Raw genomic sequence first — 57,671 nt, forward strand, 5'->3', positions numbered from 1 at the left:
GCTGCCGATCATCGAAGGATTGCAGGCGATCTTGCGCCCGCTGCCAGGGCTGATTGACCAGCGGGGTTCTGGCGGCCAGCAGCTCGATCCGGGTGGCAACGCCATCAGCCACCAGCAGAGCGAGCTGGTCGCCGGGTTTGAGTGGCTGCGGCCAAATCTCCCCCTGCCGCCAGACGGCGGCACTGCCCTGTTCCACCTCGGCCCCCTGAAATTGCAGGCGGATGCCGTCGCTGTGCTCCAGCTCCACCAGCCACAATTCGTCGGCTCCCGCCTGCGCCGCCCAGAGCGGCATTCCCAGCATCCATGCACACCACTTTCTCGATCGTTCCATCTTCGTTCTTCCCTGAACAAAAAGCCCATGCTGGACAAGCATGGGCTTCATTCGGGAGCATTTCTAATCGGAACGCAGAGATCGGATCAGTCATCCTCGCGGCAGCGGCTCAGACGCATGCCGTCAAACTTGCACTCCAGCTCAAGCCAGCGCCCTTCGAACGGCGCCAGACTGTTGTCCGAAGTGGTGTAGCCCCAGATCCGCCCCCCTTCGACCGGCCCCTCCAGATCCATCTCGTCCTTGTCATCTTCGTCGAGGGCCTCGACCTTGCGCACATAGCGCACGCCGTTCTCCACCACCCCTTTCATCTCGACCCAGGTACCTCCGAGGTCATCTTCGTTGAGCCAATCCTTGAAGCGGGTCTGGTCGTCGATCACGAACGGCATGCCGTTGACCATCAACTGGCCAAGTTGCCAGGTGGTGCGGCCGGTCAGTTTGAATTCGGTCGCCTGTGCGGTGCCAAGTGGCAACAAGATCAACAGCAGGAGGGCGCAGAGAGACTTCTTCATCAGGGATCCTCGGGGTTACACTGGCAAACAGGATGCCGAATCCGGTGTGAAAAGAGCGTGAAACGCTCGCCAACCAGGAGAGCAAAGCATGAAGATTTTGGTAGTGGAAGACAATCCTCAGGTGGCGGAAACCATCATGGATTATCTGGAGCTGGCCGGTCACCGCCTCGATTGTGCCTATCACGGTCAGGCGGCGCTGCAACTGCTGGAGGAGCAGCGTTTTGACGTCATCATCATGGATGTGATGATGCCGCGCCTCGATGGCCTCAGCACGGTAGCGCGCCTGCGCGAGCAGGGGATTGCCACTCCCGTGCTGTTTCTCACCGCCCGCGACAGCCTGGAAGACAAGCTGGCAGGCTTCAAGGCGGGAGGGGATGACTATCTGGTCAAGCCGTTCGCCATGGAGGAGCTGGAGGTGCGGCTGCAAGCCCTCAGCCTGCGTGGCCCGCGCGGCGATGTGGGGGCCATCAGCTTTGGCGATCTTACGGTCGATGTCGCCAGCGGCCGCGCCACCCGCGCCGGTGAGCCCCTCAAGCTCGGCAAGATCCCGTTCCAAATCCTCGCCCTGCTGGCCCGCCGCGCCCCCGCCATCGTCAGCCGTCAGGAGGTGCTCGACACAGTCTGGGGGGATGAGGAGCCCGACTCCGATGCCCTGCGCAGCCATATCTACGCCCTGCGCAACGCGCTGGACAAACCCTTCCCCACTCCCATGCTGGAGACCCTGCACGGCCAAGGCTACCGACTGGTGAGCGCATGAGCCTGCCGAGCCTGCGTCGCCGCCTGATCATGGCACTCGGCGGCGCCGGGGTGGTGCTGCTGATCCTGCTCTCCGGCCTGATGATGGTGGCCGAGGACAAGATGGAGGAGCTGAGCCTGCGCCACTGGCTGGAAGCCGAAGTGACCCGCTACAGCGATGACTGGCTGCGACTCGGCCCGGCCGCCGCAGCCCCGAGCCCCAGACAGTTCTCCAGCTACTGGACCGAAGCGGGCCGTCTGCCGAAATGGCTGAAGCCCTACCAGACTCCCGGCTTTTTCGAGCACCAACTGGGCAAGGAGGACAAACACTTTCTGGTGGCCCGTCACCCCTCCGGCGAGGGACTGCTCTATCTGGTCTTCAACGACGACGCCGATGATTACCTCGACCCCTACGAAGACAAGCTGCATCTGGCCACCCGACTGATTGGGGTGACCCTGCTGCTGGGCTGCCTCGGCTTCGGTATCTGGCTGGTACGCCATATCACAGGGCCGCTGCAACGGCTGCAACAGAGGGTCGCCCACCTCACTCCGGATCAGGCGGATTTCGAGCCCGACGCCCCCTGGCAGGAGCTGCGGGACATCGAGCTGGCGCTGCTAGCCGGCAAGCAGGAGGTGAGCGCTGTGTTCGCCCGCGAGCAGGAGTTCAGCCGTTTCGCCAGCCACGAGCTGCGCACCCCCAACATGGTGATCCAGGGCTCGGCGGCCCTGCTCGGCAAGGTAACGGATCTGCCCGCGCCAGCGGCCCGCGCCACCACCCGCATCCGCGCCGCCGCCGACGAGATGGCGCTGCTCACCGAGACCTTCCTGCTGCTGGGCCGCAAGGAGGCTGTGGAGCGACCGCTGCAGCAGGTGACCCCGCTGATCCGTCAGGAGCTGGCCCGCCTCGCCCCGCTGTTGCAACGGGAGGCACTCGATATCCGGCTTAATCTGGACGAGAGCAGCGAAGTAAATGCCCCCCTCTCCCTGCTCGCCATTGCCCTCGGCAACCTGCTGAAAAATGCCCTGAGCTATGCCGAGGGACATATCGACATCGAGCTGTGCGGCCCGATGCTCACCATCAGCAACCCGACGGCGGCGGCGCCGGCTCAGATCCTCGGCTACGGCTGTGGCCTCACCATCATCCAGCGCATCTGCGAGAAGCTGGGCTGGCAGATCGATACCCGGCTGGAGGATGGCGTATTCAGCGCCCGGCTGGCGATGATCACTGCCGAACAGTTCCCTCTCCCTTTGGGAGAGGATTAGGGTGAGGGCACAGTGGCACCGCCAACCCACCAGTCAGATAGCCACAAGGCGCCCGAGGGCGCCCTGTTTCTATCTGACGGATGCAAGCCCGAGGCTCACTCCGCCGGTTTGTTCTTGCGGCTCGCCTTGAGTTCGAGGAACTCGATGATCTTGCCGGCCACATCCTTGCCGGAGGCGGCTTCCACCCCTTGCAGGCCGGGGGAAGAGTTGACCTCCAGCACCAGCGGGCCACGGGCGCTGCGCAGGATATCCACCCCCGCCACATCCAGCCCCATGATCTTGGCGGCCTGAACGGCGGTTGCGCGCTCTTCGGGGGTGATCTTGATCGCCTCGGCGGTACCGCCACGGTGCAGGTTGGAGCGAAACTCCCCCGGCTGGGCCTGACGGCGCATGGCGGCAACCACCTTGCCGTTGACCACCAGACAGCGGATGTCGGCGCCATTGGCCTCGCGGATATACTCCTGCACCAGAATGTTGTTGTTGGTCTGGATAAAGGCCTCGATCACGCTCTCGGCGGCTTTTTGGGTCTCGCACAGCACCACGCCAATCCCCTGGGTTCCCTCCAGCAGCTTCACCACCAACGGCGCCCCGCCCACCATGGTGATGAGGTCGGGCACGTCGTGGGTGCTGTGGGCATAGCCGGTGATGGGCAGGCCGATGCCGTGGCGGGAGAGCAGTTGCATCGCCCGCAGCTTGTCGCGGGAACGGCTGATGGCCACCGAGCTGTTGAGGGCCATGGTGTTCATCATCTCGAACTGGCGCAGCACGGCGGTGCCGTAGGCGGTAATGCTGGCCCCGATCCGGGGGATCACGGCGTCATAACTTCCCAGCTCCCCACCCTCGTAGTGAATGGAGGGGTTGTGGGAAGCGATATTCATATAGCAGCGCAGGGTGTCGAGCACCTCGACCTGATGACCGCGCGCCTGTGCCACCTCGACCAGACGGCGGGTGGAGTAGTTTTTCGGCTCACGGGATAAAATGGCGATCTTCATGACAATTCCGCTAGAAGGCTGTGCCTGGGCAGGATGGGGCGGGAGAGTATAAGGTGCCACAGCGCCAAGACAACGCCAATTGTTTATCCTGACAACAAGACAAACCACACCAAACCGCACGCTACCACATCACTGTGACCAACAGGTTAAACGGCGGCTCTGCGCAGGTTGTTCAACCCGTGCAAGGATGCCGCCGTTTCTCGTTAAAGATCAACCGATGTCACGCGGGAGTCAGTTCAGGTTTGGTCCCAGCCAGCGCTCGGCCTCTGCCAGCGTCATCCCCTTGCGAACAGCGTAATCTTCCACCTGATCTTGCTGGATCTGCGCCACCGCGAAGTATTTGCTCTCGGGGTGGGAGAAGTACCAGCCCGACACCGCCGCACCCGGCCACATGGCGTAGGATTCGGTGAGCTGCATGCCGATGGCCTGCTCCACCTCCAGCAGCTCCCAGATGCTCCCCTTCTCGGTGTGCTCCGGGCAGGCCGGATAACCGGGGGCCGGGCGGATGCCCTGATAGTTTTCGCGGATCAGCTCCTCGTTGCTGAGCGCTTCATCGGGGGCATAGCCCCAGTGCCGCTTTCGCACCTGCTCGTGCAGATACTCGGCAAAGGCTTCGGCGAGACGGTCGCACACCGCCTGAATGAGGATGGCGTTGTAGTCATCATGCTGCGCCTTGTAGGCTTTGGCGATGGCCTCCTCACCGATGCCGCCGGTCACCGCGAAGGCGCCGATCCAGTCGGGCTTGCCGCTCTCTTTCGGCGCCACATAGTCCGCCAGACAGTAGTTGGGGAAGCCCTGCTTCTCGCTCTGCTGGCGCAGGTGGTGCAGCACCTTGATGACCTCGGTGCGCGACTCGTCGCTGTAGACCTCGATGCTGTCCCCTACCGCATTGGCCGGGAACAGGCCGACCACCCCGGCGCAGCGCACGCTCTGATCCTTTTCCAGCTGATCCAGCATGGCGTTGGCGTCGGCAAACAGCTTGGTCGCCTCCTCGCCGATGATCTCGTCCTCGAGGATGCGCGGATACTTGCCCGCCAGCTCCCAGCTGAGGAAGAACGGCGTCCAGTCGATGTAGGGGCGCAGCACCGAAATGGGCACATCTTCGAACTTCTGCACCCCGAGCTCGCGGGGCTTCGGCGGCTGATAGCCAACCCAGTCCAGCTGATGCCGGTTGGCGCGGGCATGAGCCAGACTGACCGGGCGGGAGCGCGGCTGCTTGCGGGCATGCTGATCCCGGGCGATCTCGTACTCCTTGTCGATGCGGGCGACAAACGCCTCCTTGAGATCCGGACTAAGCAGGCTCTGGGCCACCCCTACCGCGCGGGAGGCGTTGGAGACATAGACCACAGGCTCCGAGTAGTTCTGCTCTATCTTGACCGCAGTGTGCGCCTTGGAGGTGGTGGCACCGCCGATCAGCAGTGGCAGCTTGAAGCCCTGACGCTCCATCTCCTTGGCCACGTGCACCATCTCGTCCAGCGACGGGGTGATGAGACCCGACAGCCCGATGATATCGGCGCCGACCTCCCGCGCAGTCTTGAGAATGGTCTCGCAGGAGACCATGACCCCGAGGTCGACAATCTCGAAGTTGTTGCACTGCAGCACTACCCCGACGATGTTCTTGCCGATGTCGTGCACATCACCCTTGACGGTGGCCAGCACGATTTTGCCATTGCTGGAGCCGCCCGACTTTTCCGCCTCGATATAGGGCTGCAGATAGGCCACCGCCCGCTTCATCACCCGCGCCGATTTCACCACCTGCGGCAGGAACATCTTGCCCGCACCGAACAGGTCGCCGACCACGTTCATACCATCCATCAGCGGCCCTTCGATGACGTGCAGCGGCTTCTCGGCACCGGCGCGCGCCTCTTCGGTATCCTCTTCGATAAAGTCGGTGATCCCCTTGACCAGTGCGTGCTCCAGCCGCTTGCCCACCGGCCAGCTGCGCCACTCCTGATCCCGCGGATCCTCAGCCTGTGCACCGGCACCGCGATACTTCTCGGCGATGGCCAGCAGCTCCTCGGTGGCGTTGTCATTGAGGTTGAGCACCACCGCCTCGACCTTCTCTTTCAGCTCCGCCGGAATGTCTTCATAGATGGCGAGCTGACCGGCGTTGACGATCCCCATATCCATACCGTTCTTGATGGCGTGGTAGAGGAAGACGGCGTGAATGGCTTCCCGCACCGGCTCGTTGCCACGAAACGAAAACGAGACGTTGGAGACGCCGCCGGAGATCATGGCGTGGGGCAGGTGCGTTTTGATGTCCTTCACCGCCTCGATGAAGTCCACCGCGTAGTTGTTGTGCTCATCGATGCCGGTCGCCACCGCGAAGATGTTGGGGTCGAAGATGATGTCTTCCGGCGGGAAACCGACCTGATCCACCAGGATCCGGTAGGCACGCTGGCAGATCTCGAACTTGCGGGCGCGGGTATCGGCCTGACCCGCTTCATCGAACGCCATCACGATGACGGCTGCGCCGTAGCGGCGCAGCAGTTTAGCCTGCTGAATGAACTTCTCCTCCCCCTCTTTCATGGAGATGGAGTTGACCACCGGCTTGCCCTGCACGCACTTGAGGCCCGCTTCCAGCACCTCCCACTTGGAGGAGTCGATCATCACAGGCACCCGGGCGATATCCGGCTCACCGGCGATGAGGTTGAGGAAGCGCACCATGGCCGCTTCGGCGTCCAGCATCCCCTCGTCCATGTTGATGTCGATGATCTGGGCGCCGTTCTCTACCTGCTGCTTGGCAACATCGAGCGCCTCGTCGTAGAGCCCCTCCTTGATCAGCCGCTTGAACTTGGCCGAACCGGTGACGTTGGTGCGCTCCCCCACGTTCACGAACATGGACTCGGGGGTGATGATCAGGGGCTCGAGGCCCGACAGGCGGCAGACCACCGGCAGCTCGGGCAGCACACGCGGCTTGATGCCCGCCACAGCGTCCGCCATGGCGCGGATATGGGTCGGGGTGGTGCCGCAGCAACCGCCGACCATGTTGAGGAAGCCGCTTTGGGCCCACTCGCGGATATGCTCTGCCATCTCACCCGCATCGAGGTCGTACTCGCCGAACGCATTGGGCAAACCGGCGTTGGGGTGGGCGCTGACGCAGGATTCGCTGATGCGAGACAGCTCCTCCACATACTGGCGAAGCTCATCGGGCCCCAACGCACAGTTGAGGCCGAACGAGACCGGTTTGACGTGGCGCAGCGAGTGGTAGAAGGCTTCGGTGGTCTGGCCGGAGAGGGTACGGCCGGAGGCATCGGTAATGGTGCCGGAGATCATCACCGGCAGGCTGTAGCCCAGCGCCTCGAACACCCCTTCCACCGCGAAGGCGGCAGCCTTGGCGTTGAGGGTATCGAAGATGGTTTCGATCAGGATGATGTCAGCGCCGCCCTCGATCAGGGCATGGGTCGATTCGGTGTAGGCGGCCACCAGCTGGTCATAGGTGACGTTACGCTTGCCGGGATCGTTCACATCCGGCGAGATGGAGGCGGTACGGTTGGTGGGGCCCAACACCCCTGCCACGAAACGCGGCTTGGCGGGATCTTTTGCCGTCCACTCGTCTGCCACGGCGCGGGCCAGACGGGCGGCTTCACGGTTGATCTCGGCCGAGAACTCTTCCATCTCGTAATCGGCCATGGCGATGCGAGTGGCGTTGAAGGTGTTGGTCTCGAGAATGTCGGCCCCGGCAGCGCAATACTGCTCGTGGATCTCGCGGATCACCGCCGGACGGGTCAGCACCAGCAGATCGTTGTTGCCCTTGATGTCGGTATGCCAGTTGGCAAACCGCTCACCCCGATAATCCGCCTCACCGAGTTTGTAGCCCTGGATCATGGTGCCCATGGCCCCGTCGATGATCAGGATCCGCTCCCTGAGGCAGGCTTCCAGCTTCTTTGTTACGTCCGACTGCTTGCTCGGCTCTCTGCTCGACATTACGTTCGACACCGCGTGTTCCTCTTACATCCATGCAACTGCGTAAACAGCATCCTAACAGCAAACAAATAAAATGGAAATCTAGCCGTCTATCAGTCCAAATGCGCCACCATATACTCATTTATGGGTAATGAGTAACATAGGGCCCGAGAGTAACCTATGCCCGTCCTGCATAGGGATACGTGCTTGCTGTCTACCAACGAGAAAAAAATAACTATGAGCGTCTACTACACACTCTGTTTTCTGGCAGCGTTGGCGATTTTTATCGCCTTTGCCAACCAGTATGTTGTGAAGATCCAGACCACCATCGCCATTACTGCGGGCTCCATGCTGATCTCCGCACTGCTGGTGCTGTTTGGCAAACTGGGTTGGTTCAATCTGGAACCTCTTGCCGTCAAGACCATGGAGAGCATCGACTTCCAGAACTTCCTGCTGAAGGGGATTCTGGGCTTCCTGCTGTTCGCCGGTGGCCTTGGCATCAACCTCAAGGCGCTGCGTAGCCAGAAGTGGGAGATCACCATTCTGGCCATCATTGCCACCCTGCTCTCCACCTTCCTCATCGGCTACGGCTTCTGGTTTATCGCCAAGCTGCTGGGCTGGGAGTTGCCGCTGGTCTACTGCATGCTGTTCGGCGCGCTGATCTCCCCCACTGACCCGATTGCCGTACTGGCCATCGTCAAGAAGATGAAAGCGCCACCCCAGATCGCCATCCAGATCGAAGGGGAATCCCTGTTCAACGACGGCGTTGGCCTCGTCATCTTCGCTACCGTGTTTGCCGTCGCCTTTGGCGGTGTCGAGCCCACCTTTGGTAGCGTAGCCGGTCTGTTCCTGCACGAAGCCCTCGGCGGCATCCTGTTCGGTGCCGTGCTGGGCCTCATCGCCCACGTGATGATCAGCGCCACCGACGACGGTTCATTGGAGCTGCTGCTGACCCTCTGCATCCCGACCGCCGGTTTCGCCTTTGCCAACATGATCGGCGTCTCCGGCGCACTGGCCATGGTGGTCACCGGCATCATGATCGGCAACTGGACCCGTCACTCCGGCTTCTCAGAGCAGAGCAGCCATCACCTGGATCACTTCTGGGAGTTGATGGACCAGTTCCTCAACGCCCTGCTGTTCCTGCTGATCGGTCTGGCGCTGGTACTGCTGGATCTCGCCTGGCGTGACTGGATCCTGCTGGTCATTGCGGTGCCGCTCTGCCTGGGCGCCCGCTTTATCAGCGTGTCGCTGCCCTATGTGGCTTTCCGCCGATTCCGCAATTACAACACCTTCTCGGTGCGGATCCTCACCTGGGGTGGCCTGCGCGGTGGTCTGGCGATGGCAATGGCACTGGCACTCCCCTCCGGCGTCATGATGATCCCGGAACATGGCGTCGACCTGCGTCAGGTCATCCTGGTGATGACCTACTCGGTGGTGATGTTCTCCATCGTGGTGCAAGGCATGACCATCACCCCGATGATCACGGCTGCCAAGAAGGCCTGTGGCGACTACTGAGTCGGCCCACTGTGCTGATTGCAGAATGAGAGAGGGCTCCCGTCGGGAGCCCTCTTTTTATGACTGATAGCTGCGAATATTTACTGCTGATAGCACCTTGATTACACAGAGGAAAAGCGTACTGACTTCAACATCGACAAATTATTGTTTGCTTTTTATTCATTTCGAGGAGAGAATGCGCGTCGGCTAGTTAATCAGCCTGTTTATGTTTGCCCTGCAATGCTTCACCTCACGATGAATCCTGTCAGTACCCGCATAACCTTCTTCTGATTTACTCGCCTTGAGAACCGTCAGGCTGTCTGCCTGCGTTGCCCGGCTCTCACGGTGCAGACCCGATCTGCCCACCCAATTTGATTTATGCATCAGCATATTCCTTGAAAGTGCAGACGCCCTTTAACCGGGCTGGGTATTCCTGCGCGCTTGTCGTTCACCCAATCGACCGCGCCCATTGACCTGACATTTGCCAATACAAGGAGCAAACACCTAATTTATATAGAGAAATACCATGATGAAAGCAGTACAAACACACAAGCCCCTGCGTCGCAGCAAACCCATCAACCTGCCTGTGCAAGAGCACGACAATGATGCGTTTCTGATCCAGTTCAGCACCCGCTTCAGCGGCGGTTTCGCCATCTCCTGTGATGGTATCGCTGGCGAGTTCTCCATCGAAGACCTCAACTGATCCTGCCTGCCCTCCGGCAGCGCCCGATGCAGACAGGCCGCAACTCACGGCGGCCTCTTTGCTTCTCTCTCACGCCTTTAGCCAGACCCGGGCTCTTGCTTGTCACTCAGCCTGACAGCCACCTCGCCATTCGCTTTCCCGCTCTCTGACCTTGATCACTGCTCCAGCAGCAGGCACTCATCAGCATCTTCGCTCAACTTGACCAGTCGACTGCGCACCAGCCCCAGCTTGGCCAACAGGCCGATGGATCGCTCGTTGCCCGGAGTGACGATGGCAACTACCTGCCCGATCCCCAACCGGCTTTTGCCATCGGCAAGGGCAGCCTGCGCCGCTTCAATGGCGTAGCCCTGACCGCGATATTGCGGCAGGAAGGCGTAACCGATATCGACCTGCTCCAGGGTATCGCGCTTGATCAAACCGCAGATACCGAGGCTGGCACCGTCCTCCTTGCGCTCCACCAGATAGAGTCCGTGACCATAGCGGGCATAGCTGACCGCCGGTCCCTGCTGGATATACTCCTGCGCCTGTTCGAGGGTGCGAATGCCCCGATCACCGATGTAGCGATAAAAGTCGCCGTCATTGAGCAGCTCAAGGATGAAGGGGGCGTCGGTGACGATCATTTCGCGCAGGATCAGACGGGAGGAGGCAATCATGGCAAGGGCTCTCAAACAAAAAGTGAAGGGCAAAGAGTGCCCCGTCACTCCCGGGCTGGCAAGCCTGTGGCACCATCGGCCATGAAAAAGGGGCCGCGTTGGCCCCTGATGAGATGGGATAAACGGGCTCAGGCAGCCAGCAACCCAGCGTAGCCATTACCCTGCTCGCGCAGCGCAGTGAACTGGGCGGCGCAATCGGCCCAGCTCAACCCCAGCGCATCTGCCACCTTGTGGGGCCACTCGGGTGGCGCCTCTTCCCCCACATCGGATTGCGCAGCCAGCACGATCGCCAGATGGATCAACCCGGCCTCGGCGGAGAACTCCTTGGCCAGCATGGGGTTGTAGTGATACTCCACCGCATTGCTGATGGTCTCGGGGAACTTCCAGTAGCGTGCCATGGCCGCCCCGACCTGGGCATAGTTGAAGCCGACCACCAGCTCTTCCGCCTTGGCCCGTCCCTTGTGCAACTCCAGATCGTGGATGTGATGGACGGTGTTTTCCGGCAGCCCCACATGCATCACCAGTCGGCCAAGATCGTAGAGCAGGGCGCAGGTAAAGACCTCATCCCCCTTCATCCCCTTCTTCACCGCCAGACGACGCGCCAGCTCCGCCACATTGAAGACGCAGCCCCAGAAATGTTTGAGGTCAATGCCGGGCACCGCAGTGACCGATTCGGTCAGCCCGCAGGCCAGCACCATGTTGCGCACCATCGCCAATCCAAGCCGCACCGCGGCCTCATTGACGGTGCCGATCTGACGACTGCTGCCGAATTTGGCCGAGTTGGCCAGACGCAGCAGCTTGGCGGAGATGACAGGGTCCTTGTTGATCAACTTGCTGATCTTGAGCAGATCCGGATCCTTTTCATTGAAGGTCTGGATCAAATCGCGCATCACTTCCGGGATCTGGGGCAGTAGCTTGGGCTCGGCCAGCAGGGAATCTATCGTGGGCATAGGCGTGTCCATCCATGTTATCTGTGTTCCAACCTGTTTGCCTTGGCAAACTCCTCCTAATTATGGGTAACAAATGGCCTCCCCATCGGATTGTTTATTCGCTGGTCATTCAAGGTGTTAGTCACATTCAGGCTATACTGGCCGCCACATTCACTGTTGCGGATATCCCATGAACGACACTCAGGAATTTTTTGATGAAGACGCGCTGCTGGAGATGGTGGAGAACCAGCTCAACGACGGTCACCCGCCCCATGTGAAGGCGACCCTGATGCGGCTGGTAATGAAGGGCACCCCGCGGGAAGAGGCGCTGCAATATATCGCCTGCGCCCTCGGGGCCGAGCTGATGGCGATGGAGGCCGATCAGGGCCCCTTCAATCTGACCCGTTACGGCGAGTTCCTCGACAGCCTGCCCGAGATGCCGTGGGCAGACGACTGACCCGAGCTGGATGACGGATGCAAAAAGGGCGGGTGCCAATGGCCCCGCCCTTGTTGCATGGATCCGCTCCGGATCAGAACTGGGAGTTGATGATCACCTCTTCCCCCAGCGCCCCTGCCAACGGCAGTGGCCGATAGCTGGAGTTGGCGGCCCGCAGCAGACGAATGCCGCGAATGCCGACCTCCTGCGCCGCCTTGATATCCCCGTCGGCGTCGCCGTAGAAGAGCTTCATCTGCTTATCCTTGAGCCACTGCACCTTGGTGTTCTGGCCCGGCTGATCACCGGCGAAGATCACCGGATTGAGCTGGTCGGCCGGAATATTCATGGTCTGCTGCAAGGTCTGGCTCACTGTTTCGGTCTTGGTGGCCGAGCGGCCGGTGACGAAATAGATGTGGTCACCGCGCTTGAGATGCATGGCGATGAGCGCCTTGCCCACCTCTTTCGGCATGCTGAACGCATCCCAGCCGTTATTCATCTTCTCCCAGAAGGCGGGGTTCTTCAGATAGCTCTCGTCATTGGGCGAGAACTCCTGCTTGCCGCGATAAAAACCCGGGCTGGAGAAGAGCAGGGTATCGTCGATATCAAACCCGACCGCCATCGGTGGCAAGCCATCCAGACTCTTGGCAATCTGCTCCACTGATACCCAGTGGATTGGCGCCTGCTGGGCCAAGGTGACGGTGGTGACACCGGCAGGGATCGGCTGAACGGTAGCGGCTTGACCCGCGACTACAGGCAGAGAGAGGGCAGCAGCCAGCAAGGAGGCAAGCAGCGCCGGACGAGAGATGTGTTTCATAAGGCAGGTTGTCATCTTGAATCAAAAGAGGGGGCCAATAGTGCCCCCATCCCGCCCTTCAAATCTGTGAATGCTCCTGCAAAAGGGAGCATTTGACGCCCTATAATTAATCCTTGATTGGCAGCAGATCGGTAAAGACAAAGCCATCGCGCAGCACTGTCTCGCCGACCCGAATGCCGAGCGGACGGGAGAACATGGGGCCATCATAGGCCAGGGTGTGAAACTCGCCGTTCTCACCGCATGGGTCAACGCCCTCCGGCAGCGCCGCCAGCAGTGCCTCGTCAAACTCATGGCCCCCCAGCGCACCATCCAGCTTTTTCGGATCCAGGGTGCTGATCTTCGCCTTCAACCCCGCCGTCATCATCTGCTGCGCCAGTTCACGGGTATTATTGCCCCAGAGCGGGAAGAGTGGTTCGATGCCGGTGCCTGCCAGCTGCTTTTCACGGTAGGCGCGCACATCCTCGAGGAACAAGTCGCCAAAGGCCATATGGCGGATCCCCTGTGCCACCACATCGGCGATAAAGCCGGTCATGATGCGGGCGTAATCCTCGTTGCTGCAGGGCCAGGGCAGATCGATGGTGATGAGAGGCAGCCCGACGCAGGCGGCCTGCTCGGTCAACAGCTGCTTGCGCACCCCGTGCATCGCGACCCGCTCGAATGCCTGATTGAGGGTGGTAAACAGCCCCACCACCTCGATGGCGGGATCTTGCCGCAACTGATGCAGTGCCCATGCGCAATCCTTGCCGCTGCTCCAGGAGAGCAGTACCCGTTTCTTTTCCATCATTCCTCCGCCAGCGGGGCATTCGGATTGCCCCAAAAAGATGCAAGACAGTGTTGCGAATTGCGCGATTTACACACAAGAGGCAGGCAGCATACTCTCGATCACCTGTATATGCCCCTTGCACGGGGTGACAATAACTAAAAAAACCGATGGGAAACATACGGATATGACCACGACCACACAACAGCACGATCACGCCCGCCCCCTCAATCGACAGGATTACAAAACCCTGAGTCTGGCTGCCCTCGGCGGCGCGCTGGAGTTTTACGACTTCATCATCTTCGTCTTCTTCGCCGTGGTCATCGGCGAGCTGTTCTTCCCGGCCGACATTCCCGAGTGGCTGCGCCAGTTCCAGACCTTCGGCATCTTCGCCGCCGGTTATCTGGCCCGCCCGCTTGGCGGCATCATCATGGCCCACTTTGGCGATCTCATCGGTCGCAAGCGGATGTTCACCCTCAGCATCATCATGATGGCGCTGCCGACCCTGTTGATCGGTCTGTTGCCCACCTATGCGGTGCTCGGCATCGGCGCCCCCATCGCCCTGCTGGGACTGCGGATCCTGCAAGGCGCTGCCATCGGCGGTGAAGTGCCGGGCGCCTGGGTATTTGTCGCCGAGCACGTCCCTGCCCGTCGGGTCGGGGTCGCCTGCGGCACGCTCACGGCGGGATTGACGGCCGGCATCCTACTTGGCTCCCTCATCGCCACCGCGGTCAACAAGAGCCTGACACCAGCCGAAGTGAGCGACTGGGGCTGGCGAGTGCCCTTCCTGCTCGGTGGTATCTTCGGCATCGTCGCCATGTACCTGCGTCGCTGGTTGCACGAAACCCCGGTCTTCGCCGAGATGAAAGCCAACAAGACCCTGGCCGATGAGCTCCCCCTCAAGTCGGTGCTGCGCAACCACAAGAGCAGCGTGGTGGTCTCCATGCTGCTCACCTGGCTGCTCTCCGCCGGTATCGTGGTGGTGATCCTGATGACCCCCACCTATCTGCAGAAGGTTTATGGCATCAGCCCGGCCGACGCCCTGACCGCCAACTCGCTGGCGATCGTTGCCCTGACCCTCGGCTGCATCGTCTATGGTCGACTGATCGACCTGCTGGGCAGCGGTCTCACCTTCATGTTCGGCTCCCTGCTGCTGGCGGGCTCCAGCTACGCCTTCTATCACGGTCTGGCGGCCGGTACGAGCCAGCTGGTACCGCTCTACATGCTGGCAGGCTTTGCGGTCGGGATTGTCGGTGCCGTGCCTTACGTGATGGTCAACGCCTTCCCGCCGGTGGTGCGCTTCTCCGGTCTGTCGTTCTCCTACAACGTGGCCTACGCCATCTTCGGCGGCCTCACCCCGATGGCGGTGACCCTCTGGATGAAGAGCGACATGCTGGCCCCCTCCCACTATGTGGTGAGTCTGTCGGTGCTGGGTTTCGCCATCGGTCTCTGGCTCTGGTTCCAGCAACGGGCCATCCGGCAGCAGCAAGCGCCGCAAGCGGCCTGACCCGAACAACAAGCCCCGGCATCTGCCGGGGCTTTTTTGTACTGCTTATGTTCAGTTTCGCCAACATAAGATAGCCTCCCTCTGGGGCCTGCCACCCGCGTCGCCCCATGACTTCCAACTCTTTATCCGAGGCTCAAGATGTTCTTTCAGGTCGTATTACTCACCTTGCTGGCGCTGCTGCCCATGGTCAACCCGCCCACCACGGCCACCCTGCTGCTGGGGCTGAGCAAGGGGATGTCGCGCGAACACGTGCGCCGTCAGGTCAATCTGGCCGCCATCTATCTGTTCTGCACCCTCTGCATCACCTTCTTTATCGGATCCTCGATCCTGGATCTGTTCGGGATCTCCATTCCGGGCTTGCGCCTGGCCGGTGGCCTCATCATCGGCTTTATCGGCTTTCGCATGCTGTTCCCCGCCCCCAGCCAGCAGAGCGGGGTCGATATCAACCAGAGCATTGCCTTCGTACCGCTCACCATGCCAAGCATGTGCGGACCGGGCACCATGGCGCTGGTGATAAGCGGGGCCGCCCAGATCGCCGAGCTGCCTGACGAGTACAACCGCCTCACCATCTACGTCGGTGTGGTAACGGCGTTTGCCCTGATGAGCCTGATCAGCTGGGGAGTATTGAAGCTGGCGGATCCGGTCTGCAAGATCCTGGGCGCCACCGGCATCGATGCCATGACCCGCATCATGGGCTTCCTGCTGGTCTGCATGGGTATGCAGTTTTGCATCAACGGCATCAAGGAAGTGGCACAGGATCCGGTCTTCCACGGCGGCCAGACCGTGCAAACCGCACCGGCGCTACCAAAGGCTTCCGGCACGTTTGATCAGTTGCCGCAGAAGCCTACCGGCTCTGATTGAAAACGGTATCAAAAAGTCCCTGACGATCTGCATTGATCTTGTCCCTGATCATGTTATTGACACACAAATGAGTTAGTTTGTTTTTCATACAGACTTTATTCAGATGGACGCTGATAGGTTTGTTGATGAATACCCACTCAACTTCAGGAGAGTATGCAGATGGACAAGATGCTGACCGAAATAGGGAGCCATAGCCTGTTTCACGAGTACCTGAACGTGGTTGGGATTGCGAGCCCATCCCTCGCCAAGATCGAGCAACGCTGGGAATATAAAGATCAAGAGCAGCTGGTTGCCAAAATCCAGATCGACAAACAGGGTAACGCTCGCTATTTCATCGACGCCCGCGCCATATCCGTCAACTGATACCGAATAACCCGCCAGCCCCGGTCCACCGACCGGGGCTTTTTGTTGCCTGTGGTTCCATGAATAGCAAAACCCCGGCAAGAGCCGGGGTTTGAATGCATCGGGTTACGCCGCTGCGCGGCTAACCCAACCTACGACGTGCCACCCACGGTGAGCTGGTCCAGTTTGAGGGTGGGCTGGCCGACACCGACCGGCACGCTCTGCCCCTCCTTGCCGCAAATGCCAACACCGCGATCCAGCGCAAGATCGCAGCCCACCATGGAGACCTGGCTCATCGCTTCGGGGCCGTTGCCGATCAGGGTCGCGCCCTTGATGGGGACAGTGATCTTGCCATCCTCGATGAGGTAGGCCTCGGAGGCGGAGAAGACAAACTTGCCGGAGGTGATGTCCACCTGACCGCCACCGAAGTTGGGGGCATAAATGCCCTTCTTCACCGAGGCGATGATCTCGGCCGGATCGTACTGGCCCGCCAGCATGTAGGTGTTGGTCATGCGCGGCATCGGCATGGCGGCGTAGGATTCGCGGCGACCGTTGCCGGTGAGCTGCACCCCCATCAGACGGGCGTTCTGCTTGTCCTGCAGGTAACCCTTGAGGATGCCGTTCTCGATCAGCACGTTGTAGCCACCCGGTGTCCCCTCGTCGTCGATGGAGACGGAGCCGCGCCGACCCGGCAGGGTGCCATCATCGACGATGGTGCAGTGCTTGGAGGCCACCTGCTCGCCGATGCGGCCAGCAAATGCGGAAGATCCCTTGCGGTTGAAATCCCCCTCCAGACCATGACCTACCGCCTCGTGCAGCAGCACGCCGGGCCAGCCGGAGCCCAACACCACCGGCATGGTGCCGGCTGGCGCGTCGATGGCTTCCAGATTGACCAGCGCCTGACGCACCGCTTCACGCACATAGCCAAAGGCGCGGCTCTCCAGTCCGTCCAGTTCGAGGAACCAGTCGTAACCAAAGCGCCCGCCGCCACCAGCACTGCCACGTTCGCGGCGATCGCCCTTCTCGGCGATCACGGTCACCGACAGACGCACCAGCGGACGCACATCGGCAGCCAGGGTGCCGTCGGTGGCGGCCACCAGCACCTCTTCGTAGACGCCGCTGATGGAGGCCATCACCTGATTGATGGCGGGATCCAGACTTCTGGCGAACTTGTCCATCTGCTCCAGCAGGGCGATCTTCTGATGCTTGTCGAGGGTCTGCAGCGGATCCATGGCCGGATAGAGCAGGTTCGCTTCGGTGCGGGCCCACGCCTTCACCTTACCGTGAGCACCGGCAGCGGCAATGCCACGGGCGGCGGTCACCGACTGTTGCAGCGCCAGCAGGCTCAACTCGTCCGAGTAGGCGAAGCCGGTCTTCTCGCCGCTGACGGCACGCACCCCGACCCCCTGATCGATGTTGTAGCTGCCATCCTTGACGATGCCATCTTCCAGCATCCAGGACTCGTGCCAGCTGCGCTGGAAATAGAGATCGCCGAACTCCACCTGATGGCTCATCAGGCTGCCGAGCAGCTGCTGCAGGCGCCCTTCGTCGAGATCGTTCGGGGCCAACAGGGAGGCACTAACCTGGCTCAATAGACTCAATCTTCTTCTCCACTCTCGTAACGAGCTGTTTTAAATCGTCTTGCCGACGGGTTGGCGACAAGCCACACCATCACAACAAACGGGCATGCTCCAGCACGGGCAAACGGCTGCGTTTCAATTTTTCACCACACCATCAGAGCAAACGGGCGTGTTGCAGCACTGGCATGGTGCGTTTCAATTCGTCGATAAGCCCGGGCTCCATCTGCGCCAGCACAGTGCCGCGCCCGGACTCTTTGCTCGCCAGCACCCGACCCCAGGGGTCGATCACCATGCTGTGGCCCCTGGTCTGGCGCCCTGTCTCGTGAGTGCCGCCCTGATTGGCAGCGACTACGTAGCACTGGTTTTCGATGGCGCGAGCCCGCAGCAGCGGCTCCCAGTGCGCCTCGCCGGTCACGGCGGTAAAGGCGGCAGGCACCAGCAGCACGCGGGCACCGGCACGGGCCAACTGACGGTAGAGCTCGGGAAAGCGCAAATCATAACAGATCGAGAGGCCGAGGGGACCAAAGGGAGAGTCCACCAGCACAGGCTCCTCGCCGGGGCTGAAGGTCTCCGACTCCCGATAGCGGCCGTGATTATCCGCCACATCCACGTCGAACAGGTGGATCTTGTGGTAGTGGCCCCTGAGCTCACCGCTTGGGTCAAACACCAGCGAGCTGGTGTGGATATGGTCGGAACCTGAGATGGTGGTCGGCATAGCCCCGGCCACCAGCCAGATGCCATAATCGCGGGCCCATTCAGCCAGTTGCTGCTGGATCGGACCCTCACCTATGGCCTCGGCCCCATCCAGATAGCCCTGCCGTTCGCCAAACAGGGCGAAGTTTTCCGGCAGCAGCACCAGCAGCGGCCGCTCTTTGGGCAAGGCCGCCAGTTCAGTGGCGATCTGCTCCCGGTTATCCTGCCAGTGACGGCCAGATACCAGCTGTATTGCGGCTAACCACATGACGTTCTCCTTGTCCGCATTAATCGCGATCCACAATATTCGGGTCTTTATCCATCTCGCCCAGCAGCTTGCGAAGATGATGCCTGACCAATCCCCGCTGGCCACGCTCCGCCCATTTGAGGCAATCGAACAACTCCCAAACCAGGCCATCCCCTTCGGCCATATAGGCAGGAAAGCCCCAATGGCTTGGGGCAGGGCCAGATACCTCCAGCGCACCAAGGGAGGAAGTTTTATCGAACAGTGGCAAATAAGGTTTGGCAAGGGGGAACTCAGCCCCCCGATCAAGGATGTGGATCTCGATGCTGGACATGTCGAGGAATATGAAGCGCCAGTATGAACAGACCTCTTCATGTCTTCCTTGCCAGCAGTGAAAGATGGGCCGAGCCCCCACAATGGTGCGCACCAGTTCGTCTCCCTGCTTATGGAAGCCGGGCTCGGCCAGCAACAAGAGATCGACATCGGATACCCGGTCTGCCTTGCCCTTGGCGAGCGACCCAACCACTACCCCGGCATCAATCGCAGGATGGGCTGCGCCATGTTTCATAACCGATTCCAGCAGTGCGCGCTGCAGTGGCGGGATGGCAGACCAGCGCTCATCCTTCATCATGACGGAACCCCGACAGCAACCGCATCCCCGGGCTGCAGGGTGTAATCCAGCACTATGATGCGCTCCAGCACCGGGCGAAAGATGGCCTTGAGGGCATCGTGATCAGGATGGGGCAGATAGCGCTGGCGGGCCGCTTCGTCGGCGAAGGTCATCAGCACGCTGTGGGTAAACCCCTCGGCCCTCCCCTCCGGACTGTCATCCCGACCCCACTCCACAGCAGTCACGCCGCTGACCTGATGGGGAATGGCGAGAAAGGCGGTACGCACCGCATCTATCTGGGCAGGCTGGGTGTCCGGCTTGAAGGCGATCAGCAGGATATGTCGGATCATGGCTCACTCCTTGTGATGGTGCCGGGCCGCTCTTTCAGCGCTGAGCGGGCCCTGCGTGTTTGGGGCTCAGCAGGAAAGGGGTCACCTCTTGCGTCGACAGGCTGGGAGCAACGGCGTCAACCGCCTCTTTCTGCTGCTGGTTGAGCTTGATGCGTGCGCGATCTCGTCCCGCCTCAATCAGCTTGGGTGCGTCGAGCGGCCCCGAGATGCGAAAATCGATGCGGGTCACCACATCCACCACCGGCTCCAGCAGTTTGGAGAGGGCCAGCACATAGAGACCCGTGACCGGCGTGATGGAGAAGGCCGCCACCACTGGCAGGGTGCCCCCCAGATTGGGGGAGAAGCTCAGCTCGTAGTCGAGCCGCCAGCGCACCAGATCGGCGATCCCCTCGCCGCGCAGGTTGCCTGCCGCCCCCTTCATATAGAAATCATCGTTGCTGACCTGCCCCTGCTTGATGGTGGCAGAGGCGGACATGGATTCGAAGTAGAAGCCCTTGTCGAACACATCGCGAAAATCGAGCCGCAGTTTGCGCAGCAGGGAATCGAGGCTGAGCAGGGAGAGCAGTCGCGCCCCCTTGTCGTTGACCTCCCGCAGGGTGCCACCCTCCAGCTGATAGTTGGCACTTCCCCCCAAGGTCGGCAGGCTCGGGCGATAGGGCACATCCTGCCAGTTCAGATCAAAAGCGAGGGAGCCGGGGGCATCGCCGATGGGCGAGGTGTAGCCGAGCTGCTTGAGCAGTAGCTCGCTGTTGTTGCTGGTCAGCTTGCCACGGGTGCGGGTCTGCATCCGGTTGCCATCGGCCAGCCAGTCGACGCTGCCGGTGAGCTGACTCCCCGCCAGCCGCACATCCAGCCCCTTGAGTGTCACCTTGTTGGCGCCGGGCACCAGCTCCCCTTTCACTTCACCAAGAGGTAGCTCGCCAAAGCGGCAATCGACACAGCTCACCTTCAACCAGGGGATGGATGCCATGATGGCGTTGTCCTGTTTGGCATCGGGATCCGGGCTGAGATCCGAACTCTTGCCAGACCAGTAGATGCGGGCAAACTTGGCGTCGACCGGGCGATTGGCCACTGCGGGCAGGCGGATCACCCCCATCACATCGGGACTGTCGATCATCACCTCGGTCGCCTGATTGGTCGGCCCCACGGTGAAACGCGCCGCCTTGAGGGTGGCACTGCCGATATAGGCGCGAGCCAGCTGTCCATCCACCCACCACTCCTGCGGCAGGAAGGCGGGGCCAACCACCGCATTGCCAGTCTGGTTCTGCGCTGGCAGCCACTGCTTGAGTCGCGCCAGCCAGCCACCGACATCGGCCTCCTGCTGGTTGATGGCGAGCAGCATGGGGGCATCGCGCATTACCCGGGCGCCCGGCTGACCCACATCGACCCGCACCCGACTGAGATAAGGCACCCCTTCGCCGTAGACCAGTCGGGTCTGCATATCCACATCAGCCCCCAGCACGGCGCGAATGTCGGCGCTGCCATCCCGGCCACGGGCGATCACCTTGAGCGGCAGCCGGCTGGCGCTGCTCTTGGCCAGCGGCAGCGGCAGATCCAGCGCCATCCCCTGCAGGTTGGAGTCGAGCGCCAGCTGGAAGCTGAACGGCTTGCTGTCGGGCAGGGTCAACCCGAGCTTGCCGCCCCAGTTGCTGCGACCGTTGAGGATACCGTACGAGGAGATGGCTGCGGGCTGGCGGCGGCTATCCCACTGCCCCTTGAAATCGAGGTCGACCTGATAGTGATCCGGATGCTGGCGCCCCTGATAGTCGAGGGTCAGCGGCTGGTTCCACAGGCTCGCCTTGAGGTTGCTGAAGCGGGTCTGTTCGTTGTCATATTCGAGGCGCCCCTGCACCTTCTCCAGCGGCAGGTCCAGACTGGCGACCCGCACCTTGTTGTTGCTGAAGGTGGCATCACCGCTCGCCTTGACCTCGCTTTCGCCATCGAGAGGAATATCGAGCTTGACCGAACCAGCCATCGGGCCGCGGATCTCGATCTCCCGCAGCGCCTGACCTACCGAACTGCCCAGCGGGGAGTCCTGCAGGTAGTCGCTGATGGCCTTGCCCTCCCCCTGCACCTTGGCATCCACATAGAGATGAGCGCCGGGGGAGAGATCCGGGATCCAGGCATGCACCGAGTCAGAGCTCGCCTTGCCGAGTTTGGTGGATCGGCTGCGCATATCGAGACCGGCATTCTGGAACAAGAGATCGATCTGCAGGTCGGTGAGCGGTTGCCAACCGGGGAAGAACTCGTAGGTGGCCTGCTCCAGCGGCACCGCCACCTGGAAGATGCCCTTGCCGTTGTCGTAGGGAAAGTCCCTGAACTCGCCATACCAGAGCAGGTCGGCCCCCTTGGCCTTGCCCCCCTTGATGGCGCCGCTCAGGTAATCCACCAGCCCCTTGTCCATCGCCTGCAGCGGGAAGTAGCGATCCGCATGGCCCGCATTCTTCACATCGATGCGGCCGGTCAGGGCCAGGAAAGGGTGCTCGAACAGATCGAGGCGGAAACGGCTGGCCAGGGTCAGATCCGGGTTATCCAGCGCGATATCCTGACCGTAGAGCACCCAGCCCTGTTCCTCGCGCCACCAGTCGAGGCGGGCCGAGAAGTTGTCGACCGGGATCGGCATCTTGAAGTGACGGGCGGGATCCACCTTGTCGTTCGCCAGCGCCAGTCTGGCGCTACCACCGGTCGGGGTAAGCCAGAACTCGCCGTTGAGATCCTGCATCCCGGGTATATCCTGCCACGCCTTGAGGCGCACCTTGCTGAAGCGGCCACTGAGGGAGAGATCCTGCCAGTCGGCGTTGGCCAGCAGCGTCAGATCCTGCACCGAACCCTGCGGATTGGTCTGGCGCAGGGTCTCGCAGAGTGTGGGGTAGAGCGCCGAGACCAGCTGACTGATCTGGGTGATCTTGTCGAACTCTATGCTGGGCAGATAGCCCTGCACCCGATCCCCGATCCGCTCCAGCTGCAAGCGGCTCTGCAACCAGGGCTTGCCATCCAGCTTGAAGGTGACGTTATGGCTCGCCAGTTGCCAGTCGGTGCCCTCACGGCGCAGCTGGATCTTGCCTCCATCGAGGCCGAAACGGTGCATCTCCCCTTTCTTGGGATCCTTCCAGATCAGGTAATTGTTGCCAAACGCCAGCAGGGTATTGCCCAGTTTGCCGCTGTCAAACTCGCTCCAGAGCTGGAAGTCGAGCTGACCGGCAACCTTGGGTTCGCCCGCATGGATCTTGGCCAGGGTCGGGGTGATATCGAGCTGGCGGGCCCCCAGATAGAGCTGACCCTTGAGGCGATCGAGCCGGGCAGTCGGGGCGTCCACATCCAGAATCAGATCGAGGGTGCTCTCGCCCACCCCGTTGATGAGGTAAGCCTTGCCGACCCCCTGATGGCGCTTGCCACGGTTCTGCCAGCGTAGTTGGGCGATGTCGAGGGCACGCAGATCACCGAGGGAGGTGGTGATGCTGAGACGGGTATTGTGCACATCGAAGGTGGAGAGCTGGGTCAGCAGAAAACGCAGCAGGGCGCCCTGCTGGGGATCGCCGGAGGGGCTCTCGTCAGCCGGTTGGCGCAAGTCGATGGTGATATCGCCATCGCTCAGGATCAGCTCGCCAAACACCGGCTTGAGCTCGTTAATGGTGCGCCAGAAGTCGAGGTGTACCCAGGCTTTGCCGAGCTGTACGGTAAAACGCCCCGAATCCGGGGCGATGGCAAGTTGCTGTAGTTCGAGCGCGGGCCCGGACTGTGTCCAGTCCAGCCCCACTTGCTCCACGCTGACCTTGAGTTGTGAATCACCCAGCAGAGTGTGGATCAGACTCTCCCGGTATTGATTCAGCAAAGGGCCCCCGACCCGTACCAAGGTGACCAGCATGGCCATCAGTACGAACAGAACCCCCAGGGCCAACCAGCCCCGACTCAGCCAGCGATAGACCAATTACATCATCACCACGTCGAACTGCTCCTGACCGCAGAGGGGTTCGCTCACTACCCGCACCTGCTTGCCGATGAACACTTCCAGCTCCGCCAGACTGTGGGACTCCTCGCCATGGAGGTAGTCGGCCACAGCCGGGGCCGCGTAGACGGTGAACTGATCCGCATCGTAGGCACGATTGACCCGGATGATCTCCCGCAGGATCTCGAAGCAGACCGACTCCACAGTCTTGACCCGGCCGCGCCCCTTGCACTCGGGGCACTCGGAGCAGAGCACATGCTCCAGACTCTCGCGGGTGCGCTTGCGGGTCATCTCCACCAGACCCAGCTGGGAGAAGCCGTTGACGTTGGTCTTGGCGCGATCCTTTGAGAGCGCCTGCTCCAGACTGTGCAGCACCCGGCGGCGGTGATCCTCGGACTGCATGTCGATGAAGTCGATGATGATGATGCCGCCGAGATTGCGCAGGCGCAGATGACGGGCAATGGCCGCCGTCGCCTCGACGTTGGTGTTGAAGATGGTCTCTTCCAGATTGCGATGGCCGACAAAGGCGCCGGTGTTGATATCCACCGTGGTCATGGCTTCGGTCTGGTCGATGATGAGGTAGCCGCCGGATTTCAGCTCTACCTTGCGCTCCAGCGCCCGCTGGATCTCGTTCTCCACGTCGTAGAGATCGAAGATCGGCGACTCGCCGGGGTAGTACTCCAGCTTGCTGGCCAGCTCAGGCACGTACTCTTCGGTGAAGCGTTTGAGCTGATCGAAGCTCTGGCGCGAGTCAACGCGGATCTTGTCGAGCTCGGCGCCGACAAAGTCGCGCACCACCCGAAATGCCAGACTGGGATCCTCGTAGAGGATCTTGCAGGGTGGATACTTCTGCTTGCGCTCGAGGATCTTGCGCCACAACCGTTTCAGGAAGGCGGCATCCTGCTCCAGCTCCTGCTCCCCCACCCCTTCGGCAGCGGTGCGGATGATGTAGCCACCCAGCTCATCCACATAGCCGGCCACGGTACGCTTGAGACGCTCGCGCTCGGCTTCCGACTCGATGCGCTGGGAGACGCCGACGTGGGCACTGCCCGGCATAAAGACCAGATAGCGGGATGGCAAGGTGATATCGGTAGTGAGACGGGCACCCTTGGTACCCAGCGGATCTTTCACCACCTGCACCATGATGTCCTGCCCCTGACGCACCAGCTCGGCGATATTGCCGACCTGGAACTGCTCCTTCTCCTTCACCGCCACACATTCGGTGTGCGGCACGATGTCGGAGGCATGGAGAAACGCCGCCTTGTCCATGCCGATATCGACGAATGCCGCTTGCATGCCGGGCAGCACCCGACTGATCTTGCCTTTGTAGATATTGCCCACGATGCCGCGTTTGGCCTGACGCTCTACATGCACTTCCTGCAGCAGACCGTTTTCGACCAGAGCGACCCGGGTTTCGGAGGGGGTAACGTTAACCAGCAGTTCTACCGACATAAGTAACCTTGCCTGTTCCAGTTTTGAATTCTATAGAGCCAATCCGGTACAACGCGCGCAAGGGAGAAACGCAGCAGAGCACAGCTGACGGGAAATTATTTGAGCTGTTCCAGATGATGCTTGATCAGCAGGTCTGTCTCCAGCAGGGGCAGGCCGACCACGGCGCTATAGCTCCCTTCGATGCGGCTGACAAACTTGCCGGCAATACCCTGAATGCCATAAGCCCCGGCCTTGTCACAGGGCTCACCGGTCTGCCAGTAGGCCTCGATCTCGGCCTCGTCCAGCTTGCGAAACGCCACGTTGGTGGTGACCAGACGCACGTCACAACGATCCTTGCTGGCCAGCGCCACCGCCGTCATCACCTGATGCACCTTGCCGGAGAGGGACTCCAGCATATCTTTGGCATCCAGCAGATCGGATGGTTTCTCCAGCACCCGGTCGCCCAGCACCACTATGGTGTCGGCACCCAGCACCGGCAACGCCGTCGGCGCACACGCCACGCCCGCCATCGCCTTGTCACGGGCGAGGCGGCAGACGTAATCCTGCGCCTTTTCACCCTCTTCCCGCTGCTCGGGCACATCCAGTTTCAGCACCTCGAAGCGGTAACCAATCTGGGTCAGCAGTTCACGGCGACGGGGAGAAGCCGAGGCGAGATAGAGTTGTGGTTCGTTGTTTTTGTTCATATTTACCTGATATTGAAGCGGCGCCGCACCTTGCGCAGCACCAGAAACACCCAGGGCCATATTAGCATCGTCGTCAACGTCGACCAAAAGTAGGAGAAGTTGAGACTGGCCTGGCTGAACAGATGCTCGGCCCAGAATACCGTCATTTTACCCACCAGCGAGAGGCCACCGATGATCAGTGCCTGCTGCCAGAGGGAGAAGTTGCGGATCTTCTGGAACTGGAAGGCCGCCAGATAGGTGGTGATGGCCATCGCCATCGCCCGCACGCCGAGGGTGCTGCCAAGCAGCACATCCAGCAGCAGGCCCGCCACCCAGGCGGTGCCAACGTTGGTCCGGTGCGGCAAGGCTAGTGCCCAGTAGATGAGCACCATGACTAGCCAGTCCGGGCGGAAGGGGTCAAATTCGAAAGGAAGCGGCAGGATCGACAGGCTCAAGGCCAGCAGGATCGAGATCCAGATCCAGATCCTGCCGCTGGCGGGTTCTAGCATCAGCGGGTGGCTCCTGCGGCGGACGCAGCGGGAGCCGCCCGTTCGCCATCCTCATCATGTACTTCAGGCTTCTTGTCGGTCCACAGCAGCAGCAGATAGCGCAGTCTGTCCAGCTCCACCAGCGGCTTGGCCTCGACCTGGGCGAAGGGCTTGCCCTCCACATACTCGGAGCGGGTCACGGTCGCCACCGGATAACCTTCCGGGAAGCGGCCACCCAGACCCGAGGTGACCAGCAGGTCACCCACCTGAATATCGGTGTTGCGCGGCAGGTTGCGCAGCTCCAGCTTGTCGAGCTCGCCACTGCCGGAGGCAATGGCGCGCAAGTCGTTGCGCAGCACCCGCACCGGAATGCCATGGCTGGAGTCGGTGATCAGCAGCACGCGACTGGTGGTGGAGCCCACGTGGAGCACCTGACCAATCACACCCTGATCGTTGATCACCGCCTGACCGTTGTAGACGCCATCCAGCGCCCCCTTGTTGATCAGCACCTGATGGCTGAAGGGGTCAGAATCCACCGACAGCAGCTCAGCCACCATCTTGCGGGACTCCTTGTGCACCGGCGAACCGAGCAGCTCACGCAGCCGCTGGTTCTCGTGTTCCAGCTGATCCATTTTGAGCAGACGGGCCCGCAGAGTGAACAGTTGCTGCTCCTGCTGCTTGGTCTGCTCGATGAGATCGGCGCGGGTCTGCACCTGGGTCGACATGGTGTCGAGCAGGGTACCCGGCGCATTGGCCATGTATTGCAGGGGACTGACTAACGAACTGAGGTAGACGCGGACATGGGTAAACACACCGAAGCGGGAATCCGCGACGATGGCAGCAATGGAGATGATGACGGCGAGAAACAACCGTAACTGAAGCGAAGGGCCTCTACCAAAAATGGGTTTCATGGGTCGTCAAAAAAGAGCCGGCACGCTGGCCGGCTTTGGGTCTTATTCGTAGTGGAACAGATCGCCACCGTGCATATCGATCAGCTCCAGCGCCTTGCCGCCGCCACGGGCCACACAGGTGAGGGGATCTTCGGCCACGACGACAGGAATGCCGGTCTCTTCCATCAGCAGACGGTCGATATCTTTCAGCAGTGCGCCACCACCGGTCAGCACCATGCCGCGCTCGGAGATGTCGGAAGCCAGTTCCGGCGGAGACTGCTCCAGCGCCACCATGACGGCAGCCACGATACCGGACAGCGGCTCTTGCAGCGCTTCCAGGATTTCGTTGGAGTTGAGAGTGAAGCTGCGCGGTACACCTTCAGCCAGGTTGCGACCACAGACTTCAATCTCACGCACCTCTTCGCCCGGATAGGCGGAGCCGATCTCGTGCTTGATGCGCTCGGCAGTCGCTTCACCGATCAGGCTGCCGTAGTTGCGACGGACGTAGCTGATGATCGCCTCGTCAAACTTGTCGCCACCGATACGGACGGACTGGGAGTAGACCACACCGTTCAGAGAGATGATGGCCACTTCAGTGGTACCACCACCGATATCAACCACCATGGAACCGGTCGCTTCGGAGACCGGCAGGCCGGCACCGATGGCAGCAGCCATAGGCTCGTCGATCAGGTAGACCTCACGGGCACCGGCGCCCAGTGCGGACTCCTTGATGGCGCGACGCTCAACCTGGGTTGAACCGCACGGTACACACACCAGCACGCGCGGGCTGGGGCGGAAATAGTTGTTGTCGTGAACCTGTTTGATGAAGTGCTGCAGCATCTTCTCGGTCACGTAGAAATCGGCGATCACGCCATCTTTCATCGGGCGGATTGCGGAAATGTTGCCCGGGGTACGGCCCAGCATCTGCTTGGCGGCATGACCGACAGCAGCGACCGATTTGGCGTTCCCGCGCTCTTGGCGAATGGCGACAACTGAGGGTTCGTTAAGGACGATCCCTTGATCTTTTACATAGATCAGGGTGTTGGCAGTTCCCAAATCGATCGACAGATCGTTGGAAAAGACGCCTCTGAGCTTTTTGAACATGGCTACGGGAAATCCTAAGAATTTGGAGGTGCAGAAAACCGGCTAACTTTACCAATGCCCACCCCAATGGGCAAGCGCTCAAACTGTCGCCAATCAATCAGGCGCGACAAAAATGCGAGTCATCACTCACTCGCACACGCTTGCAAACACTAATAAACAAGGATTTAGGGGGATGCTGTTGAGCCAACCCCCCTTACACATCAATTACTGCAATACTTCGCGCCGATAAATAATTCTGTCATTACCCCGGCTGGAGCCGAAAATGGCCTCACCTTGCAGGTTGCCGTCATTGGCACTCGTTGGGTCAGACAACCAGAGGGGCTGCGACGGCTGTTTTGCCAAATCGACCTTGTAGGGAATGCGCACCGAGATGTCCGGCTTGGCAAAGTGGAACAGGCTCTCCCCGTCTTTCGCCAGTGCAGCATCCCCACCCGGTGCCGAACTGCCCAACCCCAGCTTGATCTTGCGACCCGCCCCCAGATTCAGCTCGCGAGTCGCCGCATCAAAGGTGTGACTCGGATTGAGGAAAATGAGCCCCTGATTGGCCAAAGAGAGCTGGGTACATTGATCTTCCTTGTTTTGCAGCCAGTTGCCCGCTTCGTAATATTGCATCTGCAGTGGAATGGCCAGCGGCGCCGAGGCAAGACCCGCCGCCGTGCCAGCCAGCAGGCGGCCATAATAAGCCGTCATGGTGTTATTCACCCGCGTAGGAATCGTCAACTGCTTGGCATTGCAGTTAACCCCTTTGGTACAACCATTCTTGATGCCAGGATTCAGGTCAGCGTCAGCCATGAAAGTGACTGAGGGTGACTCCTCATCAAGCACTTGCAGGCCAAAACGCATTAACTTAAAGGGCTCTTCGGGAGTAGTCAGGCCGGGATCGCGCTCAGAAAGCCGGGCAAAACGGCTCTGGCTGTCAATATTGGCTTCGCCTGATGCCCAGCTGGCCATCATGCTCCCCACTCGATCCGTGCGATCAATCCCATCATGATTATTGCCTGCCACCAGATAGAGCCGCCCCTTCGCGAACTCGCCACCATAGTTTTTGGTCACCCCGGCACTCTTGTTACGAGCCTGTACCGTCATCTTGACCCCGAATGGCTGACTCATATAGCTGAACTGCCCGCAAGCAGGAGTAAGCACCCCGCTCAGCAAATTGAAATCCCAAGGGACAAAACGTCCCACCGGCACGCTGCTGGCGGGAGGGATGGTATAGCCGAAATAGCCCGTAGATACAGTGCTTCCTTCTGGCTGCTTTGCCGCCGGTGGCGTCGCCGTCATTCGGAACACTCCCACCTCGCTCACAGTCTGGCTAACGTTATTGGCACTGTTGGCCGCAGCCACATGGCTATAGGTGGTAGTACCCAGCGTTGCATTGGTGCCCGGATTGGGTGCCACCAGCGTACTGCCCAGAGCAATATTGGGCAGGGCAAAGTTGGGCGTAGTCTGATTCCCTACGCAGATATCCCCATCATTGGCGGATTCCCAGGCCATCGCCTTGATATCTACCTGGAACGTTTCCCCCGCTTTTTTGAATACCGGACAGCTGCTGTCACCTGCCGCGCAGACCCCTTGCGGGGGCGTGATGCACAGACCGACCGGGCGAGCTACAAACTGATCCGCGCCTAGCATCACCAGACCGGCTTCACTGCCAGTACCATCATAGCGGGCATCCAGTTGCACCTTGCCCGCATCCGGGTACTTAACCGTTATGCTCGACTGCCCCTGCGCATCGAATACGAGGGAGAGCGGCGTTGCAGCCCCCTGACTGGCACCAATCGTACTGCTGTTGACGCTCATCTGGCTGTTATAGGGGTTACTGGTGGGGGTGATATAGCTGCTCCAGAACTTGACGCTCTTGGTCTGGCTGGCAAACCCCGGCACACACTGCTTGGTCACATCGCTCTTTTTGACCGCCTTGATGGTCACCGTCTGCGGCTGATTGGAGTAGGTATCAGGCACATCAAAGAAGAAGCCGCTATCGGCAAAATTCAGGGTACAGGCTGCGGCACTGGGAGTCCCCGCCCCGGCCTTGCACAAGGTGGTACTGAATGGCTTGGTCGTCGGAGTCGAGCCGGAAACGCCTATGGTCACCGCGGTCGGCGTATTGTTGCGCAACTGCACCGTGGTCGAACCGCCGCTAAAGGTCACCGTATTGCCACCAATCCAACCATTGCTGGCAGAAATGGGGGTTAAACTCAGGGTCGCGGTAACCGGGTCTGTGATAAGCGTGGAACATGCTGCATCGGCGCACGCCTTGACCGTCACCGTCTCGGGATTGCACGTCAGCGCCTGACCGGAGTGGTCGAGCTGGAAGTGGTCAATCTGCACTCCAACCGGGTTGGAGCGCAGGGCACAGATCTGCACATTGTCGAGTTCATGGACGTTGGTGGAGCCGCCCGTTGAGCCGGTCAGAGAGAGCAAAAAGTCGCTAGGTACCTGAGCCTGGCCGTTCTGACTTTGGGCATTGAACGAGTCGATCAGGGTGGCGTAGCCATTACCTGTATCCCGCTGAACTTTCACAATCGACTGCCCGCTAACGCGGGAGTCAATGGTGAGCTGGTATTTGTGGTTAGCACTGCCATTGCCATCAACTGACGGACTCAGGCAATTTGTATTCGTGTTGGTTGTGCCGTTGTTACAAGTACCACGTAAATACCTGTAGCCTGTTGTCCCTGACCCTGAGCCTCGAATCACTACAGACTGCCGACGCTGTCCTACGTTGGTTGTCCCACCTTCACCGGAGTAATTGCCAAATTCGTCAAAACCAACCCCCAACCATCCTCCGGCAAAGCCGGAAATTCCGGGCTTGAAGCCATAGCCAAGCGGACCACCGAATGCTCCGGGCTGCGGTGTTACTGTCGCATCGGATAGCACGACCGCCATACCATCAGCACCGCTTCCCCCATAGGCATAATGATTAAAGGTAATTGTCACTAGGTTATTAGCGGCAGGAAACAGACGTTGATAGGTAGTGGATGTAGACTGATTGCCAGCAGCTTGAGTCAAACGTAAACGACCGCTGACAATCGAGGGAGTAAACGAGCCGCTACTGGTTTTAACTACCCAGTCACTGCTCAGCGAACCTGATGAAAAATTGTCGCTGAAACAAGTCAGAGAGGGAGTGAAAGCTTGATCATTAATTGCAGAACTATCTGTCATATTAAGACTGCGGCTTGTCGTACGGCCACGAATAATGGCTGAATTGTTAAGCGTCAAATTTTGATCGGAGTACACGTAACCATTTATTTGACTCCCACCATTCAGAGTAATCCCACCATAACCAAATAACAGTAGAGAACCCTCACCAGAGGCGTTCAATATGGCATCATTCAGCTCAAGAGTATTTTTGACAAAAATACGAACTTCACCCTGGATCTGAATTTCTGTCCCCTGATTCATCGTTAATGATTCAATCCAGTAATCACCAGATGAAAAAATCACTTTGGCACTATTGTTCAATGCCAGCGACTTGATCCGATATTCTGTAGCTGCACTGGAGAAACTTAACGAACAGCTGGTATTCAATGCGATGGAATTAAATTGGTTTGAGGTTGCACTCCCGACATTCAACTGCTGCCCAGCTTGGCACTGTGTAAAATTCCCACTTGAACCACTACTTGAGAAAAAGATATTGCCGCCGGTAATAGATAATCCACGAATTGTATTGCGTGTAATAGTACACAAGCGGCGAGAGCCATCTGCGTTGTCACACGAGTCCAACGGCATCCCGGAGCCCTGGGTTGAGGCACAATAATTGAGTGCAGCCCCTGCAGTACCGTTCACCTTGGCGGAGCCATACATTGTCAACGCAGGATTACCAAGGGAATTGCAATTAACATTGGTGTCCCCACGATGACCCTGAGTTACCGCAGGGAAATAGGTTGCAGTATCAATCACCTGAAACGCCCCTGCTGTACCACTAAATAGCCACACGGCTACGACGATCCATAAATTGCGCATCAGGGAGTTCCTCCATCATAAGCTTCGACCATCAGGGTTCGGCTCACGGCAAAATCAGGGTTGCCACTGTTAAGGTCCGAGCTGCCACAGGTTCCGACACTCTCGAGCCGGTAGCCCGTGTTGCTCTGGTTGTTATAGGTCACCGGTACCTCCCGGCAGCTAACCACAACCTGACAACCAGCCAAACCGATGTTGTCATTAAACTGCTGTGTGGCAAGTACCAGACCACAACGATTAGGTGATGATATAGCCGGTCTGTTAGGGAATAGCTGATATAGAGCAATCTCCAGCCCGCTCTGGGCGGCCAGCAGGGCACGCACGCTGCGCACCTCCACCGTATTTTTCTCGCCGCTATCGACCAGAAAACGCCCCATGGCAGCCGCCAGCAGCGCCATCACCACAATCACAAACAGGGCGATCATCAAGGCACTGCCTCGCATCCGTCCGAAAGCCTGTGGATCAGGGCACATTGAACACCTCTATCTTGTGGTTAAAGGTGACCGACTCCCCCTTGCGCTCGAACACAAAACGCATACCAAACTCCCCTTCAGCGTTAAACGCCGAGGTTTCCCGATAGAAGGTGCCAATACGAAGGGAATCCGCCATCAACACGCCCTGTGCAGGTAAGGGGGCCCCAATGGGCGCGGTAGCACGGGTCAGCGTGTTTCCTTCCACACAGTAACGTACCTGCTGGTTGGCAAAGTAGACCCGGCTGCCGGGAGAGAGGCCAGTCAGACTCTCGGCACTGGTATAGCGGATAGTTTGCGCCCCGGATACGGGCGTCAGCACATCCGTAACCCTGGCTACGCAGCGGCCATAATCGCAGCCTGCAGTAAGCGAACCGACATTTTTGTCCGGCACGGGGAATACAATCAGCTGATCGTCTTTTTTAACGGCGGTGGCATCCACATCCAGCGGATTGGCAGCAGAAGCCGGGGTCGCCATCACCAGCTCAAGGGTGGCCGTGCTCCCCGACATGGCGCGGTTAAGCGCCAAATAGCGGCTGGAGGTGCTGATGGGCCAGAACCGCAGACAGGGGCCTTGGTCCAGCCAGTTACCATTCTGATCTTCAATGCGCTCCGATCCCGGCACCGCATCGCGCAGTTCGCGGTTAAGCCGCTCCATGGCGAAACGGGCATCACTCATCAACTGTTCACGGCTACTGGCATCGCCATAAATCTGGGTGCCGATTCCGATAAACTGGCTGGTAAAGGTCGCCATAATCCCGAGCAACAGGATGACCATCACCAGCTCGACCAGAGTAAAGCCACTGTTACCCCGAGGCTTGCGGTAGGTTCGATTAGCAGCCAGGCGTAATCGGACGTCGGAAGTAGCAGCAGGAGCAGACATTCGGACAGACAAGCAGGAGCGTTCCATCAGTAGTTCCCCCGATAGAAGGAGAAGTCGAGCACACTCCCATCCGGCAGCTTCACCTGCAACAGAACTCGCTTGCCGATAGACTCTGCCTTAAGACCCGGGCTGCCAAACAGGTCATCCGGCGTCACGGCGATCCTGACCTGGTAGTTGCGATACTCATCGCTTGCGACCTTGGAATCGGCTTGAGTAAAGAATGCCGTCTCAATCCAGTCACTGTTCAAGCAGTTAACCTCAGCCCATCCCTTGGCACAAATGACGCTGGTCTGATAATCATCCACATCATTAAAGGTATAGGGCTCCCGTTCACCACCATCCGGGCCATACTGGCTGGGCTGCCAACCCGCAATCGCCGGAGCAGGAGGATTCTGGGTACAGGTCACACCGACAGGGCAACTGCAATCCCCATAAAATTGGCCATTGAAGGTCTCGCCACAACGATAACGACCACCATTATGATCCGACTTTTCATCAAACGACTTTTGCAAGATCTCGCTGGCCAGCCGCTGGGCCAGCTGGGCGGCACGCACCTGCTGCACCGGATCCACCGCCTGAGGTGCCTGATTAATGAGCAACCCAAGAATGCCGGTCAAGGCCACCGCCAGCAGCACTATGCCAACGATCAGCTCAATCAGGGTAAAACCGAGCTTAAGGGATCTCATGAATAAACCCCTCGGATTCAATCTTGATACGGCTGATTTCGCGGCCATCACTCACCAGCAAGGTACAACCGGTGGCGCAGCTGCCCAGCGGTCTGCCCATCTGATCGAAGCGCAGCACGAAGTTGTTGCTGTTATTGAGGGAGATAGACATACCGGCAGAGGGGGTCACCAGCCGACCACGGGTGCGCAGATTGTCGGTCCAGCCACTGCTCAGATCATCGCTGGCAGGACACGCAGCATAAGTACGGTGGGCAAAACGGGGGGAGGCAACCACCAGCTGGGTGCAGCGGTTGGCGGGCTCATGCATATTGACGGTCTGCACCAGCCGCAAGCGGGTCAGCAACTCGTCACGTACGGTTTGAGTTTCAAAGCCGCCTTTGCCCAGCCATTTTGGCACGGCAAAGGCGGCCAGAATCCCGAGTAACAGGATCACCAGTACCAGTTCAATGAGGGTAAAACCCTTATGCCTTGACTCTAACATGTCAATAGAAAGGGTAGGAATTGACTCCTACCCTTTCCATCATCCAATTACTTACAGCCAACCAAACTGATGGTCGGTGTACCGCTAGAAACTGTCACTTGTTTATAAGTCACAGAACAGCTATCACCTTTACCATTCGGTACAAAAGTGATCGTGTTATTAGAAACAGCGCCGGACACTTGCCAGCCATCCAGGGACACCGCTTCACTGATTGTCGCAGCAGTCGGATACCCATATGCTACAGCAACTTTTTCGATTGGAGCTGCCATAGAGATCGGTCCAGCATTGGTCTCATATCCACTCAGTACCGCTTTGCTGTAAACCAAACCTGAAGCACTTTGCAATGCAGCTTGCACACCCTGTGCAGCAGACTTACGTGCATCATCCTGCAGATTCAGGAACTTGGGTGCAGCGGTGACCGCCAGAATACCCAGAATGATGATCACGATAACCAGTTCGATCAGGGTAAAACCCGCCTGTTTTTTCATTTCACTTTCCTCTGTTAATTAATATTTGTGGTCACCTGACCGGACGCCGGACGGTAACTGAAACTCATAAATGCATCAGTCTTGCCTTGCGGATCCTGATACTTGCCATCACTGCCCTTACTCAAACTATTGACCAAATAGTAACGGCAGACCGAATCCAGTCCATTACTGCTCACTGTGGCATAGTATTTCAGGTCATTGCCGCTACCGCGCACTTCATTGAAGCTGGCCGTAGCCTTGGGCGGGTTTTGCAGTAACCCCTCCCAAATATTGAGACAACGTTCGGCGGTCAGATTAGCGGGATCCACATCGGGATTACCGCTTGCAACGGTATCCATGGGATAGCCAGGCGACAGCTCGCCGTTGCTGATCTGGGTATCGGTCGGAGTGGTCAGATAGAAGCGGCTGCCGTCATAGAGCACGGTATTGAGGCTGTCCTGTTTGGCGCGACCTTCCGCCTCCCATTGCGCCCGCACCAGCGAAACGCCGGTAGCAAAACCGCCAGAGACCCCTTCCACGCTGGCCTTCTTCGCTTCGTCAGTCACATCGAGAAAGCGCGGCAGTGCGGTCACCGCCAGGATCCCCAGGATCACGATAACGATCACCAGCTCAATGAGGGAAAAGCCGGCAGACCGTCTTCTCATCCCGTTTTCCGGCATTGTTGGTGCCATTGGTTTCATTGTCATGCTCCCTCCGTAATGCCCCACATTATTTCATGCAGGCCCAAAAAAATCATGTAGTTGGGTCATATGATTAGTTTCATTCAAGGCTTTTTCATCACCCGCCCGTCAGAAAACTGATAAATAAGCCAATAACCATCCCACCCCATCTCGCAACCACTGCCATCGGGGCGGGCCAGAACCTGCAGGGGAGGCATGCCCCCCTTCGTCTCACCCATCAGTGCCAGCCACAACTGACGGCAATTTTCCGAAGGGGATTGCAGCGGCACCAGCCCCAGGGGCCACCCTCGGGCATCAAACTGCCACCCCTTGCCGGCGACATGCAGTGTCTGCGGGCGCCGCTCATCGAGCCAAATGCCGTGCAAACGCTGTGCCCGCTCGGCAAATTGTTCCCCCAGCAAGGTGAGAGTGAGCTGCTGCGCCTCTTCCCGGTGGCCCTGATAGCTACGCACCAGGGTCGCCACGATCACCATCAGCAGGATGATCACGGCGATCCGCCTATATCCGGTCAGCCAGCGATCATCCTGCTGCGTCTGTCTGCTCATCCAGCCCTCAACTCCACCGATTACTTGCCTCTTACGGCTCGCATCATGTCCCACCACTCAGGCGTGAAGATATCCAGTTCCAGCAAGATTACTTGCCGCGAACTGCGCGCATCATGTCCCACATCGGTGTGAAGATACCCAGCGCCAGGATCAACACCATTACCGCCACGATCCCGATCAGGATCGGCTCGATCCGAGCGGTGAGACTCTTGAGGTCATAATCCACCTCCCGCTCGTAATACTCGGCCGCTTCGTGCAGCAGGTCATCGACCTGACCGGTCTCCTCCCCCACGGCGATCATCTGCATCACCAGCGGGGTGAACAGGCCGCTGCTGCTGGCGGTGCGCAGCAGGCTCTCGCCCCGCTCGATACCGGCGCGCATATCCCGCACTCGCCCCGCCATATAGGCGTTATCCACCGCATCGGCCACCAGGGTCAGCGCGGTGTTCAGCGGCACCCCTGCCTTGAGCATCATGGAAAAACTGCGGGCAAAACGGGCCAGCAGGGAGCGCTCTATGATGGTGCCGACGATCGGCAACTTGAGCTGCCAGCGGTGCCAGGTCAGCTTGCCCTTGGTAGTGGCGACCCAGCGGCGCCAACCGAACACCATCCCAGCCAGAATGGCGAGCAGCAGCCACCAATAGTTGACAAAAAAGTGGGAAGTCGCGAGCAGAATGCGGGTCGCCAGCGGCAACTCCACCCCGAATTTGGCGAACATGCCGGCAAACACCGGGATCACCATGATATTGAGGATCACCATGGCGATACCGATGGCGATCATCACGAAGCTGGGGTAGCGCATCGCGGTCTTGATCCGCTTGCGAGTCTCCAGCTCCAGCTCGAAATAGTTGGCGAGCTGCAAGAAGGCCTCTTCCAGCTGACCTGTGTTCTCACCCACATGGATGATGGCGACAAACAGGCTGCTGAATACCTTGGGGTGCGCCTGCATCGAGCTGGAGAGCGGGCGGCCGTTGCCGAGATCCTCCCCCAGCGAGTGCAGCGCCCGCTTGAGCGGCTTGCTGTGGGAGCTCTCCTCCAGCCCGGCAATGGCACGCAGGATCGGGATCCCGGCCCGGGTCAGGGCATACATCTGGCGGCTGAAGATCACCAGCTCATCCAGCTTGACGCCCCCTTCCAGCAACAGTGACCAGTCGATGGCGGCGGACTTGGCCTTGCCCAGTTTGAGTTCGGTGGGCATCACCCCGCGGCGCATCAGCTGCTCGGCGGCCGCCATCTCGTTGGCCGCTTCGACCACGCCACTGGTCGCGTTGCCCTGACTGTCACGCCCCTTGTAGGCAAAGTTAGCCATCGCTTACCCCAGATCCTCGGCCAGTCGCAGCACCTCATCCACCGAGGTGATCCCCTGACGGGCATAATCGAGGGCAGTGAGGGCCAGCGGCCGGTAGTGTTCGTGTTGACGGGCCGCCTTGGCGAACCCTTCCGCATCGTTGCGGCGCAGGGCATCCATCATCGGCTGATCCAGCTCCAGCAGCTCGTAGACCCCGATCCGGCCGGAATAACCGGTAAAGTTGCAGCTCTGGCAACCCCGGCCCTTGTGATAGGTGTGTTGGCCAGGCGCCTCGCCGGAGAGCACAGTGAGCCAGGTGGCCTGCCCTTCGTCCGGCGCCTTCTCCTCAACGCAGTGCTCACATACCCGCCGCACCAGCCGCTGGGCGACCACCGCCCGCAGGGCGCTCGCCACCAGATAGCCGGGCGCCCCCATGTCGATAAGGCGCAAGGCACTGGTCACCGCATCGTTGGTGTGCAGGGTGGTCAGCACCAGGTGACCTGTGATGGCGCCACGCAGACCGATCTCCACCGTTTCGTTGTCCCGCATCTCACCCACCAGCAGGATGTCCGGATCCTGACGCAGGGTGGAGCGCAGCACGTTGGAGAAGGTGAGGCCGATCTTGGGGTTGACCTGCACCTGATTGACGCGGGAGAGACGGTATTCCACCGGGTCTTCTACCGTGATGATCTTGTTGCTGGACTGGTTGAGCTCGGAGAGGGCGCCATAGAGGGTGGTTGTCTTGCCGCTACCGGTCGGGCCGGTCACCAGGATCATTCCGTGCGGCCGTTTGAGCTGGCGACGGAAACGGGTCAGGATCTCCGGCGGCATGCCGGTCTCGGTCAGCGACAGGATGCCGGAGGATTGATCCAGCAGACGCATCACCACAGACTCGCCATACTGCACCGGCATGGTGGACATCCGCACATCCACATCGCGACCGCGCACCTTCATGTTGAAACGGCCATCCTGCGGCAAGCGCTTCTCGGAGATATCGAGCCCCGCCACCAGCTTGAGGCGTAGCACCAGCGCCTGGGCGATGCGCACCTCGTTGAGGATGTTCTCGTGGAGGATACCGTCGATCCGCTGGCGAATGCGCAGCACCTTCTCGTCCGGCTCGATGTGGATATCCGACGCCCCCACCTGCACCGCATCCTCGAACAGGGAGCGCAGCAGCTTGGCCACCGTCGCCTCCCCCTCGTCGTTGGCCCCCAGATTGCTGGAGCCCAGCTCGAAGCCGGAGTCCTGATACTCCTCCTGCAGCTGTTCGGCGAAACTCTCAATCTCGCGGGTACGGCGATAGAGGCGGTCGAAATACTCCAGCAGCTGCCCTTCCCGCGCCACCGCCAGCACCATGATGCGCGGGCTGAGCAGGGCGGCGACGGCATCCAGTGCGCTCAGATCCGCAGGATCCGACATCGCTACCGTTACCTTGTCGTCGGTGAGGTTGACCGCCAGCGCCCGATAGCGACGCGCCTGCACTTCGGGCAGCAGTGGCACCGCAGCGGCGTCGATGGTCAGGTTGTTGAGATCGAAGAAGGGCACATCCAGCTGGCGGGCGAGGAACTGCAACAGCTGCACCTCGCTGATAAAGCCGAGGTCGATGAGGGTGGTGCCCAGCTTGCGGCCGGTCTGACGCTGCTGCTGCAGGGCAAGCTGCAGCTGATCATCAGAGATGATCTGCTCTTGTACCAGCAGGTCGCCGAGGCGCATTTTCAGTCTGGGTTGTGCCATGTTTGCTCCGATCTCTGTTACTTCACACCCGTTGCCGCATCCGATTAGGCTTAGCTAATCGAACCTGCTGTTTATCAAGGGGTTAGTTGACCAATTCGTTGTTCCAGCCAGTTGGTCGACGCCTCGCCGAGGTTGCCGTGCAGCAAGGCGTTGCGATAGGCATCGAGCGCCCGCTGGCTGTGGCCCTGACCATCCTCGGCCACACCGAGGCCAAGCCACCAACGGCCCTGATCCGGCTGCTGACGCAGCAGTTTCACATAGAGCGCCGCCGCATCGGCATTCTGGCCCAGCTCCTGAGTCAGCCCGGCCCAGGTCGCGTAGTAGTCCATGTTGCTGGCGAGATCCGGCTGATAACCGGACAACCAGCCAAGCGCCTGCTGCTGCTGCCCCTCGCTGATGGCAAGACGGGCCAGCAGCAGACGAAAATCAGCCTGCTGGGGATCGAGCCGGATCCCCTCCTCCAGCAGCTGGCGTGCCTCGGTCAGGCGGCCCTCGCCGTAGAGCAAACCCGCCAGTTGCTCGCGCGCCCCCTGGTTATAGGGGTCGTGGGCCAGCACCTGATAGTAGTTGTCCTGGGCATCCCGCAGGCTCCCCTTGGCCATGGCGGTGGTCGCCTTGCGCTCCGCCAGTGCCGCCAGCTCCTTGGCCGACAGCTCCACCGTCTCGATCTTCAATACGCTCGGTTTGCGAGGCGCGCTGGCGACGGCCTGCTGCTCTGCCGCCAGTTCGGCGTAGAGCTCGGGCTGCAGCTCTTCATCGCTAGGGGTCCGCTCATCGACCTCGCTGGAGGCATCAAAGGGCGCACCGTCGGCCATGCCATCCGAGTCACTCTCGCCTGCCTCATCATTCACCTCATCCTGGCTTGGCAACGGCAGCGCGGCCGCCACCTCGACCGGCTCGGGCTGGCTGACCGGCGCGGCGGCCCTTGTCACCACATCGGGAGTCACCGCATCAGGGGCGACCACTTCGCTGGACGCCGTGACGATATAGGTCTGCTGCCAGTAGATCCAGGTTCGCCAACCGAGGATCCCCAGTGCCAGCCCGCAGATCAGGGTCAGCAGCAACATCCACCATCCCTGCTGGCGCGCAGGGGCAATATAGACGGCAGCACCTTCGGATCCTTGCTGGCGCCGGTCCAGATCTTTCAGCATCTGGTTGATAACGCTCATGGCCAGACTCCATAAGCCAGGGCGCACCCCAGCAACAGTAACAGGGGCCACCAGCGCCGTGGCGCAAAGCGGCTCGCATCGTCGGTATCGCGAATGGCAAGCCGGACCAGACGACTGTCGATCTGACGCACACCCTGACCATAGGCCAGCATCAGACACTTCTGCGCCAGAATATTGATAAGTCTCGGGATCCCTCGCGATGCACGCCACAACAGGCGCATGGCGCGACCAGCAAACAGCGGTGCCCCACGGTAACCGGAGACCTGCAATCTGTGCTCCAGATAGGCGCGGGTCTCGTCAAAACGCAGCGGCCGCAGGCAGTAGGAGAAGCCAATCCGCTGGCGCAGTTGGCGCAGATACGGCTTGGCCAGTCTGGCATCCAGCTCCGGCTGGCCGAACAGCACGATCTGCAGCAGCTTGCTCGATTCGGTCTCAAGATTGCCGAACAGGCGGATCGCCTCCAGCGTCTCGTCCGGCAGCGCTTGCGCCTCGTCGATCAGCACCACCACCCGGCTGCCCTGCTGGTGCAGACTGATCAGGTGACGATGGATACGATCGGTCAGATCCAGCTCGCTCTGATCCCGTACCGCCAACCCCAGCTCCAGCGCCAGCGCGATGCGCAGTTCGGCCGGAGTGAGGTGGGGATTGGGCAACCAGGCAAGCCGCACCGGACGCGCTTCCGAGCCCAGCTCGCTGAGCAACTTGCGGCAGAGCAGGGTCTTGCCGGTACCCACCTCGCCGGTCACCTTGATAAAGCCCTCCCCCTGCGCCAGCGCCCAGTTCAGCACCTGCAGCGCCTCTTCGTGAGGCGGCAGGCCGTAGTAGAAGCCGGTATTGGGGGTGAGGCTGAACGGCGCCTCCTGCAGGCCGAAGTGGGTCAAGTACATGAGATCTCACCTGCCACGACAAGCAAGCAGCCTGTGCTGGCAAGGCAGCACAGGCCGTTCGGGATAAGGGTGACCGCATCTGGTGTCATGGGTCAGCCCTTGGCCGGATACCACTTGTCGAGCAGCTCGGAGGAGCGTTGCAGCTCGTTTTGCCAGGTATCTTTCTCCACCACGGTCGGTTTGAGCATGATCACCAGCTCCACCTTCTTGGTGCTCTCGCGGCGGTTGGTAAAGGCTTCACCCACCCAGGGAATATCCCCCAGCAGCGGCACCTTGCTGACGATCTCCTGCTTGTCGGTCTTCATCAGGCCGCCGATAACGATGATGTCACCGTTATTGGCCTGCACCACGGTATCGGATTCGCGGATCGAGCTCTTGGCGAGCGGCAGTTGCAACTTGCCACCCGAGGTACCCATGTCGATCACCTTGTTTTGCTCTTCGGTATCGATAACCGAGGGATGAATATGCAGCAGCACCTTCCCCTCTTCATCGATCTGCGGCGTTACGTCCAGCGCAATTCCGGAGAAGAAGGGGGTCAGCTCCACGTTAGGCGTCTTGTCTGTGCCCGTCGAGGTAGTGGTAATGGTGGTGGACGCATTGGTGACGTAATACTCATCCGTCCCCACCTTGATCACCGCCTTCTGGTTGTTGGTCGCGGTGACACGGGGACTGGAGAGGGTATTCACATCGCCCTGGGTCTTGAGCAGGTTGACCGCCACATTGAAGTTGCCATCAGAGATCTTGAAACCGGCGCCGCCGCCCAGCGCACTGAAGATCTGGTTGGGGGTGCTGGGCAGCTGAGTATTGGCAAGCGACTGGCCACCGGTAATCCCCTTGTTGCCATCCCAACTGGCGGAGAGACCGCTCCAGTCGACCCCCTGTTCATACCCTTCGTTGAGGGCAACTTCGATGATCCGCGCCTCCAGCACCACCTGCCGCTTGAGGTGACTCTCGGACTGGGTCAGGAATTCACGCACCGCCTTGAGCTCTTTCGGGTAGGCGCGAATGGTGACCAGACCCGCCTGCGGGCTGGTGATCACGGCGCGACCGTCACCCGTGCCAATCAGGGTCTGCAGGGAGTCGCGCAGATCAGTCCAGTAGTCGCTGTTGGTGTCGGTTTCGATACGGGTGCCGTTGTTGTTGTCACCGCTCGAGTTGTTGCTGGTTGAGCTGTTGCTGCCGCTGTTGTTGTTCGACGCACTGTCAAAACTGCTGTCGCTGCTGTTATTGCTGTCATTGGCCGTCACCCCGCCGGTGCTGACCGAGGTGCGGGAGAGGCCACGGCGGGACATCATCAGATAGTTGACCGGGATGGTTTCGGTGCGCAGGCCCGCCGGATAGATATGGAAGACATTACCCTTGCGCTGTACGTCGAAGCCGTACATGTCGCCCACCACCGCCAGCACTTCCGGCAGAGTCACATCCTTGAGCTCGACGGAAACCAGCCCGGCCACCCCGGGGTGAACCGCCACGCTGTAGCGGGAGCCCTTGAACAGGGAACCGAAAAACTCCACCGCCTCCACGTCGTGAGCCGCGATACGCAGCCGCTTTTCCGGCATGCCGACCGGCATCTGCGGCCGGTTCAGCTGCAGCAATTCACTTTGCACCGATTTGGGCAACGCGGTCAGAGGGGCAGCCTGTTTCTGCTGTTCGTTCATGGCCTGTTTGAGGGCATCCTTGGCCTGGGTCGGCTCGGGGTGCTGATACGTGGTACAGCCTGCAGCCATCATGGCCACGGTGATCAGACAGAGACGGTGTTTTTTCATGTAATTAGGGCACCCTGACTTGCAATTAAACTCGATAAAGCCGATTCACCTCTCGAGAGGCAAGCACGACTCAAACCCGGATCTTGCTGGCAAACAGTGTTACCGCATGGCGTTTTCCCGCCTTTTCCAGCACCACGGCATCGGCATTGATGGCCACCAGCGTATAGCCGTCCACCTGTTGTCCGACCCGATAACTCTTGCCATTGAGTACCGCCAGTGCCGGGCCATTGCCCAGCACCACACTCTGCAGCTTCGGCAAACCGGCGCTGCTCTCGTCGGTCGCACGGGCGCCGACCGCCACATCCGCCAGTGGCGCGGTGGGATCCTGCAATACCTCGACCTGCTCCGCCTGTACCAGCAAACTGAACAGGCAACAGCACAACGCAAATACTCTAGCCACGGATAAACTCCTTGCTGGTACTCAGGGTGTAGATCTCCATCTCCACCACCGCGCCGGGATAGGCTTTGACCTGATAGTCGAACTGCTTCCAGTAAAAGTGCCGCGGCAAGGCTTCCAGCGCTTTAAGATATTGATACACATCGAAATAGCCGCCTTCAAGCTGAAGCCGGATACCGTGCTTGTAGAGATTGACCTTCTGCTCTCCCGCCATCAGCGGGGTCGGCTCCAGCGAACTGAGGGCCAGCATGTGAAGGTTGGCGGAGCGGGAGAGCAGCGCCTCCAGCACCAGCGGCATCTCGTGCGCCGGGATCAGATCGACGGTCTGTGCCTTCAGCTCATCGTCGATCCGGACCAGATCCGCTTCGACCTGCGCCAGCTGCTCGCGAACTCCCTGATTGGGATCCCGCTTGAGCCGGGCCTGTTTGCCGAGGTTTTCCAGCGTCATGATTTCGAGGTCGCGCTCGGCGGCGCTCAGGGCCATGCGATCCTGCTGCAGGCGGGTATCAGCGCCATCGAGCCAGCCGTAGAGTCCGGCCGCGCCCAGCAGCACCAGACCGGTCAGCAGGATCAACACCCGCTCCCGCTGGCTCAACACGGCGATACGCTGGCCCCATGCCTGCCATTGTGCTTTCAGGTTCATCAGGGTTTCTCCCGCGCAATGCCGCTCAACTGGAAGGTCAAACGACCCTCCTTGTCACGGCCGAGGGTCAATTCACCAAACTCTTTGCCCACCAGACTCGGGGTCTGCTTGAAGCGGTTGACCCAAGCCGGCACATCCTGACTGCGTCCGGCAAAGCCGGAGAGGTTGATCCGCCCTTCGTTGATCTCGATGCGCTGCAACGAGAGGTTGCTGCTGCGAATGCGGGAGAGATCCGCCATCACGCTGGCATAGCCCTGGGATTTTTGCAGGGTCAGGCTGCCCAATTGGCGCATCAGCCCCTGCTTGGCCGTCAGCTCATCCTGCTTGTTGACCAGTTGCTGTTGCAGCCGGGGATCTGCCTGATGGCGCGCCAGCTCGGCATCGAGCCGCTGCGCCTCGCTGCGCTTGAGTTCCAGCTCGGCAGAGCGCTGCGCCAGCGCCCGGCTGACCTGCTGCTGCTGCCAGCTGTAACCGACACCCGTCAACAGGATCAGCAGCAGCGCAAAGCCCCATAACAGCGCCATCTGATTGAGGCTGGCCCACTGCCGCTTGGGGCGAAACTCGGCGCCATAGAGGTTTATCTGACGTTTCATCACGCATCCTCCCCGATGGCGGCGGCGTAGGCCGAGAGGTATTCGACGCCGGCCAGGACCGCCTTGTTGGCCATGGCGGAGACGGCAAAGCCGAAGGTCTGCTCCATGTGACGCACCAGGGTACCGATAAAGGGCGAGGCGACGGCAAACTGCATCTGCCCCAGCTCGGGCAATTTCAGCTGGCCCGCCAGATAGTCGAGGGAGCGCTGGATCTCCAGCGCCAGTGAATCGAGCAGCATGCTGTCCGGCTCATGTTCGCCAGTCAGGCTGGTAAAACCGCGCAGCTGGCGGGAGAAGCAGAGCCCGCCCTGATGGAAGACCAGCAGTTGCAGATCCTGCCCCTTGGGCTGCCACAGCAGCATGCGCACCGTCTCGTCAGCGTCATAGAGAGAGGTCAGCGCCAATTCGTCGCTGATGATGGATTGCAGGGTGGCTATGCCGTTGATGGCATCGGCCAGCTGTTGCACCCGGCTCTTGGGCAGGCAGATCACATTGATGCGAGGACGACCGGCCGGCGGGGTGGGCAAGTCCACATAATCCATCGCCAGTTGCAGCACGGGTTCGCTGACATAATCCTTGATGGCCCAAGGGAGCGCCCCCGCCATCTCGGCGTCAGGCACGGCAGGCTTGTCGATCTGGATCTGTTGATAAAGGCTGGCGGCGAGGGCCACCCGCACCGTAGACTTGGCCAGTCCATGACGGCTGAACAGCTCGTTCATGGCCACTGCCCACTCCTGTGGGCCGTTGATGGTGCGCGTCGCGAAGACGGGGGGATTGCCCACCGCAGCCAGCATGATCCTGTCATTGGCCAGCAAGAGCCCGACCTGGCGGCTTGGCGTCGACCGTCTGAACAGTTGTTTCATGTAAGCCCGCCCATCAATAGTGATTAAATGTATGAAATATTAACATAAACAGCAGATTAGCCTCCAGATTAAAAGACGGACTCACCATTGCAAGCCAACCTTTCCGCCGAATCAGAGGGTCAAGCCATCCTCCCTTCCCCCCTGCAACGCCTCCACCATCCGTTGCTGACCCGCTATGGCGTCGAGCTGTGGTGCAAGCGGGATGATCTGATCCATCCGGCCATCTCCGGCAACAAGTGGCGCAAGCTAAAGTACCACCTGCTGCATGCCAAAGAGCACGGCAAACGGCATCTGCTCTCGTTTGGCGGCGCCTACTCCAATCATATCCACGCGCTGGCGGCAGCGGGGTGCCAATCTGGTCTTCGTACTACCGGTATCATACGGGGCGAATATGACGCCGTCAGTAACTCTACCCTGCGGGATGCCCGGCGCTGGGGCATGGATCTCGTTTTCGTCGACCGCCAGAGTTACCGGCGACGGCAGGATCCCGACTGGCTGGCCCAATTCGATGCACCCGATACCCTGATCGTGCCGGAAGGGGGTAGCAGCCCACTGGCCATCCCCGGCGTGGCGGAACTGTTCGGCGAGGTGCCCTTCTCGCCGGATCTCTGGGTACTGCCCTGCGCCAGCGGCGGCACTCTGGCGGGCCTGATCGCTGGCAAACGGGATCGGGAGCAGATCCTCGCCATTGCGGTACTGAAAGATGGCGGCTTTATCGCTGACGAGGTGTGTCGCCTCCATCCCGCGGCTGCCAATATCCCCGGCTGGCGCATCGCGCTCGGTCACCACGATGGTGGCTACGCCAAATTCAGCCCGGCCCTCTGGCAGTGGGTGCAGGATTTCAGCGCCACAACCGATCTGCCCCTTGAGCCTATCTACAGCGGCAAGGCAATGTGGGGTCTGTTTCGCGAGCTGGCGGCGGGCCGCATCGCCCCCGGCAGCAAAATCGTCTTTATCCACACTGGCGGCATGCAAGGGCTCGCCGGTCTGCGGGAGCAGGGGCGACTGTGAGCCCCGCCTGACGGCAACCGCAAACAGCATCGCAAACAACAGAGGGTCGCCCCAAGGCGACCCTCTGTTGTTTATCTCAATCACCAGCCGGTTCCAGCACCAGCCGCTGGGGCTCGGCAAACCAGGGGCCCTGCCCGGCATGCACCCCGAGGTGGCGCAGCATCTTCCACTCGTCGCCACTCTCCACCCCCACTGCCAGCACCCGGGTGCGGGTATTGGCGCAGCCGCCTACCAGACTGCGTACCGCCATCTGGTTGACCTGACGGGCATGGATCTCCCGCACCAGACTGGGGTGCAGCTTGAGGAAGTTGATCTCGAACTCCTTGATGTACTGGGTGCTCACCACATCCTGACCGGCATGATCGATGGCCAGCTGGCAGCCCAGCATCCGCAGGGAGCGCAGCGGCCGCTTGAGCGCCTCGAAGTGGCGGGTCACCTGGGATTCCGAGAGTTGCAGGATCAACCGCTCGTTGGTGCTACGCGGCAGCTGGAACAGGGCGAAGAAGAGCCAGCGCTGGAACTCGCGGTTTAGCAGGCTCTGGGCACTGAGGGTCAGGCTGATGGGGCAGCTCTGCTCGGATCGTTGGCGCAGCAGGGCGAGAGTGCGCTCCGCCACCAGCCGATCCAGTTGCAGCAACAAGCCCACCTTCTCCGCCATCGGCATGAAGATCCCCGCCTGCAGGGCACGCCCCTGCTCATCGTGCAGATAGGTGAGCAGCTCCTGCTGCAACACCACCTGCCCCCGATCCTGCTGGATCGGCTGGGTATAAAATTCGATGCCGTGCTCTTCGAGACGGCGGCTGATCAGGGTGCGCCAGCGTACCGTGCCCTTGCTGCTTTGTTCCTCATCCAGCTGCTTCTCGTAGAGGAACCAGCCGTTGTGCCCCTGCAGACGAGCGCTCTTGAGGGCCAGCTCAGCCTCCTCCTGCACCTTGAGCAGGCTGTCTTCTGCCTGATAACAGACGGCGCCGAGATAAACCGCCGTCTCGGGGTTGACCTCCTGCGGCCAATGCAGCCGTTGCAGGCTCTTGAGCAGCTGGCTGGCGCTATCCACCATCTCGCTCTCGGACATATTGGGAAGCAACACCGCAAAGACCTGACCGGCGTAGCGGGCCTGCAGGGCACCGTTGTGTTTGCGCACGAAGGCACCTATGGTGGCGCTCGCCTCCATCATCAAATCGTGCCCCAGCAGCTCGAACTGATCGGCCTCCAGCTCCTCCAGACAGGCGAGATCGATCAGCAGCACGCCGCCGCTCATCACGCTCGCCTCCATGATGGCGCTCTCCAGCCGATTGTCGAAAAACAGCCGGTTGCCGATACCGGTCATCTTGTCGACGAAAGCGTTGCTGCGAATGAAGTTGTCGAAGCGGCTGCGCTCCTTGCGGGCATCCGCCAGCTCGGCGAGCAGATGATCGAGGGCCTGACTGGCGGCCACCGGCCACTCTTCGGCGGGGTCATGACTCAGTTTGGAGAGCTTGTCATCGAGGATCAGCTGGGCGCGAATGCCCAGCAGCTCGGCCCCGCGCAGCTGCTGGCGCAGCCAGCGGATGGAGTACCAGAGACCGAACACCACGATAAAAATGCCTAGCGAGATGCCGGACATCGCCTTGATGGAGTATTCCGCCTCCTTGAAGGGGCGCTCCAGTTTGAAGTTGGCCTGCATGCCGGCCTGATGGGGCAGCGGTTGGCTGTATGGCACCAGCAGCTGCTCGTCGACCGGATTGCGCACATCGCGGAACCAGTAGACCCGCTGGTTATTCTGGCGCACCTCCAGCTCGATCACATGGGCAGCCCGCAACAGAGTGGGCAGCCAGTGGCTCATATCCTCCATGTCGTGAGCAACATCAAGCTGCTTGTCGATCACTTCGACCAGCGCATCGACCTTCTTTTGCTGCAACTCCATGCCCAGCTCGCGAAAGCTGAACACCCCGCCAATCAGCACGGTCGCCATGGCTGCGATCACGCAAAGGGTGATAAATGAGACAAGCTGTGTAGTGAGTTTCATGCGCCTTTCCGTATGCCCAGCATCATCCATGTCGCCTCATGGTAGCAGCGGCGATCGGGCCACAGCTATGGATGAAGATCCCGCTTCTGCAATTTAAGCGGGCAAGCATAACCCAAAGCAGAGGGAGAATACCAAGGATGACGGGCTACAGATGCGGGAAAGGGCGGGATGACAGACAGAAAAATGGTCCCTCAAAGGGGACCAAAAGGAACACTCATATCAAAACTAACACTCTGTGCTACTGACAAAAAACAGATACAGGAGTATTGAACACACGGTGAGTCAAACCGCAGGGCTACTCTAATGCAGTTCGGATAAGCTGAGCAATTGTCATTTATGACAGGTCAGCGATTGAATCTAGCCAAAGTTAATAATAAACACATTTAAAATCATGCAGTTAAAAAATCAATCAACAAGTGTGACAACTCGGACTCAAATTGATTGCACTAATGCTCTATGATGGCTAAGTCCATTTGTGTCTCATGAAACTGGCAGGTACTTCCTTTGCGTAAATCACCCGTCTGGATCGCTCTGTTGCTGTTCATCCTGCCTGTCGTGGGCAGTCAGTTTCTCGGCCTGTGGTTTGCCAAGCCGATGGCCTTTCATCTGCTGGAAGAGAAGGTTGCCGAGCTCAAGGGAGCCATGGCCGTACGCCACCGGGAGCTGGATGCCGCCATCAACAAACAGCTGGCACAATTTGAGTTCAACTGCGGCGCCAAAGACATGGAGCTGCTGCGCGATCCGCGCTTCTACAGCGCTCATATCCGCCTGCAAGGGCTGGAGCTCGCCTCCGGCAACAGCTGTTCCAGCCTGGGGGTGGAGATCCCGCTGATCAAAGAGCTCCAGAACAGCGGGCAGAAGTTTGGCAAGCTGGGGATCACCGCCACCGTGGCCAAATACAATACCGAGCAGGAGCTGGTGGCCTTTTACCGATCCGGCGGCAACCTCGCCTACTGGGTGCTGGATAACAGCTGGAGCCACGACCTGCTGCAACACCCCTGCAGCCACTGCTTCTATCTGGAGTTCAGCCGACAGGATACCGATGCAAGCACAGTCCACTTTCCCCGTGGCGACAAGGAGATCAAACAGGAAGAGAGCAATATCAGCCTCAGTTTCTTCGATCCCAATGAACTCACCAAACAGACGGTCTGGGCGGGAAAAGCGCTGGAGCAATATGCCCATGACCAACTCAATCACTACGGTCTCTGGTTCGGTATCGCGCTCGGCGCCCTGTTAAGCGTCACATACTGGCTGCTGCGCAGCTATCGGCGCTCCCTCAAGGGACTGCTGCAAACAGGATTGATACGCAAGGAATTTATTCCCCTCTACCAACCGATAGTGGATGCCCGTACCCACCAAGTGGTGGGATTCGAGGCGCTGCTGCGCTGGCAGCGGGGAAGCGAGCTGATCCCCCCGGGCACCTTTATCGAATATGCAGAGGAGCAGGGACTGATCCTGCCGATGACCGAACAGTTGCTGGAGCAGGTGATCACCGACCTGCCGCAGCTGGCGCCAGAGCAGTGGGTCAGCGTCAATCTGGTGGCGGCCCATATCGAGCAGCCCCTGCTGCGCACCTTGCTCGCTCACAGCCAAAACCCCTCACCCACCCGGCTCACCTTCGAGCTGACGGAGCGCAAGCCGATCCTCGACATCAAGGCGGCCACCGAGGAGATCACCCTGCTGCAACAGATGGGGTATCACTTCAAGCTGGATGATTTCGGTACCGGCTACGGCGGCTTTGCCTACCTGCAGAGCCTGGGGATCCGCCAGATCAAGATCGACAAGATGTTCGTCGATACCATAGGCACCAACGACCTCAAGCGCAGCGTGCTGGATGCCATCATCGTCTTCGGTCGGGAATCGGGCATGGAGATGATCGCCGAAGGAGTCGAGAGCCAGTTGCAGGTCGACTATCTGAGCCAGCACGGCGTCTATCTGATCCAGGGCTACTTCTTCGGCAAACCCATGCCGCTGAAGATACTGACCCATTGGCAACGGGAGTGGCAGTCGCAACACCAGAAGGCCAGCTAACGCAGATATGGCAGGATCTGGCCGCGAAAAGGTTTGGCCAGCGGCTCGACATCATCAGGTTGATGCTGGCGGTAGCGCCGTAACCCAGCCCGGCCATCAGGCGGGTAAATCCCCCTGCAGGCCCGGGCCCGGCTCAGTGGTGAAGTCGAACCACCTCCTGCCACCCCTTATTTACATTCAGCAACAAAATGATCTGCCCTGACGGGGATAACAACCTTTATCATAAGGAGCCGGTTATTGCGCAACCGATAACCGTGCAGCCTGTTTACGTCATCCGGTCGTCAAGACCCCCAATAGAGAACCATTGCCTATGAAGACAGTTATCCGGCAAGAGATTGCCCTGCCCGTTGGCCTGCTGACCCTGCTCTTTTTCAAGACCCTGGGCAGTGACCTGCTGACAGAGACAACTCCGCTCGGGATCTATCTTCCGGTTTCGGCGGCACTACTGGCCATCGTCACCTGGGCCATCTTCTCGGTCGTGCGCCACTCCGATGCCCTCGCCATCAAGCTGGGCGAGCCCTTCGGCACTCTGATCCTCACCCTCTCGGTCATCTCGCTGGAGGTGGTGATGATTTCCTCGGTGATGCTGACCGGCGAGCCCAACCCCACCATGGCCCGCGATACCATGTTTGCGGTAGTGATGCTGGTGAGTACCGGTCTGGTGGGCTTCACCCTGCTGTTTGGCGGCTGGCGCTACCACACCCAGAGCTTCAATCTGGACGGAGTGAAATCCTATCTGGTGGCCATCATCCCGCTGGCCCTGCTCTGTCTGGTGCTGCCCAACTTCACCGAGGGCGGTGCAATCGGCAGTATGTCGCGCGCCATGTCATGGATGCTGATCATCATCTCGATCCTGCTCTATGGGGTTTTTCTGCTGATCCAGACCCGCAGCCACAGCCACTTCTTCGTCGACAGCGATCACGAGGATTATGAGGAGCACCACGGCCCGCTGCAGAGCAACGTCTATCACACCATCCTGCTGCTCGCCTACCTGCTGGTAGTGATCCTGCTGGCCAAGACCCTGGCCATCCCCATCAACTACGGGGTGCATGTGATGGAAGCACCCGCCGCACTGGGCGGCTTTATCGTGGCCTGCATCGTGCTGGCTCCCGAAGCAGTCGGCGCCATCAAGGCCGCCTTCAACAACCAGCTGCAGCGGGCAATGAACCTCTACTTCGGCTCGGTGCTGGCCACCATCGCCCTCACCGTGCCTGCCGTGCTCTTTATCGGCTCCATGCTGGGTCAGGAGGTGCGCCTCGGCCTCTCCCCCGCCGATATGGTGCTGCTGGTCACGACCTTGATGGTCTGTAAAGTGACCTTCAGCAGCGGCCGCACCAATGTGCTCCATGGAGCGACCCATCTGGTGTTGTTTGTGGTCTATCTGTTCCTGATGTTCGAACACGAATAACCGCGTTCAACCAACGTCAGAAACGCAAAGACCGCCCGATTGAGCGGTCTTTTGTTATCTGCTCCCGGCTGTCACCGGCGCCTGTGAAGCGGCTTCCCCCTCATCCCCCCCTGCTCCCGCCAGGAGAGAAGGGTGATCAAGGCTTACAGGCTGGGCAGCACCCCGGCCGGGATCAGGTCGTTGTAGCTGGCACGGCCCAGCAGGGCGGCGGCAGCTTCGATATCCGGCGCGAAGTACCTGTCTTTGTCGTAGAAGCTCACCTCTGCCCGCAGTCGCCCCTTGGCCAGCTCGATCAGCTCGGTACTGCGCAGCGGCGCGCGAAAATCGAGCCCTTGCGCCGCCGCCAGCAGTTCAACTGCCAGAATGCCGCGGGTGTTCTCGGCCATATCGGCCAGTCGGCGGCCGGCGAAGGTCGCCATGGAGACGTGATCCTCCTGATTGGCGGAAGTGGGCAGACTATCCACCGAGGCGGGATGGGCCAGGGTCTTGTTCTCGGAGGCCAGCGCCGCCGAGGTGACCTGAGCGATCATAAAGCCGGAGTTGACCCCGCCATTATTGACCAGAAACGCCGGCAGACCGGACATCCGAGAGTCGATCAGCAGCGCCATCCGCCGCTCTGACAGGGAACCGATCTCGGCGATGGCCAGCGCCAGATTGTCGGCAGCGAAGGCCACCGGCTCGGCGTGGAAGTTGCCGCCGGAGAGGATCTCCTCGTCATCGGCAAACACCAGCGGGTTGTCGGAGACCGCGTTGGCCTCACACACCAGCACCTCGGCAGCGTGGCGGATCTGGGTCAGGCAAGCCCCCATCACTTGCGGCTGGCAGCGCAATGAGTAGGGATCCTGTACCTTCTCGCAGTTGTGATGGGACATGCCGATCTCGCTGCCATCCACCAGCAGGTGGCGATAGCAGGCGGCCGCGTCGATCTGGCCACGCTGACCACGCACCACGTGGATGCGTGCATCGAACGGCCGGCGGCTGCCAAGCGCCGCCTCCACGCTCATGGCGCCGATGGTGATGGCACCGGCATAGAGATCCTCGGCATGGAACAGCCCTTCCAGCGCGAAGGCGGTGCTCGCCTGAGTGCCGTTGAGCAGCGCCAATCCTTCTTTGGGCGCCAGCGCGATAGGCTCGAGCCCGGCAATTTTCAGCGCAGTAGCGGCGTCGATCAGCTCGCCCTTGTGGCGGGCCTTGCCTTCACCGATCAGCAGGCAGCTCATATGAGCCAGCGGCGCCAGATCGCCGGAGGCACCGACGGATCCCTTCTTCGGGACTACCGGATAGACTTCGGCGTTGATAAGGGTCATCAAGGCCTCAAGCACCGTCAGCCGGATGCCGGAGAAGCCGCGCGCCAGCGAGTTGAGCTTGAGCACCATCATCAGCCGCACGGTAGCGTCATCCATGTACTCGCCAATCCCTGCCGCATGGGAAAGCACGATGGAGCGCTGCAGCTCGTCCAGCTGCTCCACCGGAATGCGGGTGTTGGCCAGCAGGCCAAAACCGGTGTTGATGCCATACACCACCCGGTTCTGTTCGATCACCTTGGTAACCACGGCGGCGGAGGCGTGGATCCCCGGCAGCGCGGCCGGATCCAGTGAAATATGTACCGGCTCGCGGCTGACGCGGCGCAGGGTGGCAAGATCCAGCTCGCCCGGAGTAATAGTCAATTCAAACATGGTGTTACACCTTTCCTTTGACACCGTTGGCGCCGTCAATCATCGGCAGATCCAGTTTCGCCTCATGGGCACAGTTGATGGCAATCTCGTAGCCGGCATCCGCGTGGCGCATCACCCCGGTGGCCGGATCGTTGCGCAGCACCCGACCGACGCGGCGGGCAGCGTCATCGGAGCCGTCACAGACGATCACCACGCCGGAGTGCTGGGAGAAGCCCATGCCGACCCCGCCGCCGTGATGCAGCGAAACCCAGGTCGCGCCACCGGCGGTGTTGAGCAGGGCGTTGAGCAGCGGCCAGTCGGAGACGGCATCGGAGCCATCCATCATCGACTCGGTCTCGCGGTTCGGGCTCGCCACCGAGCCGGAATCCAGATGGTCGCGACCGATGACGATGGGGGCTTTCAGCTCGCCGTTTTTCACCATCTCGTTGAAGGCCAGACCGAGCCGTACCCGATCCTTGACCCCGACCCAGCAGATCCGCGCCGGCAGTCCCTGAAACGCGATGCGCTCGCGGGCCATGTCGAGCCAGTTGTGCAGGTGAGGATCATCGGGGATCAGCTCTTTCACCTTCTGATCTGTCTTGTAGATATCTTCCGGATCGCCGGAGAGGGCCACCCAGCGGAACGGGCCTATCCCCTCGCAAAACAGCGGGCGAATGTAGGCGGGGACGAAGCCGGGGAAGTCGAAGGCGTTCGCCACCCCCTCCTCCAGCGCCATCTGGCGAATGTTGTTGCCGTAATCCAGAGTCGCCGCGCCGCGCTCTTGCAGGGTCAGCATCGCCTCCACCTGACGGGCCATGGAGCGACGAGCGGCCAGATTCACCTCCTGCGGGGCACTCTGCTGCAGCTCGCGCCACTTGGCCACGCTCCAACCCTGCGGCAGGTAGCCGTGGATCGGGTCGTGGGCAGAGGTCTGGTCGGTCACCACATCCGGGGTGATACCACGGGCCACCAGCTCGGCGAAGACGTCGGCGGCGTTGCCGAGCAGGCCGACGGAGACGGCGGTGCCGCTCTGTTTGGCCCCTTCGATCATGGCCAGCGCCTCATCCAGACTGTGAACCTTCTTGTCCACATAGCGGGTGCGCAGACGAAAATCGATGCGGGTCTCGTCGCACTCCACCGCGATCATCGAGAAACCGGCCATGGTGGCGGCCAGCGGCTGGGCACCACCCATACCACCGAGCCCACCAGTGAGGATCCAGCGCCCTTTGGGTTCACCGTTGAAGTGCTGGTTGGCCACCGCGAAGAAGGTTTCGTAGGTGCCCTGCACTATCCCCTGGGTGCCGATGTAGATCCAGGAGCCCGCAGTCATCTGGCCGTACATCATCAGGCCCTTCTTATCGAGCTCGTTGAAGTGCTCCCAGTTGGCCCAGTGGGGCACCAGATTGGAGTTGGCGATCAGCACCCGCGGCGCATCCTTGTGGGTCTGGAACACCCCGACCGGCTTGCCGGATTGCACCAGCAGGGTCTGATCCTCCTCGAGCCGGGTCAGCACCTCGACGATCTTGTCAAAGCAGGCCCAGTTGCGGGCAGCGCGACCGATGCCGCCATAGACCACCAGCGACTGGGGATGCTCGGCCACCTCGGGGTCCAGGTTGTTCATCAGCATCCGCAGCGGCGCCTCGGTGAGCCAGCTCTTGGCGGTCAGCTCGGTACCGCGCGGGGCACGGATCACGCGGTTAGGATCATGACGGGGATCCTGCTGTTGCACAGACATACACACTCCTTGTTGTATCAATAGGGTGCCTTCGGCGATGGGTGGCCAAAGGGTTAACGGGTCAACAGATGAACCAGCCGCGCGGCCACGCGGGCACTGCGGTTGTCCTGATCCAGCGTCGGGTTATACTCGGCCAGATCGGCGAGCCACAGCTTGCCGCTGGCCCGGATATGGGCGATCAGCGGTTCGATCACCGCCAGCTCCACGCCGCGGGCGGCGGGGGCGCTCACTCCCGGCATCACGGCCGCCGGCAGCACGTCGAGATCGATGGTCAGATAGAGGTGATCACAATCGGCGATAAAGGCGTCCAGCCCGCTTAGCAAGGCTGGCAGTTCGGTCTGGGTCATCGCCTCGTCCAGCACATGCCACACACCCAGCGCCTTGGCACGGGCAAACAGGGCTTGGGTATTGGCGGTCTCGGCCACCCCAAGGCAGGCGTAGTGAAACGGCGTGCCCTGAGCGGCGCACTGCTCGGCGATCTGGAAAAAGGGGGTGCCGGAGCTGGCCTGCTCCTGCTTCATGCGCAGGTCGAAGTGGGCGTCAAAATTGATAATGCCGACTCGCCCCTGACCCGCCAGATGCAGGTTGAGGCCGCTCCAGCTGCCGAAAGCCACCTCGTGACCGCCCCCCAGCACCAGCGGGAAGTGGCCTAGATCGAGCGCAGCGGCGACCTGCTCGGCCAGACGGCCGTGGGCAGCGTCGAGATCATCATCGGGGCAACTCACATCCCCGCCATCGTAGACGGGGCGATTCAGGTGCCAGGCAGTGTTGGCCAGCAGCTTGCGCACCGCTTGCGGCGCACCGGCGGCGCCGACACGCCCCTTGTTGCGGCGCACCCCTTCATCGCAGGCAAAACCGAGCAGCACTACACCTGCTGCCTCTTGTGCCCCGGCGGCCCAGGGCTGCACCTTGTCATGCCAGCGCAGGGCCAGTTCGCCATCTTCCGGATCCTGTCGTCCCTGCCAGAGCGACATGTCGATCGGGTTGAACTTATCCATGGAGAGTCTCCTCGCCTTTGAAGATGCGGCCTGCCAGCTGATCGACGCCGACCATGTAGCTCAGCTCGGCCGGATGGGCGCAGTGCCAGATCAGGAAATCGGCCGCCATCCCCACCCTGAGCTGGCCAAGGCGATCCTGCTCACCGAGCGCTTTGGCGGCGTGACGGGTCACCCCGACCATGGCCTCCAATGGGGTCAGTCCAAACAGGGTGCAGACCATGTTCATGGCCATCCGCAGCGAGACAATGGGGGCGGTACCTGGGTTGATATCGGAGGAGACCGCCATCGCCACCCCCGCCTTGCGCAGGGCGGCAACCGGCGGCAGCTTGGTCTCTTTGAGGAAGTAGAAGGCGGTGGGCAGCAGGGTGGCGACCACGCCACGGTGGGCCAGCGCCAGGATCCCTTCCGGATCCAGATACTCCAGATGATCCACCGAGAGGGCGCCAAAGTTGGCAGCGAGGGTGCTGCCACCGAGATTGGAGAGCTGATCCATATGCCCCTTCACCGGCAGGCCGTACTGATCCGCCGCCAGATAGACCTGTTCGGTCTGGGCCAGCGAAAAGCCGATGTGCTCGCAGAAGACATCTACCGCATCGGCCAGACCCGCCTCGGCGGCGGCCGGGATAATCTCCTGACAGATGGTCTCGACCCAGCTGTCGGGATCGTCGCGATACTCCGGCGGCACCGCATGGGCCGCCAGCAGAGTGGTTTTGACCCGGATCGGCAACGCCTCTCCCAGTCGGCGGGCCACCCGCAGCATCTTGAGTTCGTCATCCAGCGTCAGGCCATAGCCGGACTTGATCTCCACCGTGGTGACCCCTTCGCGGATCAGGGATGTCACCCTCGGCAGCGCCAGCTCGAACAATTGCTCTTCGCTGGCGGCACGGGTCGCACGCACCGTGCTGATGATGCCGCCACCCCGACGGGCGATCTCCGCATAGGGCACCCCTTTCTGGCGCAGCTCGAACTCTTCGGCACGGCTGCCGGCGAAGACCAGATGGGTGTGACAATCGATAAGGCCGGGGGTGACCAGCTTGCCCT

At 60.5% G+C, this 57,671-nt stretch carries 51 protein-coding genes (2 of these 51 cut by a window edge); 11 read left to right on the plus strand and 40 right to left on the minus strand.

Translation table 11 applies throughout. The annotated features are described in order from the left end of the window. Together AB5Z09_RS05965 and AB5Z09_RS05970 are read right to left on the minus strand one after the other, a co-directional pair. Positions 1 to 331, minus strand: the 5' portion of a protein-coding gene (locus AB5Z09_RS05965; RefSeq protein ID WP_368194848.1) for a hypothetical protein. It extends 155 nt beyond the left edge of the window; 331 of the gene's 486 nt are visible here — the first part of the coding sequence; it begins with the start codon at positions 329 to 331; the stop codon falls past the left edge of the window. Between the two features lie 86 nt (positions 332 to 417). Then, a complete protein-coding gene (locus tag AB5Z09_RS05970; protein WP_005340092.1) occupies positions 418 to 840 on the minus strand; it encodes a hypothetical protein in 423 nt (140 codons plus the stop codon). Positions 841 to 928: 88 nt separating this feature from the next. Between AB5Z09_RS05970 and AB5Z09_RS05975 the strand changes: the two genes are divergently transcribed. After that, on the plus strand, positions 929 to 1,597 hold the full coding sequence (locus tag AB5Z09_RS05975) for a response regulator transcription factor (RefSeq protein ID WP_019446511.1): 669 nt from the start codon (positions 929 to 931) through the stop codon (positions 1,595 to 1,597). Further along, positions 1,594 to 2,838 (plus strand): sensor histidine kinase, encoded by a 1,245-nt coding sequence (locus AB5Z09_RS05980; RefSeq protein ID WP_368194849.1) that lies wholly within the window; start codon positions 1,594 to 1,596, stop codon positions 2,836 to 2,838. Before AB5Z09_RS05975 ends, AB5Z09_RS05980 begins: the two co-directional genes overlap by 4 nt. A 95-nt stretch (positions 2,839 to 2,933) precedes the next feature. Here the strand turns inward: AB5Z09_RS05980 and rimK are convergent, their stop codons facing one another. Both rimK and metH read right to left on the minus strand, forming a co-directional pair. Next, complete coding sequence (rimK, locus tag AB5Z09_RS05985) at positions 2,934 to 3,830, minus strand: 30S ribosomal protein S6--L-glutamate ligase (RefSeq protein ID WP_005340088.1); 897 nt, start codon at positions 3,828 to 3,830, stop codon at positions 2,934 to 2,936. A gap of 231 nt (positions 3,831 to 4,061) precedes the next feature. Then, positions 4,062 to 7,757, minus strand: coding sequence for a methionine synthase (metH, locus tag AB5Z09_RS05990; protein ID WP_368194882.1), 3,696 nt, complete (start codon positions 7,755 to 7,757; stop codon positions 4,062 to 4,064). A gap of 216 nt (positions 7,758 to 7,973) precedes the next feature. Here metH and AB5Z09_RS05995 point away from each other — a divergent pair, with 216 nt between their 5' ends. Together AB5Z09_RS05995 and AB5Z09_RS06000 are read left to right on the plus strand one after the other, a co-directional pair. Continuing rightward, positions 7,974 to 9,251 carry a sodium:proton antiporter gene (locus AB5Z09_RS05995; RefSeq protein ID WP_021231596.1) on the plus strand — a complete coding sequence of 426 codons (1,278 nt, stop codon included), beginning with the start codon at positions 7,974 to 7,976 and terminating at the stop codon, positions 9,249 to 9,251. A 505-nt stretch (positions 9,252 to 9,756) separates the two neighbouring features. Next, positions 9,757 to 9,933, plus strand: a complete 177-nt coding sequence (locus tag AB5Z09_RS06000) for a hypothetical protein (protein ID WP_005340085.1) — start codon at positions 9,757 to 9,759, stop codon at positions 9,931 to 9,933. Between the two features lie 155 nt (positions 9,934 to 10,088). Here the strand turns inward: AB5Z09_RS06000 and AB5Z09_RS06005 are convergent, their stop codons facing one another. After that, a complete protein-coding gene (locus tag AB5Z09_RS06005) occupies positions 10,089 to 10,586 on the minus strand; it encodes a GNAT family N-acetyltransferase (RefSeq protein WP_139476556.1) in 498 nt (165 codons plus the stop codon). A 128-nt stretch (positions 10,587 to 10,714) separates the two neighbouring features. Further along, positions 10,715 to 11,536 carry an HDOD domain-containing protein gene (locus tag AB5Z09_RS06010; RefSeq protein ID WP_005357745.1) on the minus strand — a complete coding sequence of 274 codons (822 nt, stop codon included), beginning with the start codon at positions 11,534 to 11,536 and terminating at the stop codon, positions 10,715 to 10,717. A 169-nt stretch (positions 11,537 to 11,705) separates the two neighbouring features. Here AB5Z09_RS06010 and AB5Z09_RS06015 point away from each other — a divergent pair, with 169 nt between their 5' ends. Continuing rightward, a complete protein-coding gene (locus AB5Z09_RS06015) occupies positions 11,706 to 11,972 on the plus strand; it encodes a hypothetical protein (RefSeq protein WP_005348674.1) in 267 nt (88 codons plus the stop codon). Positions 11,973 to 12,045: 73 nt separating this feature from the next. On the opposite strand, the gene aphA is transcribed toward AB5Z09_RS06015, so the two are convergent. Next, complete coding sequence (aphA, locus tag AB5Z09_RS06020; protein WP_263084871.1) at positions 12,046 to 12,765, minus strand: acid phosphatase AphA; 720 nt, start codon at positions 12,763 to 12,765, stop codon at positions 12,046 to 12,048. A gap of 106 nt (positions 12,766 to 12,871) precedes the next feature. Then, entirely contained in the window at positions 12,872 to 13,546 is a 675-nt protein-coding gene (locus AB5Z09_RS06025) for an ATP-binding protein (RefSeq protein ID WP_368194883.1), read from the minus strand. Between the two features lie 166 nt (positions 13,547 to 13,712). On the opposite strand from AB5Z09_RS06025, the gene AB5Z09_RS06030 reads away from it, so the two are divergent. From AB5Z09_RS06030 to AB5Z09_RS06040, 3 genes are all read left to right on the plus strand, one after another. Next, positions 13,713 to 15,032, plus strand: a complete 1,320-nt coding sequence (locus AB5Z09_RS06030) for an MFS transporter (protein ID WP_019446502.1) — start codon at positions 13,713 to 13,715, stop codon at positions 15,030 to 15,032. Positions 15,033 to 15,170: 138 nt separating this feature from the next. Further along, the gene (locus AB5Z09_RS06035; protein ID WP_204420549.1) at positions 15,171 to 15,893 is read left to right on the plus strand and encodes a MarC family NAAT transporter; all 723 of its coding nucleotides are present in this window, start codon (positions 15,171 to 15,173) and stop codon (positions 15,891 to 15,893) included. 159 nt (positions 15,894 to 16,052) lie between these two features. Then, positions 16,053 to 16,256 (plus strand): hypothetical protein, encoded by a 204-nt coding sequence (locus tag AB5Z09_RS06040; protein ID WP_005340062.1) that lies wholly within the window; start codon positions 16,053 to 16,055, stop codon positions 16,254 to 16,256. Between the two features lie 131 nt (positions 16,257 to 16,387). Here AB5Z09_RS06040 and tldD read toward each other — a convergent pair whose 3' ends face one another. From tldD to AB5Z09_RS06175, 27 genes are all read right to left on the minus strand, one after another. After that, entirely contained in the window at positions 16,388 to 17,836 is a 1,449-nt protein-coding gene (tldD, locus tag AB5Z09_RS06045; RefSeq protein WP_181269643.1) for a metalloprotease TldD, read from the minus strand. A gap of 133 nt (positions 17,837 to 17,969) precedes the next feature. Then, positions 17,970 to 18,776 carry a carbon-nitrogen hydrolase family protein gene (locus tag AB5Z09_RS06050; RefSeq protein WP_181269644.1) on the minus strand — a complete coding sequence of 269 codons (807 nt, stop codon included), beginning with the start codon at positions 18,774 to 18,776 and terminating at the stop codon, positions 17,970 to 17,972. Positions 18,777 to 18,795: 19 nt separating this feature from the next. Continuing rightward, entirely contained in the window at positions 18,796 to 19,383 is a 588-nt protein-coding gene (locus tag AB5Z09_RS06055; protein ID WP_181269645.1) for a nucleotidyltransferase domain-containing protein, read from the minus strand. After that, positions 19,380 to 19,712, minus strand: a complete 333-nt coding sequence (locus tag AB5Z09_RS06060; RefSeq protein WP_181269646.1) for a Dabb family protein — start codon at positions 19,710 to 19,712, stop codon at positions 19,380 to 19,382. The genes AB5Z09_RS06055 and AB5Z09_RS06060 overlap by 4 nt, the downstream gene beginning before the upstream one ends. A 34-nt stretch (positions 19,713 to 19,746) precedes the next feature. Further along, positions 19,747 to 23,640: a YhdP family protein gene (locus AB5Z09_RS06065; protein WP_368194850.1), complete on the minus strand. Its 3,894-nt coding sequence runs from the start codon at positions 23,638 to 23,640 to the stop codon at positions 19,747 to 19,749. Next, complete coding sequence (gene rng / locus AB5Z09_RS06070) at positions 23,641 to 25,110, minus strand: ribonuclease G (RefSeq protein ID WP_005340056.1); 1,470 nt, start codon at positions 25,108 to 25,110, stop codon at positions 23,641 to 23,643. Positions 25,111 to 25,205: 95 nt separating this feature from the next. Beyond that, positions 25,206 to 25,793 carry a nucleoside triphosphate pyrophosphatase gene (locus AB5Z09_RS06075; protein ID WP_005340055.1) on the minus strand — a complete coding sequence of 196 codons (588 nt, stop codon included), beginning with the start codon at positions 25,791 to 25,793 and terminating at the stop codon, positions 25,206 to 25,208. A 2-nt stretch (positions 25,794 to 25,795) separates the two neighbouring features. Further along, positions 25,796 to 26,281, minus strand: a complete 486-nt coding sequence (gene mreD / locus AB5Z09_RS06080) for a rod shape-determining protein MreD (RefSeq protein ID WP_368194851.1) — start codon at positions 26,279 to 26,281, stop codon at positions 25,796 to 25,798. Continuing rightward, positions 26,281 to 27,171, minus strand: coding sequence for a rod shape-determining protein MreC (mreC, locus tag AB5Z09_RS06085; RefSeq protein WP_005340053.1), 891 nt, complete (start codon positions 27,169 to 27,171; stop codon positions 26,281 to 26,283). Before mreC ends, mreD begins: the two co-directional genes overlap by 1 nt. A gap of 42 nt (positions 27,172 to 27,213) precedes the next feature. Beyond that, a complete protein-coding gene (locus AB5Z09_RS06090; protein ID WP_368194852.1) occupies positions 27,214 to 28,254 on the minus strand; it encodes a rod shape-determining protein in 1,041 nt (346 codons plus the stop codon). Positions 28,255 to 28,458: 204 nt separating this feature from the next. Further along, positions 28,459 to 32,217, minus strand: coding sequence for a DUF6701 domain-containing protein (locus tag AB5Z09_RS06095; RefSeq protein WP_368194853.1), 3,759 nt, complete (start codon positions 32,215 to 32,217; stop codon positions 28,459 to 28,461). Beyond that, positions 32,217 to 32,639 (minus strand): MSHA biogenesis protein MshP, encoded by a 423-nt coding sequence (locus AB5Z09_RS06100; protein ID WP_368194854.1) that lies wholly within the window; start codon positions 32,637 to 32,639, stop codon positions 32,217 to 32,219. The genes AB5Z09_RS06095 and AB5Z09_RS06100 overlap by 1 nt, the downstream gene beginning before the upstream one ends. A 37-nt stretch (positions 32,640 to 32,676) precedes the next feature. Then, positions 32,677 to 33,594, minus strand: a complete 918-nt coding sequence (locus tag AB5Z09_RS06105; RefSeq protein WP_368194855.1) for a PilW family protein — start codon at positions 33,592 to 33,594, stop codon at positions 32,677 to 32,679. Further along, complete coding sequence (locus AB5Z09_RS06110) at positions 33,594 to 34,253, minus strand: prepilin-type N-terminal cleavage/methylation domain-containing protein (protein ID WP_368194856.1); 660 nt, start codon at positions 34,251 to 34,253, stop codon at positions 33,594 to 33,596. Before AB5Z09_RS06110 ends, AB5Z09_RS06105 begins: the two co-directional genes overlap by 1 nt. Beyond that, positions 34,240 to 34,734 carry a prepilin-type N-terminal cleavage/methylation domain-containing protein gene (locus AB5Z09_RS06115; RefSeq protein WP_368194857.1) on the minus strand — a complete coding sequence of 165 codons (495 nt, stop codon included), beginning with the start codon at positions 34,732 to 34,734 and terminating at the stop codon, positions 34,240 to 34,242. The genes AB5Z09_RS06110 and AB5Z09_RS06115 overlap by 14 nt, the downstream gene beginning before the upstream one ends. 47 nt (positions 34,735 to 34,781) lie before the next feature. Beyond that, positions 34,782 to 35,222 (minus strand): prepilin-type N-terminal cleavage/methylation domain-containing protein, encoded by a 441-nt coding sequence (locus AB5Z09_RS06120; RefSeq protein ID WP_110304186.1) that lies wholly within the window; start codon positions 35,220 to 35,222, stop codon positions 34,782 to 34,784. A gap of 14 nt (positions 35,223 to 35,236) precedes the next feature. After that, complete coding sequence (locus tag AB5Z09_RS06125; protein ID WP_005348617.1) at positions 35,237 to 35,908, minus strand: prepilin-type N-terminal cleavage/methylation domain-containing protein; 672 nt, start codon at positions 35,906 to 35,908, stop codon at positions 35,237 to 35,239. A 77-nt stretch (positions 35,909 to 35,985) separates the two neighbouring features. Further along, the gene (locus tag AB5Z09_RS06130) at positions 35,986 to 36,447 is read right to left on the minus strand and encodes a hypothetical protein (RefSeq protein ID WP_368194858.1); all 462 of its coding nucleotides are present in this window, start codon (positions 36,445 to 36,447) and stop codon (positions 35,986 to 35,988) included. A gap of 88 nt (positions 36,448 to 36,535) precedes the next feature. After that, positions 36,536 to 37,756, minus strand: coding sequence for a type II secretion system F family protein (locus AB5Z09_RS06135; protein ID WP_368194859.1), 1,221 nt, complete (start codon positions 37,754 to 37,756; stop codon positions 36,536 to 36,538). A gap of 3 nt (positions 37,757 to 37,759) precedes the next feature. Then, entirely contained in the window at positions 37,760 to 39,469 is a 1,710-nt protein-coding gene (mshE, locus tag AB5Z09_RS06140; protein WP_005348611.1) for an MSHA fimbrial ATPase MshE, read from the minus strand. 74 nt (positions 39,470 to 39,543) lie between these two features. Continuing rightward, positions 39,544 to 40,638, minus strand: a complete 1,095-nt coding sequence (locus tag AB5Z09_RS06145) for a tetratricopeptide repeat protein (protein ID WP_304520313.1) — start codon at positions 40,636 to 40,638, stop codon at positions 39,544 to 39,546. Further along, positions 40,635 to 41,525 (minus strand): MSHA fimbrial biogenesis protein MshM, encoded by an 891-nt coding sequence (gene mshM / locus AB5Z09_RS06150; RefSeq protein WP_368194860.1) that lies wholly within the window; start codon positions 41,523 to 41,525, stop codon positions 40,635 to 40,637. Before mshM ends, AB5Z09_RS06145 begins: the two co-directional genes overlap by 4 nt. Before the next feature lie 92 nt (positions 41,526 to 41,617). Continuing rightward, a complete protein-coding gene (mshL, locus tag AB5Z09_RS06155; RefSeq protein WP_108613787.1) occupies positions 41,618 to 43,291 on the minus strand; it encodes a pilus (MSHA type) biogenesis protein MshL in 1,674 nt (557 codons plus the stop codon). A gap of 70 nt (positions 43,292 to 43,361) precedes the next feature. Continuing rightward, the gene (locus tag AB5Z09_RS06160; protein WP_139405091.1) at positions 43,362 to 43,691 is read right to left on the minus strand and encodes an MSHA biogenesis protein MshK; all 330 of its coding nucleotides are present in this window, start codon (positions 43,689 to 43,691) and stop codon (positions 43,362 to 43,364) included. After that, positions 43,684 to 44,331, minus strand: coding sequence for an MSHA biogenesis protein MshJ (locus AB5Z09_RS06165; RefSeq protein ID WP_368194861.1), 648 nt, complete (start codon positions 44,329 to 44,331; stop codon positions 43,684 to 43,686). The genes AB5Z09_RS06160 and AB5Z09_RS06165 overlap by 8 nt, the downstream gene beginning before the upstream one ends. Next, a complete protein-coding gene (locus tag AB5Z09_RS06170; protein ID WP_111900322.1) occupies positions 44,331 to 44,924 on the minus strand; it encodes a PilN domain-containing protein in 594 nt (197 codons plus the stop codon). Before AB5Z09_RS06170 ends, AB5Z09_RS06165 begins: the two co-directional genes overlap by 1 nt. Continuing rightward, positions 44,924 to 45,787, minus strand: a complete 864-nt coding sequence (locus tag AB5Z09_RS06175; protein ID WP_005340015.1) for a hypothetical protein — start codon at positions 45,785 to 45,787, stop codon at positions 44,924 to 44,926. The genes AB5Z09_RS06170 and AB5Z09_RS06175 overlap by 1 nt, the downstream gene beginning before the upstream one ends. 87 nt (positions 45,788 to 45,874) lie before the next feature. Between AB5Z09_RS06175 and AB5Z09_RS06180 the strand changes: the two genes are divergently transcribed. Then, a complete protein-coding gene (locus tag AB5Z09_RS06180) occupies positions 45,875 to 46,798 on the plus strand; it encodes a 1-aminocyclopropane-1-carboxylate deaminase/D-cysteine desulfhydrase (RefSeq protein ID WP_368194862.1) in 924 nt (307 codons plus the stop codon). 76 nt (positions 46,799 to 46,874) lie between these two features. Here the strand turns inward: AB5Z09_RS06180 and AB5Z09_RS06185 are convergent, their stop codons facing one another. Further along, positions 46,875 to 48,803 (minus strand): EAL domain-containing protein, encoded by a 1,929-nt coding sequence (locus tag AB5Z09_RS06185; protein ID WP_368194863.1) that lies wholly within the window; start codon positions 48,801 to 48,803, stop codon positions 46,875 to 46,877. Between the two features lie 504 nt (positions 48,804 to 49,307). Here AB5Z09_RS06185 and AB5Z09_RS06190 point away from each other — a divergent pair. Both AB5Z09_RS06190 and AB5Z09_RS06195 read left to right on the plus strand, forming a co-directional pair. Then, positions 49,308 to 50,834: an EAL domain-containing protein gene (locus tag AB5Z09_RS06190; protein WP_368194864.1), complete on the plus strand. Its 1,527-nt coding sequence runs from the start codon at positions 49,308 to 49,310 to the stop codon at positions 50,832 to 50,834. 310 nt (positions 50,835 to 51,144) lie between these two features. After that, complete coding sequence (locus tag AB5Z09_RS06195) at positions 51,145 to 52,242, plus strand: calcium:proton antiporter (protein ID WP_040069504.1); 1,098 nt, start codon at positions 51,145 to 51,147, stop codon at positions 52,240 to 52,242. A 143-nt stretch (positions 52,243 to 52,385) separates the two neighbouring features. On the opposite strand, the gene hutH is transcribed toward AB5Z09_RS06195, so the two are convergent. The 4 genes in view from hutH to hutI are tightly spaced (at most 53 nt apart) and all read right to left on the minus strand, a layout consistent with a single transcriptional unit that may run on beyond the window. Then, entirely contained in the window at positions 52,386 to 53,918 is a 1,533-nt protein-coding gene (hutH, locus tag AB5Z09_RS06200; protein WP_368194865.1) for a histidine ammonia-lyase, read from the minus strand. Positions 53,919 to 53,922: 4 nt separating this feature from the next. After that, positions 53,923 to 55,632, minus strand: coding sequence for a urocanate hydratase (hutU, locus tag AB5Z09_RS06205; protein ID WP_368194866.1), 1,710 nt, complete (start codon positions 55,630 to 55,632; stop codon positions 53,923 to 53,925). Between the two features lie 53 nt (positions 55,633 to 55,685). Then, on the minus strand, positions 55,686 to 56,630 hold the full coding sequence (gene hutG, locus AB5Z09_RS06210; RefSeq protein ID WP_368194867.1) for a formimidoylglutamase: 945 nt from the start codon (positions 56,628 to 56,630) through the stop codon (positions 55,686 to 55,688). Next, positions 56,623 to 57,671 carry the 3' portion of an imidazolonepropionase gene (gene hutI / locus AB5Z09_RS06215; protein WP_368194868.1) on the minus strand. Its footprint extends 187 nt past the window's final position, so only the last 1,049 of its 1,236 coding nucleotides appear in the window; the start codon falls outside the window, past its right edge — the gene reads right to left on this strand; its stop codon occupies positions 56,623 to 56,625. Before hutI ends, hutG begins: the two co-directional genes overlap by 8 nt.

Origin of the sequence: Aeromonas sp. R2-2 (assembly GCF_040908355.1) — a bacterium.
GTDB lineage: Bacteria > Pseudomonadota > Gammaproteobacteria > Enterobacterales > Aeromonadaceae > Aeromonas > Aeromonas veronii.

Coding starts and splice junctions, on each gene's coding strand:
- AB5Z09_RS05970 (WP_005340092.1), bottom strand. CDS start 840: ATGAAGAAGTCTCTCTGCGCCCTCCTGCTGTTGATCTTGTTGCCACTT.
- AB5Z09_RS05975 (WP_019446511.1), top strand. CDS start 929: ATGAAGATTTTGGTAGTGGAAGACAATCCTCAGGTGGCGGAAACCATC.
- AB5Z09_RS05980 (WP_368194849.1), top strand. CDS start 1,594: ATGAGCCTGCCGAGCCTGCGTCGCCGCCTGATCATGGCACTCGGCGGC.
- rimK (WP_005340088.1), bottom strand. CDS start 3,830: ATGAAGATCGCCATTTTATCCCGTGAGCCGAAAAACTACTCCACCCGC.
- metH (WP_368194882.1), bottom strand. CDS start 7,757: ATGTCGAGCAGAGAGCCGAGCAAGCAGTCGGACGTAACAAAGAAGCTG.
- AB5Z09_RS05995 (WP_021231596.1), top strand. CDS start 7,974: ATGAGCGTCTACTACACACTCTGTTTTCTGGCAGCGTTGGCGATTTTT.
- AB5Z09_RS06000 (WP_005340085.1), top strand. CDS start 9,757: ATGATGAAAGCAGTACAAACACACAAGCCCCTGCGTCGCAGCAAACCC.
- AB5Z09_RS06005 (WP_139476556.1), bottom strand. CDS start 10,586: ATGATTGCCTCCTCCCGTCTGATCCTGCGCGAAATGATCGTCACCGAC.
- AB5Z09_RS06010 (WP_005357745.1), bottom strand. CDS start 11,536: ATGCCCACGATAGATTCCCTGCTGGCCGAGCCCAAGCTACTGCCCCAG.
- AB5Z09_RS06015 (WP_005348674.1), top strand. CDS start 11,706: ATGAACGACACTCAGGAATTTTTTGATGAAGACGCGCTGCTGGAGATG.
- aphA (WP_263084871.1), bottom strand. CDS start 12,765: ATGAAACACATCTCTCGTCCGGCGCTGCTTGCCTCCTTGCTGGCTGCT.
- AB5Z09_RS06025 (WP_368194883.1), bottom strand. CDS start 13,546: ATGGAAAAGAAACGGGTACTGCTCTCCTGGAGCAGCGGCAAGGATTGC.
- AB5Z09_RS06030 (WP_019446502.1), top strand. CDS start 13,713: ATGACCACGACCACACAACAGCACGATCACGCCCGCCCCCTCAATCGA.
- AB5Z09_RS06035 (WP_204420549.1), top strand. CDS start 15,171: ATGTTCTTTCAGGTCGTATTACTCACCTTGCTGGCGCTGCTGCCCATG.
- AB5Z09_RS06040 (WP_005340062.1), top strand. CDS start 16,053: ATGGACAAGATGCTGACCGAAATAGGGAGCCATAGCCTGTTTCACGAG.
- AB5Z09_RS06050 (WP_181269644.1), bottom strand. CDS start 18,776: ATGTGGTTAGCCGCAATACAGCTGGTATCTGGCCGTCACTGGCAGGAT.
- AB5Z09_RS06055 (WP_181269645.1), bottom strand. CDS start 19,383: ATGATGAAGGATGAGCGCTGGTCTGCCATCCCGCCACTGCAGCGCGCA.
- AB5Z09_RS06060 (WP_181269646.1), bottom strand. CDS start 19,712: ATGATCCGACATATCCTGCTGATCGCCTTCAAGCCGGACACCCAGCCT.
- rng (WP_005340056.1), bottom strand. CDS start 25,110: ATGTCGGTAGAACTGCTGGTTAACGTTACCCCCTCCGAAACCCGGGTC.
- AB5Z09_RS06075 (WP_005340055.1), bottom strand. CDS start 25,793: ATGAACAAAAACAACGAACCACAACTCTATCTCGCCTCGGCTTCTCCC.
- mreD (WP_368194851.1), bottom strand. CDS start 26,281: ATGCTAGAACCCGCCAGCGGCAGGATCTGGATCTGGATCTCGATCCTG.
- mreC (WP_005340053.1), bottom strand. CDS start 27,171: ATGAAACCCATTTTTGGTAGAGGCCCTTCGCTTCAGTTACGGTTGTTT.
- AB5Z09_RS06090 (WP_368194852.1), bottom strand. CDS start 28,254: ATGTTCAAAAAGCTCAGAGGCGTCTTTTCCAACGATCTGTCGATCGAT.
- AB5Z09_RS06095 (WP_368194853.1), bottom strand. CDS start 32,217: ATGCGCAATTTATGGATCGTCGTAGCCGTGTGGCTATTTAGTGGTACA.
- AB5Z09_RS06100 (WP_368194854.1), bottom strand. CDS start 32,639: ATGATCGCCCTGTTTGTGATTGTGGTGATGGCGCTGCTGGCGGCTGCC.
- AB5Z09_RS06105 (WP_368194855.1), bottom strand. CDS start 33,594: ATGGAACGCTCCTGCTTGTCTGTCCGAATGTCTGCTCCTGCTGCTACT.
- AB5Z09_RS06110 (WP_368194856.1), bottom strand. CDS start 34,253: ATGAGATCCCTTAAGCTCGGTTTTACCCTGATTGAGCTGATCGTTGGC.
- AB5Z09_RS06115 (WP_368194857.1), bottom strand. CDS start 34,734: ATGTTAGAGTCAAGGCATAAGGGTTTTACCCTCATTGAACTGGTACTG.
- AB5Z09_RS06120 (WP_110304186.1), bottom strand. CDS start 35,222: ATGAAAAAACAGGCGGGTTTTACCCTGATCGAACTGGTTATCGTGATC.
- AB5Z09_RS06125 (WP_005348617.1), bottom strand. CDS start 35,908: ATGACAATGAAACCAATGGCACCAACAATGCCGGAAAACGGGATGAGA.
- AB5Z09_RS06130 (WP_368194858.1), bottom strand. CDS start 36,447: ATGAGCAGACAGACGCAGCAGGATGATCGCTGGCTGACCGGATATAGG.
- AB5Z09_RS06135 (WP_368194859.1), bottom strand. CDS start 37,756: ATGGCTAACTTTGCCTACAAGGGGCGTGACAGTCAGGGCAACGCGACC.
- mshE (WP_005348611.1), bottom strand. CDS start 39,469: ATGGCACAACCCAGACTGAAAATGCGCCTCGGCGACCTGCTGGTACAA.
- AB5Z09_RS06145 (WP_304520313.1), bottom strand. CDS start 40,638: ATGAGCGTTATCAACCAGATGCTGAAAGATCTGGACCGGCGCCAGCAA.
- mshM (WP_368194860.1), bottom strand. CDS start 41,525: ATGTACTTGACCCACTTCGGCCTGCAGGAGGCGCCGTTCAGCCTCACC.
- mshL (WP_108613787.1), bottom strand. CDS start 43,291: ATGAAAAAACACCGTCTCTGTCTGATCACCGTGGCCATGATGGCTGCA.
- AB5Z09_RS06165 (WP_368194861.1), bottom strand. CDS start 44,331: ATGAACCTGAAAGCACAATGGCAGGCATGGGGCCAGCGTATCGCCGTG.
- AB5Z09_RS06170 (WP_111900322.1), bottom strand. CDS start 44,924: ATGAAACGTCAGATAAACCTCTATGGCGCCGAGTTTCGCCCCAAGCGG.
- AB5Z09_RS06175 (WP_005340015.1), bottom strand. CDS start 45,787: ATGAAACAACTGTTCAGACGGTCGACGCCAAGCCGCCAGGTCGGGCTC.
- AB5Z09_RS06185 (WP_368194863.1), bottom strand. CDS start 48,803: ATGAAACTCACTACACAGCTTGTCTCATTTATCACCCTTTGCGTGATC.
- AB5Z09_RS06195 (WP_040069504.1), top strand. CDS start 51,145: ATGAAGACAGTTATCCGGCAAGAGATTGCCCTGCCCGTTGGCCTGCTG.
- hutH (WP_368194865.1), bottom strand. CDS start 53,918: ATGTTTGAATTGACTATTACTCCGGGCGAGCTGGATCTTGCCACCCTG.
- hutU (WP_368194866.1), bottom strand. CDS start 55,632: ATGTCTGTGCAACAGCAGGATCCCCGTCATGATCCTAACCGCGTGATC.
- hutG (WP_368194867.1), bottom strand. CDS start 56,630: ATGGATAAGTTCAACCCGATCGACATGTCGCTCTGGCAGGGACGACAG.